Source organism: Acaryochloris sp. 'Moss Beach' (genome assembly GCF_021497025.1).
In the GTDB taxonomy this organism is placed as follows: domain Bacteria; phylum Cyanobacteriota; class Cyanobacteriia; order Thermosynechococcales; family Thermosynechococcaceae; genus Acaryochloris; species Acaryochloris marina_A.
Genome location: NZ_CP071717.1, coordinates 1,728,328 through 1,785,998, shown reverse-complemented (window position 1 = coordinate 1,785,998; position 57,671 = coordinate 1,728,328). Strand labels below are relative to the sequence as shown.

Sequence of the window (57,671 nt, the reverse complement as noted above, 5' to 3'; positions counted from 1 at the left end):
TCAAAGCAGGCCCATAAAAAAACCGCCTTGAGGCGGGTTTCTAAATGATTGAATGCGACGTTGAACCCACCACTGATTAAGGAATGGCGGTAATAATCAATCCGTTGTAGAACGAGCTGTAATTCATCGTCGTTATTATAAAAGTAAGATGCAAAATCTTTTTCACAGGCTAGCACGGCTTCTTTCAATTTGGCTATGACTGATATCCCCTCATCTGGACAGTAGGCCCACGCTACCATTGAGCCAGGCTAAGTTCTTATACTTATGGAGGGATGGGCCATGACAATCGTCATTCGCATTCTTCAACCTGATCAGCTCCATGTCCTAGATTGTGTGGCACCGGATGTTTTTGACTATCAGCTGAACCGGGAATGGAGTGCAGCCTTTCTAGTCGATCCTCGCCATCATCTTGCCGTGGCCTGTGATGGTCAGCGAGTGGTGGGGATGGCCTCAGCAGTAACGTATTTCCATCCTGATAAGCCCATTCAACTCTGGATTAATGAAGTGGGAGTGTCGTCGAGTTATCAAAGACAAGGCATTGGACGGCGGTTGTTGCAGACTCTATTTGCCTTGGGGCAAGAGTTAGGCTGTCAAGAAGCTTGGGTGGGCACTGAGCTTGATAATCAACCGGCTCGGAGGTTGTATCAGTCTGTTGCAGGAAAAGCTGAGGACTTTGTGATGTATTCTTTCAACCTGGCAGAGGGGCTAGATAGGGTATCTTCTGGGGAATAGACTACCTGTAAGGCGTCCCATGGTTCTAAAAATGTACTACAACTATTCCCAAAATCATCGCCAAAGGTAAAGACTCACCACCATGAGCTGCCATTACTGTGCAGAGCGTCCATTGCGTCCAAAACTAGAAGCTGGTCAGTTAGCCTACACTCAACATCAGTATGCCGAAGCCTTTCAGCTACTTTCGCCGCTAGCCTGCCAAGGGAATGTGATTGCCCAATGCCTACTCGGCTCAATGTTTCAGCTGGGTTTAGGGGTTGAGCGAGATAGTGCTACAGCAAAACAATGGTATCAACAAGCAGGCTCGCAAGGCTGTGCATTGTCTTTCCATAATTTGGCTACGATTTACGAGGTAGACGAGCAAAATCCGGCATTGGCTGAATATTACCGTCAGCAAGCTAAGGATATGGGATGTGATCTTATGGAATAAGGGGTTTAATTCCTGGTGCTGAATTGAATGAGATAGATGGACAGTAGGCAATGAATCTGGTTATACTACAATGTAGTATTTTATTTACCTTCCATTTTAATTGGCTATGCCCTTGCGCACCGAACCTTATCTCCATCAAAAAGACCGCTGGCCCCAGAGAGGAAGAGTAATCTTGGCCCAGTACGATACCGATTCAATTGTGGTGTATCAGGCTTATCGACCTGCCATTGGTGATTTTGCAGCCCAATACGGTTACTTTGGTGGTGAGTTTAAGCTTTCGCGGATGACGTGGATAAAGCCCAACTTTTTGTGGATGATGTATCGTTCTGGTTGGGGGGTAAAACCAGGCCAGGAAGTCATTCTTGCGATTCGTCTGCACCGCTCTGCCTTTGACTCGATCTTGGCCCAGGCCGTTCATTCCTCTTTCCAATCTGGACTATATGAGAATCAGGAATCTTGGCAAAAGGCAGTTCAAACCTCTGATGTTCGTTTGCAGTGGGACCCGGACCATCATCCAGCGGGTAATAAGCTGGAGCGGCGAGCGATTCAATTGGGCCTCCGAGGAGAAGCCATTCGCCACTATGCCCAAGAGTGGATTATCGATATTGAAGATATTTCAGACTTCGTGGCAGAGCAGCGGCAGCATGTGGTGTCTGGCAACTACGAAGCCCTCCTAACGCCTGCTGAATCTCCCTATCCCGTTCAAGCTCTGGAGACGTCTCACAGATTGCAAGTCCCGCAAATTTTCCCTACATCTTGTTGAAGACTTGAATCTGAATGTCACAATAAGGTTTGTGATCGAGATGGGGCAGAACCGTGGGTTTCAAAATTGGCTTACTTGGATTAGGAACCGTAGGTACAGGAGTGGGCGAGATCTTTGCGAGTCCCAAAGGCCGACATCCCCTCTTGCAAGAGATTGAAATTGCCAAAGTTGGGGTGCGGTCTTTAGAGAAAGCGCGCAGCTTGAATCTACCTGCTGAGGTGCTCACGACTGACCTGCAAGCCATCGTCAATGACCCTGCCATCGACATTGTGGTTGAAGTTATTGGCGGCCTTGAACCAGCTCGAACCCTTATTCTAGAAGCCATTGCTCAGGGGAAGCATGTGGTTACGGCTAATAAAGCGGTGATTGCCCGCTTTGGCGAAGAAATTTTTCAAGCTGCGACCCAAGCAGGGGTCTACGTCATGATTGAAGCGGCCGTGGCAGGAGGCATTCCGGTGATTCAGCCCCTGAAGGAATCCCTAGGAGCCAATCGCATCCATACCCTAATCGGTATTCTCAACGGCACCACCAACTATATCCTCACCAAGATGCAGCAATCGGGGGCAGCCTTTGATGATGTGCTGGCTGAAGCCCAAGATCTCGGGTATGCCGAAGCTGATCCAACTGCTGACGTCGATGGCTTAGATGCAGGCGATAAAATTGCTATTCTGGCATCCCTAGCCTTTGGAGGACGGATAGATCTTGAGCAGGTCCATCGGGAAGGCATCCGCCAGGTCAGTGCAGCGGATATTAACTATGCCAAGAACTTGGGATTTGTGATCAAACTACTTGCGATCGCAAAAGTGCCTCCAACAACTGCCGAGCTTCCTCCGCCTCAATTAGAAGCCCGAGTTCATCCCACATTGGTCCCCCTCGATCATCCTCTTGCTAATGTGAATGATGTCTTTAACGCTTTGCTGATCGAAGCCGAGCCGTTGGGCCAGGTGATGTTCTTTGGGCCAGGGGCTGGCGCTGGTCCGACTGCCAGTGCTGTGGTTGCCGACTTAATTAATATTGCGGCCTTGCTGAAAACGGGCATTGTGGCGAACGATCCGGAAACCTCTCGTATTCACCCGTTGCTGGCCTGTTCTCATCAGCATTACTGCAATATTGCTCCCATGAATGACTTGGTCACCCGCTTCTATGCTCGATTCTTAACCAAGGATCATCCCGGAGTGATCGGCAAGTTGGGCACCGTCTTTGGTAATCATGGGGTGAGTTTAGAATCTATTGTGCAAACGGGTATCAAAGCTGAGCTGGCAGAAATTGTGGTGGTCACCCACGATGTCCAGGAAGGTAATTTTCATCGAGCTTTAGATGAAATTCGCCAAATGGCAGCTATTGACTCTATTCCCAGTCTGCTGCGTGTTTTGTAGGGATTTAATGGTTGAGGGGTTGCTTACGAGTACTCAGGTATCGCTCAGCAATGAGAATTGAGACGGCAACTCCCAGCAAACTGATCCAGGCCCCCAAGCCACCATAGCCATAGATGAGCAGGGCCAATACCACCGTTAAGCCTACATACAGGGCTGCTACCTTGCCGTGACTCCAACCGGCTTGATTCAGTCGCTGGTACACATGACTCCGATGGGCCTTGAAGATATTCTCACCGCGAAGGGTGCGACAGCACAGGGTGTAAATGGCATCCCCTGTAATTGGTAGAGTAATGGCTAACGCAGCCCAACTTTGCTCGACGGTTCCTGTCTGATTTAACAGGGTAATGGCCATCACCGCTCCTAGAAAGGTGCTGCCCACATCCCCCATAAAGATCTTGGCTGGAGACCAATTCCAATAGAGGAAACCTACCAAGGCCGAAACCAGCAGCCAGAGAACGGGCTCTTGAGACCAAACCGCCATAAAACCTAACTGGACGGCGCTTACCCCACCGACCAATCCATCCATGCCATCCATAAAGTTATAGAAATTGACCAAGGCGGTTAGGCCGATGATTGTGGTTGCGATCGCAACCAAAAAACCAACAGTTCCCAACGACTCTAACCACGGCTGGGGAAAGGCATTGCCCTGCCAGACAATCATGCAGGCGACTAAGAGCTGTACCGCATATCTCAACGTCGACGACAAATTTTTCCAATCATCCATACAGCCAACCCCGACTAAAAAGGTCAAGGGTAACCAGAGGGGATAAGCAAAGGGAATCTGCGGATCATTGAATAAGGTTTGGCTGAGGTAGGCCGATACGGCAAAAGCCAGAATAAATCCTAGCCCCCCTCCTCTAGGAGTCGGTTGAGTATGGGAGCTACGCTCATTGGGGATATCTATCAATATCTGCTTGAGGGTTTTGGTTAAGGCGTAAACCCCAAGGATGCTGAATATGCAGCTGACTATAGAACAAATAACAATAAAGACCATGAATCCTTAGTGAATCCCTTGAGCGCTGATCATTGAGGACGATTGGTGTGAATTACGCTTCGGAAGCGCCATGAGCATACCATTCTGCAGTTTCGAGGAGGCCTTGTTCCATAGAGTAGGGGGGTGTCCAATCTAAAGTCTGGAAAATCTTATCACTATCAACCGCCAATGAGCCCAAAAGACGATCGACCGCATCAGTTTTACCGGTTAGTATGCCCAAGAGTTTGAGCAATATCGGCGGAATGGGGAGCAATCGGGCTGGACGATGCAACGCCTGGGCAATGGCACGAATGAGTTCAGCCGTGGATATCGTAAGCCCATCACTGATCAGAAAGGTTTGATTAAACGCTTTGGGATTGTCCAGGCTGATCACAATGGCCTCGACTAAATTGCCTACGTACACTAGGCTTCGACGATTTTTAATTAAGCCAAAGGGTAAAGGTAATCCCTGATCGACTAGCTTGATCAATCGCTCCATATTGCCGGGATTGCGAGGACCATACACCAATGTCGGGCGCAAAATCGTCCACCGCATCTCGGTGGGTTGCGCAAGGGCCGTCAAGTCCTGCTCTGCCTGCCATTTGCTGCGGCCATAGGGTGAGTCAGGATGACAGGGTGACTCTTCTGTTAAACCGTCATTACTCAAGGTCGTCATCGCTCCAATCGAACTGATGAAGATAAAGTGTTGAACTCCCGCCTTTATTGATTGCTGGACTAGGGTATGAGTTCCCTCAACATTCACCTCCATAAATGCAGCCATCGGATCGGCCACCGTTTCTTGGAGAATATGGGCGCGGGACGCTAGATGAATCACGATATCAACACCCATGAGAGCTTCTTGCCAGTGCGTTAAAGCATTGATATCTCCCACTTGGATTAGGTCTGCACCGGGCAGGAGGGGTGATTTAGGTGGCTTTCTCAGGGCTAGCCTCAGTTTGTAGGGATGCCCCTCTAAGCATGACAATAGATGCCCGCCTACAAATCCAGTTGCCCCTGTGACTAAAACCGTCTTCATGACAAAAAAGCCTGTGCTTGAAGGCTTAGGCCATCATAGTACGGTAAGGTCACCTCAAAGTCTTGGGCTCGTTGGAGTTGGAGATGCTGCGATTGATTGGATAGGAATCCCCCCACTTTGACTGCAAAGTAGAAGCTATGTGTTGTCCTAAGGTTTGCTGGGGCTATTTTTGGGAGATAACGTGGCAGCAGATTCTAATTTCACTACATCTCCAAAGGTATCGGTACGGTAGGTCCATGTCTGCGATCCATTAGAAACTTGCACCTGCCACCCCTCGACTAGGGCCATTGTGCACAACACATCAGGAGTGGCTAATCCTAAACAACCATCTGGCCAGGTGTGTTTTTGGGCTTGAATGATTTGAAAACGCTCTGGGACGTCGCCCGTTTGTTGGGAAATATCTTGCAGAATCGCTTGTTGAATCGAGTCAGGTAAGGGAACTGACTGGGGCTCTGCCTGTATCACCCCTTGTGTAATCCATAAAATATGATGGCCTGATGGGGGAAACACAATCGGATGGGTCGCAAAAGACATCGCCGCCGCAGGAGACAGGCTGGCTAGTCCAATCATCAGGCTGAAGCAGTAGTGGTATAGGGGATGCATGGCATTGCCTACCGCGAAGGTTCACAAATCTTTCAGAACAGTGGGCTTCATTCAGGTGAGATGACTTCAGCTCTATCTGGAGCTGTCTGATCTCTTTTGTATACTAATTGAGTGAGGATTGCCTCAATGAGTAGTTCGGAAGGCACATCTTCAGGCTTGTGTACCTTTCCCCTCGCTGTTGTGGCTTGGAATGCTTAATTAGGCGTTTTCTCAAACGTTATCCATTTCGTGTCAGTGAGCGGTAAGTCTCTTGAGTTACGCAATTGATTTTGGTACCAGTAATACCGTTATTGCTCGTTGGAACCCTGTAACAGAGCAATCTGAAATCATTAATCTACCCAGTTTGAGCTATCAGACGGCCCAAAATCCTGACCTTATCCCCAGTCTGCTCTATGTGGAGCAGGCGGCGGAAAACAAAGTCTGTGTGGGGCAGCAGGTGCGAGATCGCGGTCTGGATATCCAAACCGATCCGCGCTTTTTCCGCAGCTTCAAACGAGGGATTGGCTCCAAGGTCCAGGGTTTTTTGCCTGAACTGGATGGCCAAACGGTTCAGTTTGAGCAGGTGGGAAGCTGGTTTTTGCAAACGATCCTCCAGCAACTCCAAACCACCTATCCTGACGTCAAAGACTCATTAGTTCTAACCGTTCCAGTGGATAGCTTTGAAACCTATCGCCATTGGCTGGGGCAGGTTTGCCAAGATCTGCAGGTAGAGCAGGTCCGCATGATTGATGAACCGACAGCGGCAGCGTTAGGCTATGGCAAGGCTGATCAAGATGTACTGCTGGTGGTGGATTTTGGGGGTGGTACCTTTGATCTTTCTCTGGTTCAGATCAATACGTCTCAACAAAAGACCCAGCCCTTGGGTTTCATTCTTAAATGGGGCGATAAGAATCTAGCGGATACCTCAAAACAACGACCGCAATCAGCCCGTGTCCTGGCTAAAGCTGGGCAGAATTTGGGTGGAACCGATATTGATAATTGGCTTGTCGATCACTTTGCTAAAACTCAAAACTTAGCCGTAACCCCTCTGACGACTCGATTAGCGGAGCGGCTCAAAATTCAACTATCACTGCAGCCTAAAGCTACAGAGGTTTACTTTAATGAAGAAACCTTTGATAGTTATGAGCTGGCCTTGGACCGAGAGCAATTTGAGCAAATTCTCAAGGAGCATCAGTTCTTTGATCGCCTGGATGAGAGTATGACCCAGGTCTTGCAACAAGCTCGCCGCCAAGGTTTAGAGGTTAACGATATTAAAGCCGTTCTATTGGTGGGGGGAACTAGTCAGATCCCTGCCGTCCAAACCTGGGTGCAGCAATATTTTGATGACAGCCGCATTTGCAGTAACCGTCCCTTTGAGGCGATTGCCCAAGGGGCTTTACAGGTGGCTCAGGGCTTAGAAGTTAAAGATTTTCTCTATCACAGCTATGGCGTTCGCTACTGGGACCGTCGTCAACAGACCCATAGTTGGCATCCCATTATCCCAGCGGGTTTACCCTATCCCATGGAAGAACCTATCGAGCTGACCCTGGGGGCTTCTAGCGATGCCCAACCTAGCATTGAGCTGATTCTAGGAGAATTGGGCAATACCAACAGTGGGACTGAAGTCTTTTTCGATGGCGATCGCTTGGTGACTCGGCAATTGTCTGAATCCCAGACCCTGGTTCAACCTCTCAATGATCGAGAGGGTTCCAGAAAGGTTGCACAGCTCATGCCGCCTGGGTATCCAGGGAGCGATCGCATTAAGGTTTTGTTTTGGGTAGATAACCGACGCACCCTACGCATCAGTGTCGAAGATCTGCTAACCCAAGATACATTGCTCAAAAACCAGGTTGTAGCCCAACTCAGCTAGGGCTAAACATACCAATGCCCCAGGGGGGGTGATAACTCCGAAGAGTTCCCCTGAGGCAATTTCATCCTAACTTTTTGGTTTTAGTAATTACCTGAGTGTCATTACGGAATGATAAGTGTGATTCGTATCACCGCGTAAGTAAAAATAAGCAAATAAAATGCCCCCGACTGGGGGCGAGTTTGTTGGAATGCACGCATATGGTGATGACAACCTATTACGTGCTAGTGAGGTTTAAAGGGTTTGCTTATCTCTGGAATTAAATTAGCAACTAATGGTGAAGATGCCGTGAAAGATTGTCTGCGGGCAATAAAATACCCCTTAGTCCACACCAAGCGACAAAGGGGTACAGGAGACGCAAGTTTTCGTTCATATGTCTTTAGCATTCCCAAGTTTTTTTGGGGTTTAACATCCTTACTCTGGGTCAAAAATTACGTCAGTTCTACTAACTCAATGCCCAGCCATTGACGGAAATTTGTTCTCTGTTGATCGGTGGGGGTAGTAATGGGTTGGACCCTATAGGATTTGGGCCTAGGTTCACTTAAGGTAAGACGATGGGTGGTGAGCTGATCATCATGAAATAGGGTGATGGAGACTGCATCACCCCTTTGATAGTCTTGAAAGCGTTGCTCTAACTGATCAGCCTGGACGCGAAAACCATCTAAGGCCAATAGTTCATCCCCCGCTTGTAGCCCTGCCATTTGGGCTGGTGAAGCAATATCGACAAATTTGATCAGGGTTTTCCCGGATTGGCTGCTGAGGGTTAGGCCATGATAAGGAAATGGGGACTCTCCAAAATCAGCCACCACTTCCAATCCAAATGGATTCAAGAATTCCTCATAGGGTAATTCCACGGTCCCATCTAGATACTTCTGCCAAAACTGAGTCAGGTCCATCTCTGCAATGGACTCAATCCCTTCAAGGAGCTGCTCTCGGGAATAGCCTAAATCTTTCTGGCCATAGGTTTGCCAAAGATGGAGCATCACGTCATCTAAAGAACGTTGATTTTGATGCTGTTGGCGAATCTGTAAATCAAGGAGGAGAGAGACAATCTCTCCCTTGAGGTAATAAGAAACCTGGCAGTTCCGAGAATTGGCATGGGGACGATAGAGTTTAATCCAAGTGTCAAAACTAGACTCTGTTAAGGACTGGGTGTGCCGTCCTGGAATGGATTGGAGGCGTGTAATGGATTCTGACAGCAGTTTTAGATAGAACTTGGCGTCATAAATACCGGCTCGATAAGGCAGGATCAAATCATAAAAACTGGTGACGCCCTCACAAAACCAAAGGGCATCTGTATAGTTTTCCTGGTCATAGTCGAAGGGATGTAGGGCTTGAGGGCGAAGCCGCTTGACATTCCAAAGATGAAAAAACTCATGGGCAACCAGTCCCATAAAGCGGTTATAGGAGTCAGGTTTACGAAACCCGAACCGGGAATAGAGTAATGAGCAGCAGTTGTGATGTTCTAGCCCCCCGTACCCTTTGGCTGAAACATGGAGGAGGAAAAAATATCGATCATAGGGTAATCCGCCAAAAAGCTTGGCTTCGACTTCAATAATTTTTTTCGTATCCCCTATGATCTGTTCTGCATCATAGTTTCCTGCTCCCCAAATCGCTAGCTGATGAGGCTTCTCTAAGGTTTCAAAGTCATAGATTTGATGGGTGCCAATCTCAAATGGACTATCGACCAAGGTGTCAAAGTTTTTGGCTAGGAAGGTGAGCGGCTGGTCTGGTAATGGGTCTAGTGCAGTTGTGACTTGCCAGGTGGGATCTGGAGGATGAATCGTGATTGCGATCGCATCTTGTTCTCTCCCTGGGACATAGAAAAACATGGCCCCTGGATTGAAGTAGCCATGGCTAGCATCCAAATGATTGGTGCGGACCGTCAATTCATGGGCAAAGATACGGTAGTGAATTTTGACTGTATCGGCTTCTGGTGATTGGATCTGCCAATGATTCTTGCTGATTTTTTGCCAGCTTACAGGGGCTTCTTGATCATCTACTGCCGAGAAATCTTGTAGATGTTTCGCATATTCCCGAACTAGGTATGAGCCTGGGGTCCAGACAGGCAACTTTAAATCTAAGGTGTGGTCAGTCCCTACCGAGCAATGAAGTGTGATCTCAAAGAGATGAGATGCCGGATCAGGCATCGCCACTTCATACCGAAGCCTCGTCGAGGCAAGTGTATTGACTTGAGCAATTGAATCGAGGACTTCAGTCATAGGGGTTCAATACTGACGTTAATTCTCTTTAGTGTATCGATTGAGGCAGATTTGCTTGAAGATTCTGAGATAGTTTTTAGTGCAATACCGTACTGCTAGCTGAGGCGATCTAATGAATTTTGTCTCAATTTTGTCTCAATAGTGATGGAACGATTGATTGTTGACTGCGTCAAGCAAGCTGATAGAACATGATGGGACGGTCTCTCCTCGGCCGATCGAGTCGTGATCAAGATCTCCTGGCTGCGTGAGGGCAGTCATATTGGGGTTTCAAATGGGTAGCTATATTGAATGTCAAGTGAGGGGGACTGACATACCTTGGGAGAATCAATCTATGAAAGTTATTCATTTGAGTCTAATCACACTAATGCTAAGTACCTTTACCTTGTCTGGTACAGTTGCGTTCATCTTGTTCCAAGACTTGTCACAGACATTAGAAGGCAAAGGCCAGAAAAATTCTAATTTACAAGTTGTCAGAGTTGCTAATTAGTGTTTTGACAATGCTTCCCCCTCATCTGCTGGAAGAAGCTAGTCTGCCTCCACCACGGTCCATCAGTGTTGGCGAGGGAGTAAATTTGGAAGGTAACTTATCGTGTACTCCAACGCCTCCGGAACCTAGATTGCCAACACCACTGCTAGTTCAGAAGATGGGCTGTAACCAACGATTCCCTCGACCTCAACAGCCCACACATCAATGAACCTAGTATCTGGGGCGGTGAACTTCGTGATGAGACCTTTAAGCGATTCGCTTAATCAGTATTTGAGTGCCTATTTCGGAGGAAATAAAGGCCAAGTGAGAAGTCATAGCCACGCACTGACTTAATTGAGCAGTAAACTGCCAATACTGAAACCTAGTAGCTCAAAAACGATGGCTATAGGAATCTCAATACTGTCTGCATCTGTAGACTTGGGTGCATCTTAGGCCAGTATCCTTTTTATCCCAATGCAGCAATATTTTTTGGCTTTTGGGTTAATGATAACTTGGTGGAAAGACTGCATTCCCAGCATCAATTTGAGTAGCTGAGAAATGTAAGTTGGTCGGCAAAGGCTCACCCATTATTAGAAGGGGAAAATGATGAAGATCAAGCATTGCATCAATCTTCATAAAGGAACGACCTTCATATTTATCCTGGGTTTGATGCTGGTTTATCAAAACTTCATGCTAGGGGCTTGGGTTTATCTGGTCTTGCATGGCACCTATGGGTTGCTGTGGTTATTAAAAGATCAGCTGTTTCCCGATAAACAATGGGAACAGCAATTTCCCTGGCCAATTCACTTACTGGGATTTGGACTCATCAGTCTATATTGGATTGCCCCATACATTTTAATAAGTCGTCGTATTGAACCGACTGTGCCTTTAATAGCTGGTGCTATAGCACTTAATATTGCTGGCGTATTTCTCCACTTTGGGAGTGATGCTCAAAAATATTTCATTCTCAAGTATCAACCGAGATTGATTACTGAAGGCTTTTTTGCTCGTTGTCGGAACCCTAACTATTTGGGTGAAATATTTATATATATATCCTTTGCCATGTTGACAATGCATTGGTTACCTTTTGTCATCCTTGGCGGGTTTTTTGGGGGCTGTTTTTATTCCCAATATGCTCAAAAAAGATCGCTCTCTATCGCGATATGCAGACTTTGAACAGTATCGAGAAAATACGGGCTTGTTTTGGCCAAAACTCTTTGGGAAAAAAGTACCCCACTTCCAAAGATGTAGCTAAAGTCTAATTGAATTCATAGCAATTCTTTTAGGCTGCTATGAATTACGAATTTTATTTCTTTAATAAGATAAATGGTAGTTCCTTTAGAAGGAGACTAGGAATAGTTTATGGCGCGGCGATATAATTGCATTCAAAGCCGCATTTGAATGCAATCGGCTATTGATCTCCATTCTTTTTAGGAGACACGCTATGAATCATGGATTTCGTCAAACAGTTCTGGCCTTGGTCGTCGTCACGATTCTCACAATGGGTACGATATTCGGCTATTCTGGGGCAGGAATTGCAGCAACCAATTTAGCAAAACAACCTGCTGTTGATGTATATGTTGCATTGGGGAATGAGGCAGGAGCCTTGCAATTTTTCCCCGATGATCTGCAATTTGAACCGGGTCGTCGCTATAACCTGCACTTAAGCAACCCTAGTGACCAAAAGCACTACTTCACCGCCAAAGATTTTGCAGATGGGATTTGGTCACAAAAAGTTGATGCTGGGAATGTAGAAATTAAAGGTGCAATTCACGAATTAGAATTAAGAGCCAATACTGAAGCAGAGTGGGTGTTTGTTCCACTGCGCTCTGGTATCTATTCACTTCGATGTACGGTCCCAGGCCATACCGAAGCAGGCATGGTGGGCAGGATTGAAGTCGTTGGCTGAAATTCTGTCTGAACGAGCCTTACCAACGTCTGAACATATTCCCAACCTTGACGGAGCTTGTTGTCTTTCCCAAATTAATTTGCTGGAGCGTCACCTGTCGGAGGGGCAGCGGGTGCTGCTGATGGAATGGGTGCTGCTGCTGGAGCAGTGGGTGCACTAGGCGCTGCTGGTGGCGCTGCTGCCGGAGGCTGAGGACTAGTAGGTGGGGCCGGTGCTGGCTGCGGAGCGGCGGGTTCAGGAGGTAGATCTGAGTTAGTGGGTGGCTCTTGGATTGGGACAGCAGGCTGCACTGGATTACTGGGGGGCTGGTGCTACAGGAGCAGGGGGGTTGGGCTGGCTGAGGGGGGCAGAGCCGGAGCCGATTGGGCTGGAGGTTGAGGTGCAGTAGGGGGAACAGGCCGTGCTGGATTCACCGGAGGTAAATTAGGCTGTGGTGCTGCTGGCGTAGGGGGAGTAAGCGGTTGCGCCGGTGAAGGAGTCTCAGGTGCTGTATTGGTGGGTGCTGGTTTGGGGGGTCGGAGCTGGAGGAGTGGCTGGAGGTAGAACAGGTTCTGGGGTAGGTGGATCAGGCTTCTTGACAGCACAAACTGATTGAGAATATTTAATGTCGAAGGGTAAAACAACAATTTTGTTGGCGTCCTCGGCCTTGATCTTGTATTTTTTTAGCCGCGTTTTGGACCGCCCGATCGAGAATGGGCGAGTTGGTAGATAGAACAATATCGGAGACTACAGGAGCCGCTTTTGAGCTGACCCAAATCCGATATTCAGCCTTACCTTCTAAGCGATCCTGACAGGCGTCTTTGGGATAGTCGTAGGCAACAAAGCGTTTTACACTTTGGTCCGGAGGAACGATGGAAGAGGAGGCCAGGGAATTACTGTCGTTAGGGTTATCACTACTGTCTATCCCGCCCACATTGGCTGGGTTGGCAGGTGGGATATTGCTCGCAACCGGACCGGGTGCAGTGCCTGGTGGAGGCAAAGGACCTGTAGATCCTGGATCCGGTGGCAAATTCGGTAAATCAGAGGTTCCATTAAGCCATGCCTGGAAGTCCTCATCACTCAGGGATGGACCGGAGTTACTGGGGGGGGTGGCGTTTGCTGAGGTGGGGCAGGCGTTCGTCTCGGGGGGTAATGATGCTAAAGAACTGGGATTAAAGGGGGGTAAAACTAGTCTGCGGTGGCGGAGGAGGTAACTCAACAATAGAAGAGGCAAAGGGGTCAAATGCTGGATTGGGGGGTATCAGTAACGGGCAATTCAGCTAGACCATCAGGGGTGGTGATGTTCAGGGGTAAACCGGCTACACCGGGTGCAGGGGGTGGAGCGTTTGGATCAATAGCTTGGTTTGGTCGAGGGCCTGGATTGGGTTGAGATTTGAGAAGGCTAACGACTCGAAGTTGTTTTTTGTCTGTTTGCTGGCCTGTTGCTGGAACCAGTGCTAGACCAGCAAATAAAACACCATGGGCAGCGACCGAAGCCATCATGGCAAGATTCCCAGGTCTTTGCCATGATTTTGAAAACAGTTGATTAGAAGAGCCGTTCATAAAAAAGTAAAAATAGGTAGTTATGGGTCAGCAATCAGGTCGCCTATGGGCTTGGCCTAAGGTGATATTACTGTCAAGACGGATCAAAAAGTAGGTTGTTTCAATTTCTGATCGCATTAAAGTTTGGATATTTTCCCTATGATAACAACCCGTATGAATAGATTTGAAAAATGCTTTAACTAAGGAATAATAGGCATTCGCTTGTCAAGGTTCCCAAAGGTTACTAGAGTAGGGAAGGACGATTCAGACGCTATTTTAAGGCGTACACAAAGGAGTTATCACCGTGGTAGAACCTCTGTTAGCAGGTATTGTACTTGGCCTAGTCCCAGTGACTCTAGCTGGGCTATTTGTCGCTGCATGGCAACAATACAAGCGTGGAGAAGAGGTTGGCTAAAGTTTGTTAAGCCTCGCAGGAAACAGCTCTGTTTGAGCTATCCACAATATTTGTTATCTGTAAATCAGAGAGATGAGATCGTCTCTCTGATTTTGTTTATGTAGGCTGCGTTGATTGGAAAAAGGTCAGGGCCGTGTTGCCATAGACGCGGGCATGACAGATTTGGAACGTTGTGGGAATAGAGAATGGTTGCTTTGGACGATGTTCGACAGCAAGTTCTCCAGTTGCTTGGAGGAGGTTATACGTTGCGATCGCATCCAGTACCGCTTCATATAAACCGCCATCATAGGGGGGATCAAAATAAATCCGATCGAAGGACTGGCCTTGCAACTTAGCTAGCCGTTTGACAACATCTCCTCGCAGAACTTGAAATGTTTGAGGTGGGTTTGCTATGGACTGCCAGTTCTGGCGGATGATGCGGCAAGCCTCTCCTGCCTGTTCAATTCCATAGACCACTGCGGCTTCTCGGCAAAGGGCTTCGGCCCCCATGGAGCCACTACCAGCACAGAGGTCTAGCCAATGGCAGCCCTGGAGATGATGGTGCCAACGATTAAATAAGGCTTCTCGCACCCGTGCGGTGGTTGGGCGGGTTTGTAAGCCTGGCAGGGTTTTAATCTGACGGTTACCGTAAATTCTGACCATCAGTCTGGAGGTTCAACATAGCCTTGGATATTTTCGGGATCATATCGTTGCAGGATATCGGTGGCTTTGCGGGTCAGTGGGTCTGTGCCTTTGACCACCACGATATATTTCCCGGCGTTTAAACGATTGCGATAAACCAATGCATCTCCACTGCCGGTCGTTAAACCGGTCAGACCGCCTGAGAAGAGTCCGCCAAAGGCTCCAAAGGAAGCGCCGAGTAGTCCTCCTAAGATGACATTAATCACCGTTCCCACTCCAGGGAAGAGGCGAATGCCAGTATATAACTCAAAGGTTGATCCAAAGATCAACCCTAAAGGGATGGAGAAGTTCATCAGTCGTCGAGCTTGTTTTCGGGCTGGCTTTTTGGGGTCGATAAAACCAAATTCATCGGCGCTTTTATAGCCTCTGCCCAATATTGAGACTTGGGTGAGGGGAATTCCTGATTTTTCTAAATCGGTATAGGCGGCTTCTGCTTGGATTCGATCAGCTAAGACTGCAATTAAGTAATTCATGGGAGATCTAAACAGCGGGAGTCGCCAAGGTAGCCTGCACCTGCTCAACAAAGTTAGCCAGGATTTGTAGTCCGAAGGTGGAGGATTTTTCAGGGTGAAACTGGACTGCCATTAAGTTGTCCTGGGCAATGGCTGCGGTAATGGTCTGAGTGCCGTGGGTGACGGTGGCTGCTTTGACGGTAGGGTCAACCGGATCAACGTAATAGGAATGGACAAAATACATCCAAGGATTAGTAGGAGAATGACGCCACAGGGGTAGATCGGGCTGTTGATACTCCAGTTGGTTCCAGCCCATATGGGGAATTGTAATGTCCGGTTCGGATTGGAATCGCTTGACCGTGCCGGAAATAATGCCTAATCCAGCTTCAGTCCCTTCTTCGCTACCCTCAAACAAAATTTGTAGCCCTAAACAAATCCCCAGAAAGGGCTTGCCGCTGGCGAGAATGTCTTGGATGACGGGGATGAGATGACGCGATCGCAAATGCTGCATCGCTGGATCAAAGGCTCCCACTCCGGGGAGGACGACTGCATCGGCAGATACCAGATCCTCTGGGCGATCGCTGACAATTGTTTGTGCTCCAGCTTCTTGTAGTCCCTTACAGGCTGAATGCAGATTGCCCATATCGTAGTCAATCACGGCGATGATAGGCATTCATCCCTTCCTTTCCCAGCTAGGCCACATCTTTACCTTATTACCTTATCGCTTTCTATTCGGTTTCAGCGGGGTGGCTGGATTTGGAATAGGCACTATTGGGGAAATTGATGATTATGGACCTCATCACAAAATTGCTTAACCGCTCCAGTAATCGATTCCTGCAGATTGGTATAGGCTTTGGCAAAGGGAGGTTGCCATGCAGATAAGCCCAACATATCGGCTGTAACCAGCACTTGGCCATCACATCCTGCACCAGCGCCAATGCCAATGGTGGGGATGGCTAACGTTTGGGTGATTTTCGCGGCTAGGGGGGCAGGAATATGCTCCAGAACAATCGCAAAAGCGCCTGCTGCTTCCAGGGCAATGGCTTCTTGTAAAATACGGTCTGCGTCTGCATCAGAGGTTCCTTGGCGTCGATAGCCGCTGAACTGATGAACAGACTGGGGAGTTAAGCCCACATGTCCCATCACCGGAATCCCTCGCTCCACCAAATAGTGAACGGTTGTTGCCATGTCTGGATACCCTCCCTCTAGTTTGACGGCAGCTACTCCTGCCTGTTGCAATAGGGTTCCAGCGCTTCTCAGGGCCTGTTGAGGGCTTTCTTGATAACTCAGAAAGGGCAGATCACAAATCACTAGGGCATGGTTGACCCCTCTGGTGACAGCTTGGGCGTGGTAGAGCATTTCTTCCAAGGTCAGAGGTAGGGTGGTGGAATACCCTAAGGCAACCATGGCCAAAGAGTCTCCTATTAGTAGGACATCGACTCCTGCTTGGTCTAATAAAGTTGCGAAGGGAAAGTCCCAGGCTGTAAGGACTGAGATGGGACGTCCCTGTTCTTTCCATTTCCGTAGCTGATCAATGGTCACAGCCATCGCCTTATGGCTCCTTTGTGTCTTCTTTCCCAGAATAAAGGGTCTTCGATCGGTTTCAGGGAGAGGTATCCTGACTTGCACCTGTAGACAATGGAGATCTAAAGAAAATTTTAAGTCTTGAATTTGGTGGCTTTAGGCAAAAAAAGTGAAGAACCTATTCACTAAAATGGAGATATCTGAGGAAAATCCGATCCATGTGTCAATTTAGGCGGGTAAATCAGCTCACTCAACTTGTGAAATTCAATGCTATTCCCGTTTAGCTAGGTTATTAATTACAAAGAGAGCTAAAACGATGTTTAGATTAACGTTCGTTTGTACAACCCTATTGATGGTGGTGTTGAGCATGGGGGGAGAAAATGCCATGGCTCAACAAAGAGGGCAAAATCGGCCATCGGCTTCCTCAAAGACTGGCGATGCTAAAACTCTTGGGGTTCAAGAAGTGGGAATACGGTCTTGGCAACCTCAGCCTAAGCAGTTACCCGAACCCCAAGAAATTAGCATTGGCATCCCTCCGCAAGTGGAGCTGACGCCGGGACCGGATAAACCAGGCGATATTCCTGAGAATGAAGATCATCGAGGGATTCAAGTGAAAGTTTTAAATCCCTAAAAAATTGTCTTTGAACAGAATTTCGGTCAGCGTTTTTCAAAAACTCAAGCCCTTTAGATTTCATATCTAAAGGGCTTGAGTTTTTGAATTTAGACGTGCTCAAGTCCTGGACTTAGGGAGCTAGAGCATTACCCCGAATCAAGCTACCTAAAGTCTTAGCGGTAATCTTGATCTGCTTCAGCGGATTCATGGGAACCACAGTCTTATACAAATAACTATCGAAAGTCATTTGCTGTACATCTTCATCCGCACACATTTCCACAAAGGCTTCCCGAGTGGCATCAGAGCGGTAGAACACGCGCTGCAAAATGTCCAAGACCTTGTAGGTCATGCCGTAAGCTTTGTCCCAACGCTTCAGATAGACCTTGAGGTCTTCTTCAGAGGGAATGCGTTCACCATTGTTAGAAAACTCAACGATGGTTTCTGCACACATCCGCGCAGACTTGGCGGCAAAGTAAATACCTTCACCAGAAGATTTGGTTACTGTACCGGCAGCGTCACCGACTAGGGCAACCCGACCGACGACCCGGCGAGGACGAGGATGCTCGGGAATGGGGGTGAGCTTCCACTTTGATGATTTCACCACCGACGAGGCGATGGGCAGCACGAGCACGAATACCCGCCTGCAGCTTCTTGATGTCGGCTTGGTTGACCTTCATGGTGCCAGTGCCAACGGCGACGTGATCGTACTTGGGGAATACCCAAGCGTAGAAGTCCGTAGAGACATCATCACCGACATACATCTCGGCACGATCTTGGTAGTACTCCATGTACTCATCAGGAAGGCGGATGCGCTCCTGAAATGCGATCGCATAGTTGTAGTCGCCTGCTTTAATCTCTTTAGCAATTCTGGAGTTGGCGCCATCAGCACCAATGACCAAATCGACTTGGAGGGTTTTCATTACCCCTTCAGTTCGACCACCAGTTAAGTCGGCATAGTGAATCGTGTAAGGCTGATTGGCCCCAGTGGGGAAATCTAGCTTATTGACAGTGCCGTTGATCAACTTCGCACCTAATTTAGCGGCGCGATCGCGCATAAATCCGTCAAGTACTTCTCGACGGCACATGCCGATATACTCACCCTCGTTTTTGATATTGATATCCACCTCAATGTTAGAAGGAGAGATCATTCTCATCTTTCTAACCTGTCGGTCAATAATCTCAAGGGGGAGATCAAATTCATCCACCATGCACAGCGGAATCGCACCACCACAAGGCTTTGCGTTATCTAATTTACGCTCAAACAAATAGGTCTCAATACCAGCCTTTACCAGCGTTTCTGCTGCTGATGACCCGGCTGGCCCTGACCCAACAACTGCTACCCGTAGTGTCAAGGCGATCCTCCAAACTTTTAACGGCTACGTAGCGAATCGTATCACGGAGATCTTGACCAAACCCTATCTACAGAAGTTCTTAAGGGTAAGTTGAAACACACCTTAACTTTTCCGTTACAGACCGAAATGATTGAGTTCATCCGTTTTGCAAATGGCTTCATCGGCTTTTGCCATCAGTCTGATTTGTTTAAAGCCGTGGTCTATTGTCTATGACCGTTATACAATTGCGCTGTTCCCTGGGATACGGAACGATTTGCCAAATTGAAACCTAAACCCTAAGAAGTGTAAAATACACTCCTTTGAAATCATAGACATCTTATTGCAAAATATTACGATAGGTTAGCTTCGGAGAGCTTCAGAAATAATGGAAAAACCGTTCGATCGATTTAAAAAGGACTTAAGAAATTTTGCCAAAGCTGGCGCCAAAATGGTCAACATTGACGTGCCCGAGGTTGAGGAAAAGCCTATCATCGCAGAGCCAGCCCCCGAAGCGCCCGCTACTCCACCTCAGTCAGCTAAAAAGGCTAAGAAAAAAGACAATATTCCGGTTAATATCTACCGTCCTAAAACGCCCTATATCGGCAAGTGCTTATCGAATGAAGCCTTAGTTCGAGACGGAGGCGAAGGTAAAGTACAGCACCTCACGTTTGATCTTTCCGAAGGGGATCTACGCTATATCGAAGGCCAAAGCATTGGCATTATCCCTGCTGGAACAGACGCCAACGGCAAACCCCATAAGTTACGCCTTTATTCCATTGCCTCGACCCGTCATGGCGACCGGGTAGATGATAAAACGATTTCTCTCTGTGTTCGTCAGCTGGAATATGACCATCCTGAGACTGGAGAGCGAGTCTATGGGGTGTGTTCCAAACATCTATGTGACATGAATCCCGGTGATGATGTCAAAATTACGGGTCCTGTCGGTAAGGAAATGCTGTTGCCCGACGATCCTGAAGCCAACATCATCATGATGGGAACGGGAACCGGTATTGCGCCTTTCCGAGCCTATCTGTGGCGGATGTTTAAGGAAAAACACGAAAATTATAAGTTCAAAGGCTTGGCCTGGCTCTTCTTCGGTGTCGCTTATACCCCCAATATTCTTTATAAGGAAGAACTAGAAGAGTTACAAAGCCAATATCCTGACAACTTCCGCTTGACCTATGCCATTAGCCGTGAGCAAAAGGCTGTAGATGGCAGCAAGATGTATATCCAAAGCCGAATTGCTGAGAATGCCGACAAATTATGGGAGTTGGTCCAGAAGGAAAACACCCACACCTATATTTGTGGTTTGAAAGGTATGGAAGGCGGCATTGATGAAGGAATGTCCGCTGCTGCTGCTAAGCATGGTGTGGATTGGTCAGACTATCAGCGAGCCTTGAAAAAAGCCCATCGCTGGCATGTAGAAACCTACTAAATCCATTACAACGCCATTATTCAATAAGCCATACAAAAAGAGCCTCCCCATAGGGGAGGCTCTTTTTCTGTTAGAGCTCAAGCCTGGCCTTTAGCTGTTTCTAGAAGAGATGTCCTTTTGTCAAAGTCAGGGTTGCTTGCTTTTGGAAGTTGCCCTAGTTTCTCTCAGATCTCTTGCCTATTTGGCCTACTGTTCAGCAGCAATGGCGTTTATAGCTCAGGTGCAATCGTAGGCGTATCGGGATGAATGGCAGCAACATCGATAGTGGTGGGGATTGCTGCTTGCTTAAAGCGAGGAACATCCGCAACCGAGCTATTCACAATCGTTAGCAATGGGTTGGAAAGGACTCCAGCCAAAGAGGTAGCAATCAGCGTGAGGACCAAGCCGATTTGTAAGGGGCGCATACCCAAGGGTTTCCAAACAATGTTGGGATAGTTCTTGATCACCTCAGACATGTCTTGGGGCTCTTTGACCACCATCATCTTGATCACTCGAATGTAGTAGTAGATCGAGACCACGCTGGTAATGAGGCCCAGAATGACTAGGCCATAGGCCCCAGCCTGCCAACCGGCCCAGAAGAGGTACAGCTTGCCAAAGAAGCCCGCAAGAGGCGGTATCCCTCCTAAGGAGAGCAAGCAGAGGCTCAAGGCTAGAGTTAAAAGGGGATCTTTGAGATAGAGTCCAGCATAATCACCAATTTCATCTGTTCCAGTGCGGAGAGAGAACAGAATCACGCAGGTAAACGCACCCAAGTTCATAAACAGGTAAATCAGCAGGTAGAAGACCATGCTGGCATAACCTGCTTCCGTACCAAGCACAAGGCCAATCATGACAAAGCCTGCTTGGCCAATGGAGGAATAGGCGAGCATCCGCTTCATACTGGTTTGAGCAATGGCGACCACGTTGCCGAGCACCATGCTCAAAATGGCCAAGGCAGTGAAGATAAATTGCCACTGCTCCACTAAGTTGGGGAAGGCTTGCGTTAACAGACGAATAGCCAAGGCAAATCCAGCTGCTTTGGACCCTACGGAGAGGAAGGCAACCACTGGTGTTGGAGAGCCTTCATATACATCGGGTGTCCATTGGTGGAAAGGCACTGCCGCGATTTTGAAGCTAACACTGGCAATCACAAACACTAGGGAAATGACTAAAGCCAAGGATTTTGACGTATCGGCTAGGGCCAGGGCGATGTCATCCAAATGGGTTTTGCCCCCGGAAAGTCCGTAGAGCAGGGATAAACCGTATAAGAACACCGCCGAACTCGATGCACCAATTAGCAAATATTTCAGGGCAGCTTCATTGGAGCGAGCATCGCGCTTCATGTAGCCTGTCATCAGGTAGGAGGCGATACTCAAGGTTTCCAAAGAGATGAAAATCATGACGAGTTCTTCTGCGCCGCAGAGGAACATGGCACCGACTGTGGCGGTCATCAGGATCGTCATAAATTCGCCAATAGAGCTGCCCGCTTGTTCGATATAGCGCACCGACATCAAGATGGTGACTAGGGTCGACAGGGCAATGATGGCTCTAAAAACAATGCTGAGGTTATCGGCATGAAAACTACCCAAAAAACCGATGGGATTAGCTTGATCCCACTGGGTATATAGCAGATAGAGGCAGGCTACCAAACTTGCGATCGCAAGGTATGGGGTCCATTTTGCCGATGAACGACCAAAGGTAATATCTCCAAGGAGAACAAGAATCAACGAGATCACCAAAACGCCTTCAGGCAAGATGGTGGTGGCATTTAGCTGGCTAGCGAGATTGGCAACGTCCATTAGTCAAGATTGGTAATATCTTTGGCGACATAAGCCCAGTCATCAAATAGTGAAATTTAATGGCAAGGATTATGTTGAGAATTTTAACGCGCAAGCGCCAACAACCAAGATACCAAGTTAAGGGACGTTCTGCCGGGAGAAGCGGGCTAGACTTGAGGAGCTACTAGTTGATCAAGTGACAAAAAACTTAGGGTACACTCGCAACATTTGCTATAAAAAATTTGAAGGGGTTCATTGAGCTACCCACTGAATCGTCTGATTAAGGTTAGGGTAGGTTCATATCGCAACTCAGCCCTTCATAAGCAAGAATTTAGTTCTTCCTTTGTCTGTCCGCATGAATTAGGTTGGGATTGGCAAAGGCAGCTTATCTTTTGTCCATCACACATTCCCCATTGAGACTATGTCCACACTGGTTATTGTTGAATCTCCTACGAAGGCGAAAACGATCCGCAATTATCTGCCTTCGGGATACCGGGTTGAAGCATCGATGGGGCATGTTCGTGATCTACCGCGGACTGCATCGGAAATTCCTGCAGCGGTTAAAGGTGAGAAATGGTCCAGCTTAGGGGTCAACGTTCAGGCAGAGTTTGAACCCCTATATGTTGTCCCTAAAGATAAGAAAAAAATTGTCAAAGAGCTGAAAGAAGCCCTCAAAAATTCCGATGAGTTAGTGCTAGCCACTGACGAAGACCGGGAAGGAGAAAGTATTAGCTGGCACTTGCTGCAGCTTCTGAAGCCCAAGGTGCCGACGAAGCGGATGGTTTTTCACGAAATTACTGATGAAGCGATTAAAGCAGCCTTAACCAATTGTCGCGATGTGGATCAGCGGTTGGTTCGTGCTCAGGAAACCCGCCGTATTTTAGATCGATTGGTGGGATATACCTTATCTCCCTTGTTATGGAAGAAAATTGCTCCTAGCTTGTCAGCTGGGCGAGTGCAGTCTGTGGCGGTGCGGCTGCTAGTGACCCGTGAGCGAGAGCGGCGCGCCTTCCGCCAAGGTAGCTATTGGGACTTAAAAGCAGCCCTTAGCAAAGATAAATCGGCCTTTGAATCTCGTTTGGTGACTCTAGCCGGCAAGCGGTTAGCGACGGGCAATGATTTTGACGAGAACACTGGGCAAATCGTTGCGGGTCGGGATGTGGTCCTGCTCAATGAGGCTGAGACCCTAGCCTTACAAACGCGCCTTGCCGATAAGACTTGGACTGTGGCCGGTGTAGATGAGCGCCCTTCCACCCGTAAACCAGCGCCCCCCTTTATCACCTCTACGTTGCAGCAGGAGGCCAACCGAAAGCTAAGGCTGTCGGCACGGGAAACCATGCGAGTGGCCCAGAGCCTCTATGAAAAAGGATTTATTACCTATATGCGAACGGATTCGGTGAATCTGTCGCAACAGGCCATTGCCGCCGCTCGTGGCTGTGTGGAAGACCTCTATGGTAAAAACTACCTTAGCCCTGAACCCAGACAATATAAAACAAAAAGCAAGGGGGCCCAGGAGGCTCACGAAGCCATTCGTCCCGCCGGACAAACCTTCCGTACTCCCAAAGAAACGGGCCTTCAAGGCGCAGAGAGTAAGCTGTATGAACTGATTTGGAAACGTACTGTGGCCACCCAAATGGCCGAAGCGCGTCAAACCCACATCACGGTTCATCTAGAAGTCGAAGATGCTGGGTTCCGGTCTACGGGTAAACGAATCGATTTTCCTGGATTTTTCCGCGCTTATGTGGAAGGGTCTGACGATCCAGATGCGGCACTAGATGATCAAGAGGTGCTGTTGCCTTCCCTGAAGCAAGGGGATACGCCTGAATGCACGGAGCTGTCGCCCATTGGCCATGAGACCCAGCCTCCTGCTCGCTTTACAGAAGCATCTCTGGTTAAAACGCTGGAAAAAGAAGGGATTGGTCGTCCTAGTACCTATGCCAGTGTTATCGGCACGATTATTGACCGGGGCTATGCCCAGCGCCAGGCAAATGCTTTGGTGCCTACCTTTACCGCCTTTGCGGTTACCGCTTTGTTAGAGCAGCACTTCCCGGACTTAGTGGATCTCAGCTTTACGGCGCGCATGGAGCGGAGATTGGATGGCATCTCAACGGGTGAGGTGGAGTGGCTGCCGTATCTAAGCGACTTTTATTTGGGCGATGAAGGTCTGGAAACCCAAGTCAAAAATCGGCAAGACCAGATTGATCCCGGTGAAGCTCGTACGATTGACCTTGACAATCTAGAGGCCAAGGTGCGGATTGGCCGCTTTGGTCCTTATATTGAGACGGAGCATGAAGACAAACCAGTAAAGGCGTCTTTGCCCAAAGATATGACGCCGGCGGATTTGACCCCAGAACAAATTGAGCAGCTTCTCAAACAAAAGCTGGAAGGCCCTCAACAATTGGGTTCTCATCCAGATAAAGGAGACCCCATCTATATTATGCTCGGTGCCTATGGCCCCTATGTGCAGCTGGGGGATGTCACTGAGGAAAATAAAAAGCCCAAACGAGCCTCACTCCCCAAAGGCGTGGCGATGGAATCGGTGACCTTAGAAATGGCGGTGGAGCTGTTGTCCTTGCCGCGGTTACTGGGACAGCATCCTGATACCGCTTGCAAAGTCCAGGTGGGTTTAGGCCGGTTTGGCCCCTATGTGGTCCATGACCAAGGCAAAGAAGGCAAAGATTATCGATCCTTAAAGAAAGAAGATGATCTGTTTACCATTTCTTTTGAGCGAGCCTTGGAACTGTTGGCAATGCCGAAAGGGACTCGGGGACGACGAGGCACGAAAAAAGCCTTGAAAGAACTGGGCAATCACCCTGAGGATGAAGCGCCAGTCAATATTTATGATGGCCCCTATGGCCCTTATATCAAGCACAATAAGACGAATGTCTCGATACCCGAAGGTAAAAAAGTCGAGGATATGACGTTGGCAATGGCTTTGCCGTTATTGGAAGAGAAAGCCTCGACTAAAGGCAAGAAAAAGACAAGTCGTGCCAAATCAACAACCAAAACGAAAACGACTAAGAAGACCACTGCGAAGAAGACAACTACTAAAAAAACTGCTGCCAAAAAGACCACTGCTAAGAAAACGACAAAATCCTAGGGAGCAGCTCTTCAGGGGTATCGGTATCTCAAGGAATGTTCATAGTGCCTGAAGCTGATGGAGGCGTAGTCTTACGCTGGTCTATTCTGTCTTTTGAGTGTTGCAATTCTTGTAACGATAGATAGTGGGCTGAAAAGGTTGAGCTAGCATAGACCGAAATTCAGTGACGGTTTCTTGGGATCATGAAAATTAAACGTTTCCTTAGTGCTTGTCTGGTGGCTGTGCTGATGTGGACTAGCCTGTCGCCCGATGTTTTGGCCTTTTGTGGATTTTATGTCGCTAAAGCCGATACGGCTTTGTATAACGAGGCGTCTCAAGTTGCGATCGCAAAAGATGGCAGTCGCACGGTTCTGACCATGGCCAACGACTTCAAAGGGGACGTTAAAGACTTTGCCATGGTGGTGCCTGTCCCTGTGCTCCTGCAGGAAGACCAAGTGCATGTGGGTGATCCCACCATCTTGCAACGGCTGGATGATTTTTCCGCTCCCCGATTAGTAGAATATTTTGACGATAATCCCTGCCAGGTTTTTCGTAAGTCTAATCGCGTGTTTTCACCTGCCCCCAGTTCAGCTCCTGTTCAGGAATCTCTAGCTGAAGCTGATTTAGGGGTCACCATTGAAGCTCAGTTCACTGTGGGCGAGTATGACATTGTGATTCTCAGTGCCAAAGAATCCAATGGTCTCCAAACCTGGCTCAATCGCAATGGCTACAAAATTCCTCGTGGGGCCCGATCGCTCCTCAAGCCTTATATTCGCCAGAATATGAAATTCTTCGTTGCCAAGGTCAACTTAGAGGAATTTGAAAAATCCGAGTTTCAGAAGCTGCGGCCTTTGCAGATGGCTTTTGATTCTCCTAAGTTTATGCTGCCGATTCGGTTGGGCATGATTAATGCCAAGGCGGAGCAAGACTTGATTGTGTATTTGCTCTCTCCTAAGGGGCAGGCTGAGCTGGTCAACTACCGCACTGCCAATATTCCTACGGATAGCGAGATTCCCGAATTTGTGAAAGATGAGTTTGGTGAGTTCTATACCGCCATGTTTGAGACCGCCCATGCCAAAGCGGGTAAGCGGGTTGCCTTCCGTGAATATGCGTGGGATATGAGTAGTTGCGATCCCTGTTCGGCAACGCCGTTAAACCCAGAAGAATTGCGTAAAGCAGGCGTTTTCTGGCTGCCAGAAAGACCTCAGAGGGACTTTGTGGTGCCCCCTCGTTCGACGGGCGTATTTATCACCCGGCTTCATGTTCGTTATAGCCGTGATAAATTTCCCGAAGATTTGATGTTCCAAGAAACCAGCAACCGTCAACTCTTTCAAGGGCGGTACGTGATGCGCCACCCCTATAAGCAAGAGGCGGATTGTCCGGCCGGTCGTCGCTACAAGCGGTCCCTCCCGGCTCGGTTTGAGAAGGAAGCCCAAACACTAGCGAAGTTGACTGGCTGGAATATCCAGGATATTCGCCAGAAGATGGACTTTCAAAATCCTAAACCCGAGCCTTGGTGGAAACGGTTGTGGAAATAAGGGAATCACTCCCTGCTAAGACAAGCCCCTCGCCCGGACTCTTCAGTGAGGGGCTTGTCTTGACCGACAAACGGGTATGCTAGAGCCGAGAACGACGCTTGCCGATTGATTGGATATCCCGGAATGGTAAAACTATCGACCCGTAGAACTCTGCTACGCTGCCAGGCGGCATTACTGATTGCCTTAAGTGCTGCTTGTACCGGTGGTTCCAATAACTCCTCCTCAAATAACAAAGGCATGGAGGTCACCTTTTTGGTGGGCAGTGCCATGGGCGACTTTTGCCAACAAAGCATGAAACGCTTCAATCAAACGAGACCCAAGTTGCAAGACGGCAGCTCCTTTTCGGTGAAGTGTGTTGCCAAAGGCAGTGGAGATATTGTTACTGAGCTGTTGACCCAGGCGAATGCCCTGAAAAATGGTAGTGTTTCGGCGGAAGATCCGAGTTGGCCGACTTTAGTTTCCTTAGATGGAGATATTTATGTCGACCAGTTAGCCTATCAATTTAGCCAGCTTTTCCCAGGACAAAATTATTTACCGACGGTGGCGGATGCGCCTTTGCTGGCCAATAGTCCGATGGTGTTTATGGTGCGGGAAGATTTAGCCCAAAGCCTGCGCAAGACCAAGGATCCCTTTCAAGCATTGCTCACGGCCAAAAGCCATAAAGACTTAGATGCAGGTAGCCAGCCGTTACCCCTGCGATATGTGCATACGGCTCCTACTCGTTCTAACTCAGGATTACAAACCCTGGTCGCTCAGTTTGCCTCAGTCTCAGGCAAACGGCCGGAGCATCTGACGGTGGCTGATGTGGTTGCTCACCAAGGCAAGGTTGGAGAAATTCAGAAAAAAATTACGCGTTATGGGACATCCACGACGTCGTTAGCAAAGACGATGGTGACCAACGGTCCTTTTTGGGCATCTGTGGGCTCTGTATATGAGTCTTCAGTGATTGCTGCGAATGCCCAAGTGCCTGCAGGACAACCTCGCTATCAAGCGGTTTATCCTGGTATTACCTATACCTCTAATATGCGGGGAGTGCTTTCTACTGGACCCTGGGTAAGTTCAGCCGAGAAGGAAGCAGCAGAACAAATTATTCAATATCTCCGTCAGTCCGAGACTCAGCAAATTGCCACGACTTTGGGATTACGACCGGGAACACCTGGGGTCTCTTTAGGGAATAAGTTTACGCAAACCTGGGGAGTTGAAGCTCAGCCCAAGTATGATTCCTTTCGAGTGCCCAAGCCGGAAGTGGTCGAAGCGATGCTGCAGTCCTGGCAAACAGCAGCCAAGAAACCTTCACAGGTTGTGATTGTGGTGGATTCTTCGGGATCCATGACGGGGGCCAAACTGGCTGCTGTGCAGTCTACCCTCCAGACTTACCTGAAAGGTCTAGGCCCCAAGGAAAAGGTCTCACTGATTGACTTTGACTCAGTGGTTCGCAAACCTGTATCAGTAGATGGTACGCCAGAGGGGCAGTCAAAAGGGATTGAGTTTGTCGTGGCTTTAAAAGCAGATGGAAATACAAAATTGTACGATTCCATTCTGGCAGCGCAGACTTGGCTCACCCAAAATTTGCGGTCCGATGCGATTAATGCGGTGATTGTGCTGACGGATGGTGAAGATTCTGGGTCTAGCCAGCAATTATCTCAATTGTTGGCTGGACTGAAAAAAAGTGGTTTTGAAGGTAAACAGCGGATTGCTATTTTTACGGTGGGGTATGGAAATTCGGGAGATTTTGCCCCGGATGTGCTGAAGCAAATTGCTGAAGCGAACGGCGGCTATTACCGTCAGGGAGATCCGGCCTCAATCGCCTCATTGATGGCGGACTTACAAGTTGAGTTTTAGTGAGGAGCAATTGACTGTGATGAGGATATTGAGGTGAAACTCGTTAACCCCTTGTACTTCCCCTTAGCTATATTGGCAGGTGGGATTGTTTTAGTTGGTGGTGTCAGGATTGCGAAGCTCAACAGTTTCATCATGCTGCCCTTATCTGTAGGGGTTGCCACAGTGGGAGCTGGAATCATTGCGCCGGAATCGTCGAAGGCTGCCAAGCCAAAACAGCGGAGTCCAGCTGTAGAACAGGAGCTGGGAAATTTGCGAACTCAGGCAAATAAGCTCGCTCAAAAAGCCCAGTCTCTGAAGACAGAAGCCCAGGAGCTGCTGACGCAATCGTTGCAGATGGAGTTGTTGGGGACGTTGCAATATGCTTGCGATCGCACCACCGAATTGCCCCAAAAGATCGAAACCATGGCCGAAAGACTCCATGGCGATGATTCAATTCTGTCTGTGCAGGAGTTACAGCAGCAGCGAGTGACGATTCAAAAGAAACTAGCCCAAAGTTCTGGGGCGACCCAACAGCAATTGCAACAGCTCGACCAAAGCCTCCAGCGCAACATTAGCCTGGCCCAGCAAGGGCAAGATGCCCGACAAGCCCAGCTCCTCAGTCTGTCCCAGCTAATTGCCGAGTCAGCTGGCGTATTACAGGCGATGCAGAATCAGTTGCGCAGTGCAGACTTAGCTGAAGCGAGTCAATCTGCTGAACTGAAGAATCTTAGTGATGAACTGCGAGATTTTCAAGAAAACCTGGATGTGTTGGTATTGACCTAGGGAGAAATATGGTGAAGTCTCAGCGGTCCTTGTATATTTCTCTGGCTATTATTGCAGCGGCCTTGGGATTAACGTTTTACCCGCTGCCGGATGATCAGGTCCAAACCCTAGTGGTGGTCAGTGGCTCTGAGTTAGAGCCTCCTCTAAAAAAGCTGATTGAGACCTTCCATCAAAAGCAATCCAAAATCCGCATTGATCTCAAAGTGCAGGGGTCTTTGGATATGGTTAATCGGTTTATTGATGACCGCAATGATTTTCAACCCACGGTGTTAATTCCTGCTAATCAGGATACTCTCAAACGCCTAGAACAGCGATGGACAGAATCAGAGCCTGCTTTTTATGGTGAACCTCAACCCCTGGCGAAAACCCGCCTCGTGGCGATTACCTGGCCGGAACGCGGTAAAGCCCTATTCCCAGATGGCAAATTTAGTTGGAATCGGCTAGAAACGGCGATGAAGGCCCAGCAATGGGGATCTTTTGGTGGATCCGCCAACTGGGGCAGTTTTGACTTTGTGATGACGGACCCCACCCGATCTAACAGTGGACAAATGACCTTGAGTCTCTGGCTGTCCCATAAGCTACAAAAGTCTTCCCTGCAAGTGGCTGACTTGAATAACCCCACAGCCCAATCTGCGGTGTCTACCCTGAAGCAATCTATCTATCAGCCTGCCCGGTCCAGCGATATTCTGATGCAGGAATTTGTGGCCCGAGGGGCGAATGATGCTGATATCATTACCAATTACGAAAGTGTGGCTCTGAATCGATGGGAGCAGTCCAAGGTGTCTCAAGGCCAGCCCTACCAAATTTATGAAATTAACCCGACGGTAGAGAATAAACCCACGGCGGCCATTATTCGCCGTCAAGTTAATGAGAAGACGGCCCAAAAAGCCCGAGATTTTATTGAATATTTATCAAAACCCAATCAGCAAAAGGTGTTTATTCAATATGGCTTTCGCCCAGTTCACCCTGATGTAAAGCTGGAAGAGAACGCTACCGCACTGTGGCAACAGAACACAGGAATATCGCTAAAGCCCAAAGCCCAGATCATGGACTCACCTTCTGTAGATGTTTTGAAAGAGGTGGGACGATTGTGGGAGCGATCACAGCCGTAATGGTTATTCCTAATAGCTCTAGATTGATACACCTTCACTTTAAGGCTGACTATACTTCTTTAAAATGCTTGAAGGTAATGGATTCCCTTTTAAGTATATTTCGGTTGGCTGAGGCAGATTTTCTATTTCTGGTGGCAGGCTGTTCAGGTTATTCTCACTGAGGTATAGCAATTCGAGACTGGAGAGCTGACCCGTTTCCGGAGGCAAACTATTCAGTTGATTTTTGCTGAGGTTTAACTCTTGTAGATTAGCGAGTTGTCCGATTTCCGGTACCAAGCTCTTCAGGTGATTTACATTGAGAAATAGCCTTTCCAAATTTTTGAGGTATCCGAATTCTGATGGCAGGCTTCTCAGCTTATTTTCACTAAGATTTAGCCATTGCAGATTGATCAGTTGACCAAATTCTGGCGGCAGGCTTCTTAGCTCGTTTTCACTAAGATTTAGCTCCTGTAGATGAGTAAGCTGTCCGAATTCCGGTGGTAGACTACTCAGTTGATTGCCCCAGAGGGCTAGCTTATGTAACTTGGTAAGTTGTCCAATATTGGGTGGTAAGCTACTCAACTGGTTGTTCCAGAGGGCCAGCGATTGTAGATGAGTAAGCTGTCCGATTTCAGGCGGCAGGCTACCCAGTGAATTCGTACTTAGAATTAAAGATTTTAGATTTTTGAGCTGTCCGATTTCGGGCGGCAGGCTACTCAATTGATTGTTGCTAAGGTCTAGCAATTTTAGATTTTTGAGTTGTCCGATTTCGGGAGGTAGGCTGCTCAGTTGATTCCCATAGAGGGCCAGCGATTTTAGATTTTTGAGTTGTCCGATTTCGGGTGGGAGGTGGGTTAGTGATAGGTCCTCCAAATCCAATACAGATAATTGTTTAGTTAATGCTTTGTGAATACGGCGTTGGGCTTCTGCGTAGCCCCGATCAGCTTCGGTGATCTGTTCTGATTGTGCTAGGACTGTAGAGACTCTTAATGGTCGGATTCGCTAGCACTACCGCATCCTTCCTCACGGGGTAGCATAGCCCTGAGGCCAGAATGACCAACGGTATCAGTCCCTTAGCAAGTCTTGGAATTCGTGACATTTCTCACAACCTCTTCGGAGAAATTATTATTCCCAAATCTAGGTAAAATCCATAACTCTCCATTGTTTACTTAAAACACAATGCACTTGCCGATTCCTATAAGTGAAAGAGTCCTATACCTAGGGATCTCACTCATGATCATCGCACACTAGTATGGAGCAATTCCCAACTCTGGATTTAGGACATCTCATAGCCAAATAAATTTGGATCCACTTCACCTAGCTTGAGATCCGCCAGACCATACTCAGCCCAACGTCGATCCACCATTGCTGCCACATCTGGATCTGCTTTTAGGGGTTCTCCCCAAGAGTGATCTGTTTCGGGCGGAATTTTAGTGGTGGCATCAATCCCCATACGACCGCCTAAGCCAATCTTGGTACAGGCAAAGTCGAGAGTATCAAAGGGCGTATCCGGCAAAATAAATACATCTCGCACCGGATCGACCTTAGAGGAAACGGCCCAAACTACTTGACGTGGATCGCGGATATTGACGTCCTTATCCACCACAATTACAAATTTGGTATAGGTGAATTGAGGCAGGGCACTCCAGAAGGCCAAAGCCGCGCGGCGAGCCTGGCCTGGATAAGCCTTGTCAATGGAAATAACGGCGGCTTTATAACTGAGGGCTTCCATAGGCAAAAAGAAGTCCACAATCTCCGATACCTGCTGCCGCAAAATCGGCGTGTAAATCCGATTTAGAGCAATAGCCATCATCGCTTCTTCTTTCGGGGGGCGACCGCTAAAGGTAGTCAGATAGATGGGATCTTTGCGGTGGGTCATGCAATGAAACCGAATCAGTGGGGCGGCCTCATTGATACCGCCGTAGTAGCCCATATGATCGCCAAAGGGACCATCTACACCGGTTTCGCCTGGAGTGATCGTACCTTCCAACACAAATTCACTTTGGGCGGGCACTTCTAAGTCCACGGTTTTGCACTTGGCTAGATGCACTCCACTCCCACCATAGAGTCCAGCAAACAGCCATTCTGAGAGATCAACGGGAATAGGTGTGGCTGCGGCCATGATGATCAGGGGGTCGATACCAATTGCGATCGCAATCTCCAGCTTTTTCCCCTGCTCTGCTGCTTTGCGTAAATGCCGTGCGCCGCCCCGTACCGACAGCCACTGCACCGTCATGGTGTTCTTAGACTGCAACTGTAGGCGATACACCCCCACATTGGGCGTCCCCGTTTCACAGTCCTTGGTAATCACCAGGCCGAAAGTCACGACCTTGCCGCCATCGCCGATATAGGGCTGAATCATGGGGATTTTATTTAAATCCACCTGCTCATCTTTCAGCACTACCTGGTGGCAAGGGGGCAGCAAATCTCGCTGGGGTTTGGCCTTGACCACATCAAACAGGACTTTGCCAAAGTCGATAAACTGGTTCAGCTTCTTCGGCGGCTTGGGCTGCTGAAGCATCGCTAACTTTTTGCCCAGATCCTCTAGTTCGGATTGGGACTCCATATTCATCGCCCAGCAGGTGCGCTCCACAGTGCCCAACAAGTTCACCGCCACGGGATAGTCAGAGCCTTTGACGTTCTCGAACACCAGTCCTGGCCCACCCTGCTGCAACATCCGATCCGAAATTTCTGCAATTTCCAGTTCGGGATCCACCAAGGCTTTGATGCGCTGTAGCTGTCCTCGTTCTTCGAGGCGTTGGATAAATTTTCTCAGGTCTCTAGCCATGGATTCCTTTGGGGCGATAGTCGTTATGCACTTCTTCTATTATGAGCAGAATTGAGGACATCCCTGGAGCGCTCTTTCCTTCGAAGCTGGGGAAACTGGCGCACTCGATCGGTCTATAGGTTCGCTATTCTAGACCTGTTGACCCTTCAGACCTACCCCATGTCAAAGCTTCCAGCTTCAACATCCGATGGTTCGGATGCTTTTAACTCAGCGTATGTGACCGAGGTGGCCAAGCTGTTAGGGCTATCTATTCCCCCAGATCAGCTCCCAGGTGTGGTCGAGAGCTTTGAGCAAATCTACTCCATTGCTCAGCCTGTCCTAGACTTTCCTTTGCCCGATACCTTAGAGGCTGCGCCTCAGTTTGAACCATGAGTTTGACGGCGGCCCAAATTGCTCGCCAGGTCAAAGCCGGAGAGTGCTCAGCAACGTCCATCGTTGAAGCCGCGTTGACGCATATCGCTAGTCGAGAGGAGCACAACTGTTTTACGACTCTTCTAGAGGCTTCTGCCTTAGCCAATGCTGCAACCCTTGATCACAAACTGGCTGCAGGAGAAACCGTTGGCCTTCTAGCAGGGGTGCCCTTTGCAGTTAAAAACCTGTTTGATATTGCTGGAACCGTCACCTTGGCCGGGTCCAAAATTAATCAAAGTCATCCACCCGCTACCCAAGATGCAACCGCTGTAGCCCGACTAAAAGCTGCAGGTGCAATTCTAGTAGGGGCACTAAATATGGATGAATATGCCTATGGCTTTGTCACCATCAATCATCACTATGGTGTCACCCCCAATCCCCACGATCCGTCTCGAATGTCCGGTGGCTCCTCTGGTGGATCGGCGGCATCTGTAGCGGCTGGTCTCGTGCCGCTGACCTTAGGTTCAGATACGAATGGCTCGATTCGGGTGCCAGCGTCGCTCTGTGGGGTCTATGGTTTCAAACCCACCTATAGTCGCTTGTCGCGGGCGGGAGCCTATTTGTTTTCTAGTAGTTTGGATCATATTGGTCCCTTTGCCCGCTCCGTGGAAGATATTGTCCTAGCCTTTGAGGTGCTTCAAGGGCCGGACTCTCGCGACCCCATTTGTACGGATCGTCCACCGATTGCACCTGATTTATCCGGGGATATGACCGGGATACGAGTTGCAATGGCCACAGGCCGGTCGAAGACCATCGCAACCGAGCATTTCTCCCAAGGTATGACTGCCACTGTGGCCCAAGCCCTAGAAAAAGTATCGTCCGCATTACAAGTCACTCAGACTGTGACCTTACCTGAATCGGCTCGGGCCAGGGCCGCTGCCTACCTGATTACCGCCAGCGAAGGCAGCCAGCTCCACTTGCAGCGATTACAAACCCGCCTACAGGATTTTGACCCTGCCACCCGCGATCGCTTTGTCGCCGGAGCGATGATGCCCAATAGCTGGTACCTCCAAGCCCAGCGTTTTCGCCGTTGGTATCGTGATCAGGTTCGAGAGATTTTCAAGACTGTAGATCTGATTATTGCTCCTACGACTCCTTGCCCTGCCCCCTTGATCGATCAAACGACAATGGAACTAGACGGACAAACAGTACCCATTCGTCCTCATCTTGGCTATTACACCCAACCCCTCTCTTTTATTGGCTTGCCCGTGCTCTCCGTGCCGATCTTCCTGCCAGATCAACTGCCCGTTGGTATCCAGCTGATCGCCCGTCCCTACGATGAGAACACGATTTTTAAAGCGGCTGTGGCTTTAGAAAAACTGGGGGTTACGGAAGCTAAGGTCGCGAGTTCCATCGGATAGCTCTATCCTTAATTTCAGAATCCACTATGCTGAAAGCAGGCTACCCTTCCAGAGAGAAGCATTACAGCGGCATATCGCCTGTCTCCTTATTTTGTTGAGTTATTCGAGGTACATGGCATGGCTTCATTCAACTATCTCAACCCCCAATCTACCCAAACCCTACGCCAAGGGATTTATGAATTTCACCAAGTTGAAGTGGTGGAGAATGATGCATCAGACACAGTTGCGCCGGAATTGCTAACTGACATTGATATGCATGATGCGATTCATGTCCTGTTTGGCTGCCCTACCCATTTAGGGGGAGAGATTATTGCCCATATTTGGACCGCTTTGGGGACAACCGTGTCGTTACAAGCAATGCATCAAGTCAATCGCCACCCAGATCATCGGAATGTACTGGCAGAGATTGGCCATCGACATTTAATTAAGACCTGGGTGCGAAGCCTTCCCCAGATCTTGATGACTGTACTTTGGGCACTACGAATGAAGCGTCGTTGGCCTGCTGAAGAGTATGCGGCTTATTTGGATCAACGCCTTTGCGATTTACGCCATGAGTTTAAGATTCATATTCCTCCGCAATCTTCTCATGGCGGCAGATCAGGAGCTGCATTGCGCACCGTTCATTCGTCTTAACCCCCTTTTCTAGATGAATATTGCCCTCAGTTCCCAAAATGGATAGCCTTCACTTCCAAGTGGCAGATGACTCTCACATGGCAGTCTTACTGCCGTTAGTGCGGGCCTACCACGACTTTGAACAGATTGTTCTATCGCCACAACAACGGCGTGAGGCTTTATGGCCTTTGCTCGGTCCTGATTCTCAATTTGGACGAATCTGGTTAATCTTCACCTCCCAAAAAGTGGTGGGGTACGTTGCCCTGTGTTTTGGCTACAGCATTGAGTTGGGAGGCCGCGATGCATTTATTGATGAGCTATTTATTATCGAGGAAGCGCGGGGGCAAGGGTTCGGTAGACAAACTTTAGAGTTTGTAATCCACCAGTCTGCCAGTCTCAAGATTGCCGCATTGCACTTAGAAGTTGCCCGCACTAATGACAGAGCGAAACGACTTTACTTACAGGCAGGGTTTGCAGCCAGAGATCGCTATCATCTAATGACGTTCAAGGTGGCGTCGAATTAATAGCTTTGGATCAATCAACGTGGACTCGACTGGATTAACTGCTGTCTCTGTAGCCGAAATCCTGCAATCCCCTCACCAGAGGCTGCTGGCCTATCCGGGGGATGTAGTTGGTTGCGATCGCATCTCCGAATTGGCAGATCTGGGCGTCACGGCAATTTATGACTGGGGACCCAAGCAAATTCAAAGCTGGCACTGCCTAGGATTAGGCTATTGCGGGTTAGTTTTGCTAGTCCAGTGCCAAGGGCAGCAGATCGCCCTGAAGGTTCGACGCACAGATGCATCCCATGCCTCATTGGCTCAAGAAGCCTCTATGTTGACTCTTGCCAATACTCAACAAGTCGGTCCTCAACTCCTGGGCCACAGCCCCAATTTTTTACTAATGGACTATGTAATGGGGCAACCATTGTTGGCTTGGCTGCAAGGGACCCATTCCTGGACTCGTGCGACCCTGCAATCCCATTTAACCCAACTCCTCTGGCAAGCCTTTCAGCTGGATCAAGTAGGCTTAGATCATGGCAATCTTCGGTGTGTAACGGCACATAGTATTGTGACAAGCCAAGGTCCTGTATTACTGGATTTCAGCAGTGCCAGTACAACACGTCGACCGGCTAATGTAACGACTTTGACTCAGGGCTTGTTTTGGGGAACCACCATTGCACCGCTACTCGTTCCCCATTGGTTCCACCCCGATATACAACCCTGTATTGAGAGGCTGCGACGCTATAAGCACCATCCAACGACAAAAAGTTTTCAGAGATTGCTAGATTTACTGTTTGATCGTTGAAACCACAAATCATTCATCGTTAGGTCGCACCATCGATTCCCTAGGATAGATCCTATGGCGTTTCTGCTGATTCTAATGGCTAGGAATGAATCCAGAGGCATTGCTAGTTCAGCCGACACCCCCTAAGATATTGAGATCTGCCCTACCTTTTGCAGGGCATGGCCCTAGGTGCAAAACGATAAACTCTTTTCGATTGGCTCGTAATCAATGCCTCTAACGCTTTCTCAAATTGGCAATCAGATGTCTGCTTTGACGGGTGTTCGCGCCATCATGAAAGACATCATCGAAACCTTGAGAGCCAATCCGAATGAAGCTTTTATCAATCTCAGTGCAGGTAACCCTGTCATCCTGCCTGAAGTCGAACAGCTATGGCGGGACTGCACAGCCCAATTGTTAGAGAGTCCTGATTATGGTGAAGTCGTCTGTCGATATGGCACTAGCCAGGGCTATCAGCCCTTAGTAGAGGCGATTCAAAAAGATTTTAATCAGCGTTATGGCTTAACCCTTAGCGATCGCCAAATCCTGATTACGCCAGGAAGCCAAGCCCTATATTTCCTAGCTGCTAATGCCTTTGGAGGGATAACTGAAACAGGTCAGCTCAAAAACATTGTGTTGCCCCTATCGCCGGACTATACCGGATATGGTGGCATTTGCCTGACTCCAGAAGCCTTAAAAGCTTATCAACCGACCTTAGAAATTGATGAAACGGCGCATCGGTTTAAGTACAGACCGGATTTTGATCAGCTCCACTTCGATGAAAACACAGGCTGTATTATTTTTTCTCGGCCCTGTAACCCCACAGGCAACGTCCTGAGCGAAGCGGAAGTCCAACAAATTTCCGATCTGGCCACCCCTTTTGATATTCCAGTGTTAATCGATTCGGCCTATGGGCCACCTTATCCCAGCCTGAATTACACCGACATAGCCCCCATTCTGGGAAATAATGTAGTCCATTGTATGAGTTTGTCTAAAGCAGGCTTACCTGGAGAACGGGTTGGTATTGCGATTGGAGATGAGCGTATCATTCAAACCTTAGAAGCCTTTCAGACCAATGTCTGTATACATTCTGGACGATACGGACAAGCGATCGCAGCCCAAGCTATCCAATCTGGTGCCTTAGCAGATATATCAGTTCAGGTGATCCGTCCGTACTATCAAGCCAAGCTAGCCCTACTCCAATCGGTCCTCGACCAACAGATGCCTTCGACCCTGCCCTGGTTCCTCCATCTGGGCGAAGGGGCGATCTTTGCCTGGCTATGGCTTAATGAGTTGCCGATATCAGACTGGCAGCTCTATCAACAGCTCAAACAAGTAGGAGTCATCGTTGTCCCTGGCCATTCCTTCTTCCCCGGTTTATCCCAGGACTGGCCCCACAAACACCAATGTCTACGCATTAGTTTGACGGCAACTGACGAAGAAATTACCATCGCTATGCAGCGACTCGTTCAAGTTATCGAAAAAGTGTATCAAACCTAAAATGCAGATGTTGTCTTTCCAGCTAAATTCAACTAAAAGGACACAACTGTGAGTGACGCCCTTTCCCCAGATCTACCAGTTGATGAGACTGCAGAAGAATGGTTAGAAGTTGGCACCATCGTCGGTGCCCATGGATTAAATGGTGAGGTTAAAGTTTTCCCAGATTCAGATTTCCCTGAGCGCTTTATCCAGCCGGGACCCCGTTGGCTAGCCACCCCGACTCATTCATCGCCTCCTGAAGAAATTCAACTTCTCAAAGGACGTCTTCTTGAAAGTAAGGGACTTTACGTGGTGAAGTTGGCCAATGTCAACTTTAGAGATCAATCCGAAGCTTTAAAAGGAACCAAAATTTTAGTTCGAAGTAATGATCGCCCCATCTTGGCAGAGGGCGAATACTATCTGTCTGATTTGATTGGGGTAACGGTTGTTGATCATCAAACGCAAACAGTAGTAGGTTCAGTCGTTAGCATTGCCAGTGCAGGTAATGATCTACTTGAAGTCCAACTCGCTGGTACTACCGAGACGATACTGCTGCCATTTGTCTCAGCTCTAGTCCCTATCGTTGATATAGCAAGTAAACGAATAGAAATCACTCCCCCTAAAGGATTGATTCCCGAATAAAGGCAGTTGCTACAAAAAAACCGCTTTCCTAAGAAAGCGGTTTTTAGATTTGAACCTGTTTTACTGACTGTCAAATACAGCTAGTAAAACAAAAGCTCGATATATCTAGATTCGAGTGGGCTTCTCGCGGAAAAAGACTGCGAAGAAAAATAACCCGATTAGACAGGCAAGAATAAATACGTAAGCAATAACTTCCATAGGATTAAAACCCCTCAATAAATGCTAATTAAAAGTAAGAAGGCTACCTATACACATTCTAATCATTTTCGGACTTAGAAGCGTTCAGTAGCCTTCATTCTGAATCTAGCAAGTGCCAATTAGCAATTCACTAGAATTCAACATCCTTTTAGGACTGACTAAGCACGGGTGGATGTGTCACCAACTTTCTGGAAGACACCCCATTCCACTTGCTCTTCAGGCAGGTTAGGATCAACACCCTCGAACACATCCTTGAAGATGGTACGAGCGCCATGCCACCAGTGGCCGAAGAAGAAGAGTAGTGCGTAGCAAGAGTGGCTGAATGCAAACCAACCACGAGTGCTGGTTCGGAAAACGCCATCAGAGCCAAGAGTCTCACGATCGAACTCGAAAGGCTCACCCAGTTGGGCTTTACGAGCATACTTCTTAACAGAAGGAGCATCGGTGAAGGTTTGACCGTTTAGAGTACCACCTTCAAAAGAGACTGTTACGCCTTTCTGCTCAAAGCTGTATCGAGATTCAGCTCGTCGGAAAGGAATGTCAGCGCGGATAACGCCATCTTTGTCAGTCAAGATAACTGGGAAAGTTTCGAAGAAGTTGGGCATGCGACGCACGAACAACTCACGACCTTCAGAATCAGTAAAAGTAGGATGACCTTCCCAAGAACGGGCGAGACCGTCACCACTGTTCATAGCACCTGTGCGGAATAAACCGCCTTTAGCAGGGCTATTACCGATGTAATCGTAGAAAACAAGCTTTTCAGGGATTTGATCCCAAGTTTGTCCAGACTGCACACGGCGCTGGATTTCAGTTTGGAAGTAGCCGCTATCCCATTGATAACGAGTAGGACCAAACAACTCGATTGGAGTAGTTGCACTTCCATACCACATGGTTCCAACCATTACGAATGCAGCAGCAGCTACAAAGGCAACAGAACTGGATAGTACGGTTTCAACGTTACCCATGCTAAGCGCGTTATAAAGGCGCTCAGAAGGACGAGAAACAGTATGGAAAATACCACCAATAATCAAGGCAATCCCTGCAGAGATATGGTGAGTGACCAAACCTGTGGGATTGTACGGGTCAAAGGCAAATGGCCGCCAATCTGGGCTAACCCCTTGCACATGACCTGTGAGGCCATAAGGATCAGAAACCCACATACCTGGTCCTAAGATGCCAGTTAAGTGAAGAGATCCAAAGCCGAAACAAACAATTCCTAATGTCAGCAAGTGAAGGCCGAAAATTTTAGGCCAATCGCTAGCTGGCTCGGAAGAACCATCGGGATAGTAGATGTCTAAATCCCAGTTAATCCAGTGCCATACGGCAGCTAAGAAAAACAAACCTGCAGCCAGGATATGCATGAGGATGACACCCTCATAACTAAAGAAGTTTAGGTGTGCGCCTAAAATTCCTGGCTGTGAAACCCAAGGCTCACCAGTAACTGTCCAGCCACTCCAAGAGTGAGTGACACCAATGCGAGTCATCACAGGCATGACGAACGTGCCTTGACGCCACATGGGGTTTAAAACTGGATCGCTTGGATCGTACTTGGCCAACTCGTAGAGTGCCATGGAGCCTGCCCAGCCGCTTACCAGGGCAGTGTGCATTAAATGCACAGATAGCAGCCGTCCTGGATCATTCAGGACGACTGTGTGTACTCGGTACCAGGGTAGTCCCATCGACTACGCTCCTCCTCTTAAAACGTCAATACTTTAAACTTGCAGCATTTTTTTAATGGGCCGATCCTAATAAGACTCCACAAACTATTGGTTTATGAAGCCCTTCTTGTATCAATTGCAGTAATTCAGTAATTTAAGCCAACTGCTGTCGTCACTGTGATTCATTGAATCATACTTAGTGCTTACATGGCAGACCTAAGTTGACATTGAAGTCACTAGGACTCAACGGTGCAGGCTAATATGCTGATTATTATTAAAACAAGCAAGACACACTCAAACTTTAGAAAACAGTAGTAAATGATTCTTGAGTTTGAATGCTTGAGGGCAACCTAATGTACTATACGAAACAATAAAGTGTATAACGAAGTGTAACTAGAGTAGGGACTCAATGCAAGAGAACTTAACGATTTGAAATTCGGGCATATTGCCAATTGCTTGGCCTGTCTGCCGATTAACTTGTTACTAGACTCTCTACCCTGAACCCTTTCCCTGTAAACATTTACTAAATAAATCTCAGATCCAAGGTATACCGCCAACTATGTCCAGCATTCTGTTTGTTAATGAAAGCCAAGAAATAGATGTTTCAGAAGAAGACGATCTACGCTCAGTGGCGCTGGATAACAAGATTGACCTCTACACGTTTAAGGGTAAGTTAATGAACTGCGGAGGCTATGGCCAATGCGGGACATGTCTTATTGAGGTTGTTGAGGGTATGGAGAACCTCTCTCCTCGTACGTCCGTAGAAAATGCCAAGCTCAAGAGAAAACCTGAGACCTATCGTTTGGCTTGTCAAACTTTGGTGCTGGGATCTGCCTCCATTAAAACGAAGCCTTCGTAGCTCCGGAATCATTCAAAGTGCAGCTCGTATAAGGGGAAGTGGGGTGGCCATTACCATTGCTTCTATATAAGTGTTGTTCAAGCAGGTATTGGTAAATCTTTCCAAAGAGGTTTAGCAAAAATGGTATTGTAAAGTTTATAAATGCCCAGATGAGATAGAGATTAATTCCTATGCCAGTTAATGATTTAGGTGCAATTGCTACCGCTTTATTCGTATTCATACCTTGTGTGTTTCTGATTCTTCTCTATGCTCAAACCGCTAGCCGGGGAAGCTAGTCAAGAATCCTTGCACGATATTTGAAAGGATGATTGAGGGTACCTAGTTATCGTTAACTAGGTACTTTTGTTCGAGCTTGCCGTTGAATACTCACGCTTATAGTTAACCCTCAAAAGCGATTTGCCTTTGGTAACTTGTTGGGTTTAGTACTCTAATTCAGTACATCTGCTAATAAGCAAATACTCTCGAAATCCCCCTTAAGTTCAAGGGTTCAGAGTGCGGTGGTCGCTGAACCAGAATTGTGCTCCTCAATCTTTTTGATGTGGACTAAACGCTAGCGAAGCTTGTATTAGACACCTTTAATAAAAATTTTTCAAAAAGAAACCGCTTCATCAATTGAATAATGAAGCGGTTTCTTTTTAGGGAATGGCCTGAATTGCGAGACTAAAAAGAAGATCAAATCGTAGTATCTGTCCCATTAGCCACTTAGGCTCCCGACACGGATTCAATCTTGAAAGGCTAAACGTGCATAGTTAAAGACAAACAAGGATATTATGGGGCGGTGAATTATCGCTCGCGAGGCTTAGCTTTATTGACTTTCAGCTGCCGTCCCATCCACTCAGCACCATCTAAATCAGCAATCGCTGTTTCTTCTTCATTATCTTCTGTCATTTCCACGAAAGCAAAACCTCGCATTCGGCCTGTTTCACGATCTACTGGGAGTACAACTCGCTTAACAGTGCCATACTCATTAAAAACTTCGCGAACATCGTTTTCAGTGGCTTGGTAAGACAGATTGCCAATATAAATGGTCATGGTAAAACTCAGAGATTAGAATTGAACGGTAAACGAATGCTTGGGGATGGACAACAATACACCTAAGCAGCAGTTATTTCAGCGGCCATAGCAAACCGATAACATTAAGCAATGCTCGCTGTTAGTAACAGTATTCGCTAGCCTTTAATAACTAATTGGCATCTGATGCTTGAGATGGCAAGCCCTAAGCTCTTCTCTCGACATATGTATTTTATTACTCTTGCATTGTCTCATAAGAGCAGACGGTCAACTTGTCTTTGGTGCCACATTGGTTAGTAGCAGCTTATAGACATTCAAAATGTTATTAAGAGACGGCTTTAGAGGGGAGTCCTAATATCTGCTGATACATCTCATTGTATTCTTTTGCAGATTTAGCCCAGCTAAAATCAACTTTCATTCCTCGTTGCTGCAGTGCTTGCCAAGCATCATGATAATGAAACCCTTCCCAGGCCCGAATCATACAGGTATATAGATCGAGCGGTTCATACCGATCAAAACAATAGCCTGTGCCTGTTTGCTCATTTGGATCGTGGTGCACAACTGTGTCTACTAATCCGCCTGTGCGACGGACGATAGGAACACATCCATACCGAAGTGCTAGCATTTGGCTGATGCCGCAAGGCTCGTAGCGACTGGGCATTAGAAATGCATCGGCTCCGGCGTATACTCGCCTAGATAACGACGGATTGTAGAGGAGCTGCGTAGACATCCGACCATTAAATTTCGAGGCAATTTGCCATAGTTGGGTTTCATAGTAGCGATCGCCGGTTCCCAACAGCACAAATTGTGCATCTGTATAAGCCATAAACCGTTCTAGAACCTGAATGACTAGATCTAAGCCTTTTTGCTCGACTAAACGGGCAATCATTCCTACTACAAATGCGCCTGAATTAACCTCTAAACCCAACTCTTCTTGCAACGCAATCTTATTGGCTCGCCGTTTATCTAAAGAGGTAACTGAGTAGTTTTGGGTAACGTATTTGTCAGTTTTTGGGTCAAAGGACTGAACATCGATTCCGTTTAAAATGCCCACGAGCTTCCCGCTGATGAAGGACATGAGTCCTTCTAGGGTTTCTCCATAAGCAGTGGTCTGAATCTGTTGGGCATAGGTTGGAGAGACTGTATTCACTTGATCTGCAAATTGGACGGCTGCAGCCAAGGTGTTATGTCCCTGCATATACCATGGACACCAAGTCATCTGTTCTAATCGCCATCGCCAAGGGCCTTGATACCCTAGGTTGTGAATGGTAAATACGCTCGATATATCTGGAGATTGATGCATCCAAACCGGTATCATTCCGGTATGCCAATCATGGCAGTGGACAATATCAGGCTTCCAATAATTCCAACAAAATTCAGCGGCCCCGTTGGCAAAGAAGGTAAAGCGCCAGTCTTCATTCTCCCCACCGTAGATATGGCGGGGAGAAAAGGTTGAATGTTGGAATAAATATAGCGGAACGTCTCCTTGAGATAACACTGTTTCAAAGACGGTGAAGTCTTCGAACATGGCTGACCCTGACCACACCGGTTCCTTGGGAATCGTAATTTTATCTGGGAGGAAACCGTAGTAAGGCATAAATATGCGCACATCGTGCCCCATCCGTTTCAGGACAGCAGGAAGTGCACCAACCACATCTGCCATGCCACCCACTTTGGCAAATGGAGCAACTTCTGCTGAAACGAAAAGGATGCGCATATTGTCCTGTCCAATGAATCTTGCCAATTATCATATCGGGCAACTGCCCGCTTTGCTGCTCATTGGGGCAAAACGCAACAACAGCACATAAAACTCATGTGCTGTTGTTGGCAAGTATGCAACCCACTACCAGAAGTATTGGGGCAGTCATTTAGAATAGGAGTCGGAAGATACCGAAGCCACTGGTGATTGGGGAGAGTACATTTCGGAGACCATCACCAATTCTAGTGATACCGGAGCGACCAACAACGATGACATCATTGTTCCTTAATGCAGGATTCTTCTCCTCATTAAGAGGCTCTTCAAAGTCAATCTTTATTTCCCTTTGAGTGACTGTCCCATTGGGATTCAGGCGAATTAGCTTGACTTTACTCTTGTTTGCTCTGCTGTCATCGAAACCACCAGCAGCCAGCATTGCTGTATTGAGGGGGGTATTCGGTTGAATTTTGACAACTCCAGGTCTTTTTACTTCACCTACGACGTTAACGTCAATGGTTGCAGGGGCGAAGCTAATAGTTGAGAGTTCAGTGATTTCAGCGGCTGTCAACCCTACGGCTTTAGGAACGACAATCGTATCTCCTGCCTGTAGTGCAATATCTTGAGAAAGATCGCCCTCTTTCAAGAGTTTCCACAGATCGACATCAATTTCTTGCTGAGTACCATTGTGAGGACGTCTGAGAATTTGAACTTTGCGAATGTCAGCTTCGGGTTTAATCCCCCCTGCTGTCTGAATGGCTTGGGTGACCGTGGGAAGTTCGGATGAGGCGGCTCTAGAGTTGCCGAGGGTGCCTGCGTCCTGGACATCGGCGCTGCCGGGACGGATGGTGTGAGGGCCGGGCCGATAGACTTGACCAATAATAGCAACGTTTATAGGTTCAGACCGATCAGCAGAGAAGCTGGCATTACTGACCAGTAAGGAGTTGGTAAAGTCTACTTCTGCTGTGGCGGGAATGATAACGGTATCTTTGTCTCGCAACTCCAGGTTTTGACTTAAGTCCCCTTGTTGTAGTAGCTTCATGAGATCGACAGTGATGTATTGGTCCCTGCCATTGAGTTGGGGGCGTCTAACTTGAATTTGACTTAGGTCTGCAGATTGAGATGTACCTCCGGCCAGCTGAATCAGCTGAGTAACGGTAGGTATTTGATTAGGGGATTCAACAGGGTAGGTTCCAGGACGCCTGACTTCGCCTGTTACGGCTAGGGTGACGGTCCGGGCTTTCACTAAAACCATGGTGACGTAGGGGCGTCGGTATAGGCGAGTGTAGCGTAAAGAGATTTCTCGCTCAGCTTGACCCAGGGAACGACCTGTTACAGGAACCCGACCAATGAGGGGGAGACTGACGGTCCCATCTACTAATACTCGGTAGTTAGAGGTAAAAAGCTCAGGTTGCCCAAACATTGTGAGCTGAATTTCATCTCCAGCTCCTAATACATAAGCTTGCTGATTAACTAGGGCATTACGGTCAGGGGTTAAAGTGTTTTGAGCAACGGTTAAAACCTCTGAGGCTGGGTTTACTTCTGAAGTGGATACTTGAGCTTCAGCAGATATGGGCGTTATAGAGGCTGCGATAGCAATTAGAGCTGCAGAATGAAGAGGCCTAATCATAGTTAGTTAAAACCCTAGTTAATTTATATACCCAGAAGAAAACAATTATTATAAACGATTGTTTATCTGAAGACGTTGTGCCGGTCGGTATGTTTCTAGTAGCACTAATGTGACATAGAGACAGTTGTTCTGGCAATTTTCTCTGCTGGTTGAGTTGAAGATAACCCACATTTCTGGGGATTGATTGAAGTTGGTGTCAGGATACAGACCACAGTATTCGCAGATTAGACTGATGACAGTGTTGGTAATAAACAAAGTGGCATTTCTGCATGGAAGTTAGACGAATTATTGAGTTGCTTCGTCACGGGCAGCCGGGCGATAGCATTAAGGTTCAAGCTTGGGTTCGCACAAAACGAGAGCTGAAAGAGTTTGCATTCTTAGAGGTGAATGATGGGTCATCGTTACAGGGACTGCAAGTGGTGGTCAACCAGGACTTGCCAGAATATGAGCAGACTCTAAAGCGATTGAATACGGGTTCTTCTGTGTCTATTGAGGGAGAATTAGTTGCATCACAAGGAAAAAATCAGCGGATTGAGCTGATCGCAAATGCAGTTCAAGTGTGGGGAACTGCAGATTTAGAGACTTATCCACTCCAGAAAAAGCGACATTCTTTTGAGTTTTTACGGACGATTGCCCATTTGCGATCGCGGACCAATACCTTAGGGGCAGTCTTCCGAATTCGCAATGCCTGTTCTCAAGCTATTCATCAATTTTTCCAAGAACGGGACTTTATGTGGATCCACACCCCCATTATCACGGCTAGTGACTGTGAAGGAGCGGGGGAGCAATTAGCTGTCACTAGCCTCAATCTGCAACAGGTGCCGCTGGCTGAAGACCAAACAGTTGATTACAGTCAGGACTTTTTTGGTAAACCGACCTATTTGACGGTGAGCGGTCAGTTAGAAGGTGAGATTATGGCTTCTGCCTTCTGTAATGTTTATACCTTTGGTCCGACCTTTAGAGCAGAAAATTCCAATACCTCTAGGCACTTAGCAGAATTCTGGATGGTGGAACCGGAGGTGGCATTCTGTGATTTACAGGGGGATATGGATCTGGCAGAAGCTTTTCTCAAATATGTTTTCAAATCGGTATTAGAGAAATGTCCTGAAGACTTTGAGTTTTTTAATCTGCGGATTGATAAATCTGTTTTAGAGACTGCAGACAAAATCATCAACAGTGAGTTTGAGCGGATTACCTACACCGAAGCCATTCATCAATTAGAGAAAGCCAGTCGCAAGTTTGAGTTCCCGGTGGAGTGGGGGCTGGACTTGCAGTCAGAGCATGAACGGTATTTATCGGAAGATCTGTTCAAAAAGCCTGTCATTGTCACCGACTACCCGAAGCAGATCAAAGCTTTTTATATGCGGATGAATGATGATGATAAAACGGTAGCTGCAATGGATGTGCTGGTTCCTAAAATTGGTGAGATTATTGGTGGCTCTCAGCGAGAAGAGCGTCTTGACCTATTGGAGCAACGCATCATAGCTCAAGGACTGCCTGTAGAAGATTATTGGTGGTACCTCGATCTTCGCCGCTATGGCACCGTTCCTCATGCTGGCTTTGGTCTGGGCTTTGAACGGTTAGTTCAGTTTATGACGGGGATGGCGAATATTCGGGATGTGATTCCGTTTCCGCGTACACCCTTGAATGCTGATTTTTGATGGTAGGTAGTGATATTAGAAAAGCCACTCTAATTGATTTCAGAGTGGCTTTTCTAGATTTGAGGAAGGACTAAATAAGAATTTCGAGTTTACTAGCGTTTTGACTCAAAGCTATTCAGCCACTTACGAACTTGTTCTCCAGCAATGTCCATGCCGCCAAAGCCAAAGGCTAGCGCTAGGGCCACAGCAATGGCACCGAGTAATAGGCCAAAGGCGAGATTGACAATATTGGTAGCAATGCCCATTTGTTGTAAAGCCATAGCCGAGACTAAAGCAATAATGGCAACTCGAGCAGCTTGAGCAACCATACGAGATTGGGCGCCGCCGGAGCTCGAAACGATGTTAAAGGTCATATTGGCTAGGTAGAGGCCAATGCCAAAGACTAATACACCTACTAACACCTGACCTAAGATGCTCAGTAGTCCAGAAATCATTCCCGTTAAGGGTTGAAATTCAAGAACATCTGTGGCAGGGATCAGGAACACTAGAATAGTGGCGACTAAAACAACAATCCCAGCAATTTCTGAGGGAGTTTTATGGGAGGACGTATTAATCGGGCCATCTTCAGAAATGCTGTCTGTGGGCTCTTGAGCTGCTTGTAGTCCCAATATTTGGAAAATGTTATTGAAACCGAAGTTGGCAAGCAAACCGGCAACCAAATCGCCGAGAATTTTACCAAGGACGTAGGCAACTCCTAAAATGACTGCGGCTGTGAAGATGAGAGGAATAGCTCCGAGAACATCTCCCAGCATTTCTACAGCAGGCTCAGAGATGGCTGCTATCCCTAACGCTTGAAAAGCAGAGATTCCAAATGGGATAAGGATGAATACGTAGACAACACTACCAGCCAAGGTGGAAAGGCTTTGACCGCCAATGGCCTGAGTTAAGCCCAGTTGTTGGCCCCATCGATCTGCACCACTTGCTGAAAACAAGTTTGTGACAATCATGCGAACAATACGGGCAACGAACCAGCCCGCTACACCGATCAGAACAGCTCCCAAGACATTGGGTAAAACTGCCAAAATATCTTGAACCATTGCCTGTACAGGCTGTAATGGTCCTTGCAGTTTTAGGGTTTCTAAAATTGGGAGTAGGAACAGCAGGAAGATAAACCAGTAAATGGTGCTACCTAATGTTTCGCTGATGGATACAGGCTGCTGTCCACTGGCATCTGACGGACCAGAGGCCGAATTTAATCGCTCATCAACTGATAAGGACTGTAGGATTCGGACGACTACTATTTTGGCGACAGTCGCTAGGATCCAAGCCACCCCCATCAGTGCAATGGCACCACCAATTTGAGGTAAATACCCCAAAATCTTATTCAGAAGGTTGGTGAGGGGGTCAGAGATGGTGGTAAGTTGCAACGACTGCAAAAAACCGACCACTGCAAATAGCATTACGATCCAAAAAGCGATCGAAGCGAGCAGTTTTTCGACGTTGGCTGCTGCGCGCGAGTCGTCAGTTCCTGAGAACCAGCGGGCGATACGGTTATCGATATCTGTTTTGGAGAGAAGGGCTTGTACAAACCACTTAACGAAATAGGCGACAATTACACCAATAATCAGAAAAGCGGCTGCCCCAAGCAAATTGGGAATCGCTTTCCCCAATTCTTGTGTGATTGTATTTAAGAAGGCATCCATTGATTTCTAGCTCTAAGTCCAATATCTGCAATAGGGAACCATTTGGAACCTGGTTCAAGAAAATTTTCGCTATGCCATTTTATGTACAAAGCAAACATATTTTGTTTGCTAATGCTGACTATTTATAACAGACTATTTCAGACTTACCATAATCCTTCATTGCCCGAAGCGATAAAGTCTTAATAAAGCCTTTGGATCTTATTTGCTATTGTCTTGTCACTTATAGTCTAAAGCCTTTGATATATATGCTTTGCACTTATTTATAGCTATTTTCTTTATGCATGAAGAAAAAAAAATCTAAAATAGTTGCCTTCATCTGAGTATTAGTAATAAAAAGTTAAATCTAGGCCCTACTTACGGCTTGAGATTCTTGTTGATGAAGCCATTAAAGTACTCCTCTCTAAAGTTATTGTTATTAAACTAGAAGTAGAAATATTAAGAAGTGTTTACTAATGACAACTAAACAACTCGGCCCTAATGGACCTCTGGTGTCAGCTGTGGGCATTGGCACTTGGTCTTGGGGCGATCGGATTTTTTGGGGCTATGGCGATCAGTATGGTGAAACTGAGGTCGCTGATGCGTTTCAATCTGCAATCCAGGCTGGCATTACTTTGTTTGATACGGCTGAAATATATGGATGGGGAGAGTCTGAGCGATTGTTAGGTAAGTTCCACCAGGACTGTCAGCGTCCTGTTTGTCTGGCGACTAAGTATGGCCCAGTGCCCTGGCGCTTGAGTGAAGAGGCAGTTCTTCAGGCTGTGAAGGAAAGCCTGAAGCGGTTACAGGTGGATGTGATTGATTTGTATCAGGTGCATTGGCCATTTAATTTTTTTATGAGTTTTGAGACTCTATTTCAGGCGTTAGCTAAGGCGGTTAATCAGGGATTGATTAAAACGGTTGGCGTCAGCAACTACAGCCCTAAGCAAATGCAGACTGCTCACGCTTTGCTGGCGGATCAAGGGGTGCCCCTTGCTGTGAATCAGGTGCGATATTCCTTGATTACTCGTCAGGTGGAGAGTCAGGGTTTGATGGCTAAAGCTAGGGAGTTGGAAGTCACGATCTTGGCCTATAGCCCACTGGCTCAAGGGTTACTGACGGGTAAATATACGCCCGAACAGCTTCCAATAGGTGCCCGCAAAGCAGATCAGCGCTTCAAACCTGAGGGATTACGAAAATTGGCCCCAGTCACCCATTTGCTTCGTCAATTCGCTGAAGTCCATGACAAGACGATGGCGCAAGTGGCGTTGAATTGGTTAATCGCTCAAGAGGGTGTTATCCCCATTCCTGGAGCGAAAACCGCTCAGCAAGCGATAGAAAACGCGGGGGCTTTGGGATGGTCCTTAACTCCTGAAGAGGTGACTGCTTTAGAGGAAGCAAGCCGTCCTTGGTTGTGAGGTTAGAGTTGGTAGCGCTAAGGTGCAGACTGGCTTTGAACCGCTTGCCGTAGGTTGCCGTGATGCTGGTCTAAAAGAGTTTGGCCCTGATCGGCGGAGAGTCCTGTCCAATGGACGAGTAGGGCTAGTTTCACTTTGCGATCGCATCTCCCTAACAACTCGGCAGCCTGCTCTCGGGGTAGCTCTGTTAGATCAGCAATAATCCGCAAAGCTCGATCTTCTAACTTACTGTTAGTGACGGAGACATCCACCATTCGATTGCCATAGACTTTGCCAATCTGGACCATCGCTCCTGTAGAGATAATATTCAGGGCTAATTTGGTGACACTGCCTGCCTTAAGGCGAGTGGATCCAGCCAGAATTTCGGGTCCAACCAGTAACCGCACGTCAATATCCACATCAATGGTGAATTGATCGGTTGGAACGCAGGCCATAAAAACGGTGGTGGCACCTCGTTCATTGGCTGCGTGCAAAGCACCATGAACAAAGGGGGTTGTCCCGCCAGCGGTAATCCCCATGACTACATCTGTTTCGCAGACATTGCGATCTGCGATGGCAGCCGCACCATCATCGGCTCGATCTTCTAGAGCTTCTGAACTTTTGACTAAGGCAGCCTGACCTCCCGCCAAGATTCCCTGGACCATTTCTGGAGGTGTACAAAAGGTGGGGGGACATTCGGCAGCATCTAAGACCCCTAAACGACCACTCGTTCCGGCCCCGACATAAAATAACCGTCCGCCTTGTTGCAAAGCCTGCGCCGCTTTCTCAACGGCGGCGGCTAAAGGCTCACGAGCGGCGGCAATGGCGCTGATCAGCTGCTGGTCTTCCTGATTGAATAAATCAACTAGCTCTAACGCGGTCAACTGATCGAGATTGCGGCTGTTGGGATTAATCTGTTCGGTCAGAAGATGTCCACGTTGGCTCAAAGGCTGAGGAGTAGAAGTCAAGGGAATTACCTGAGATCGTCATACTTAAGCGGTCACCTCGACTCTACCCCTAGAAGGCATATCCTGAAAGATACGTTAGAAAATCGGGGATAAATCTAAGATAAAGTCTTGTAGAACGGACTCACCAGAGAGTTGGGCTGGAGCTTGGACCCTTTCAACGACCTGGTTGGGGCGATAGATTTCAACGGTCTGCTGTTTGGGATCTATCAGCCAGCCCAACCGCGCACCATTTTCTATATACTCTTGCAGTTTGGCCTGTAGAGGTGCCAAAGCATCACTCGCTGACCGCAGCTCAACCACAAAATCGGGACAGAGGGGGACAAATCGTTCCTGTTCGGAGGACGTTAAGGTTTCCCAGCGCTCAATGGTCATCCAAGAGGCATCAGGAGAGCGAGTGGCTCCATTGGGCAGCTGGAATCCGGTACTGGAATCAAAAGACTTCCCTTGGCGAGTTTGACGATTCCAGGCTCTTAGTTGAAATGTTATGTCGGCATTGCGATCGCCTGTTAACCCACCTGTTGGGGGCATAATGATCAATTCTCCTAGGGGGGTGCGTTCAAACCTTAAATCGCTATTGTCCTGGCATAGTTGAAAAAATTGCTCATCACTCAGGTTAATGCGGAGGGTTAAGGCGGACGCTATAGGGGGGGAAGCTATGCTGACCATAATCTTTAGTTGGAGGTCTCAGCTAACGCTAGATATCTGACCTTAATATAGCTGGCAAGATCAAACAGCCTGCGGCAGGCACTATAAATCAAAAGTCGTTTGGGGCTAGTTCTGCCCCATCACAGTATTAACCCATCATGTCTCTGGGAGGCATAAACCTTGATTAGCAATGGTCTTGGGGTGATATCAACACCTTGAAAGAGAGGTGCCCTCTTCCTAAAGGCACTAAAATGAAGTGGTCAGGGTGTAAAAATGTACCGTGTGCGATAGTTTTTGTGACATTGTAAAGGTACGATTAACAACATTTACCCCACCCAAAAACTCAAGAATTCGGCTCAGGATTCACGCATGGCAATATCTGAACAAGTTCAACAACGCGCTGACTTTATCGGTACTCAAGTCATTACTCGCAGTACAGGTAAAAAACTTGGTGTGATTACCCAGCTTTGGGTGGATGTCGATCAGCGGGAAGTCGCCGTTGTTGGTTTGCGGAATACCCTGGTTACTGGGGATGAGCGCTACATGTATCTCAGTAATATTCGGCAGATTGGAGATGTGATCCTGGTCGATGATGAGACCGCGATTGAAGAAATAGATACCTTTGACTTCAGTACCTTAATTAATAATGAAGTGATCACCGAAGCTGGAGAACTTTTGGGCAAAGTCCGAGGGTTTAAGTTTGATACCAGCACCGGTGAAATTACCTCTTTGGTGATTGCATCGATTGGAGTGCCACTCATCCCATCTCAGGTGTTGAGTACTTATGAATTGCCCGTAGAAGAAATTGTCAGCACAGGGCCAGAGCGCTTGATCGTCTTTGAAGGAGCTGAAGAGCGCCTCAATCAGCTGACAGTAGGTCTTCTGGAGCGAATGGGATTAGGGATTCCGCCTTGGGAACTCAGCGATGAAGAAGACTATATCCCTAAGACGGCTTCTACCACGAACCAGCTTGGCCCTGGGGAACCCACGACAGCCTATGCACCAGCCCGTCAATCTGCGCCTGCACAGCAAGCCTGGCAAACGGAAGCCTGGGAAGCGGAACCCGTGCCTGTAGAACGCCAAGAAGCGGCACCGCAGCAGCAATATGCGTATCAAGAAGAAGATAACTGGAGTGAGGGCGGGTCTTCTACTCCGCCAGCCCCTTCAGAGCCGAAATATGAGCGGGAAGGGGATGTTTGGGACGATGATTACGAGCCCCAAGAGCTAAAAATCCCGGAACCCCAAAAAATTGCTGAGTACGAACGCGAAGATTTTTAAAACCCTGTCGTTAAACAACTAAAACTGTGACTGTCCTAACGAATTCTCTTACTGAGGTTGCTCAACAAGCTCGACAAGCGGCTATTCATCTGGCAGGGGCTTCTACAGAAACGAAAAACCAAGCGTTAGAAGCTGTCGCCCAGGCTCTAGAAGCAGCAACGCCAGAGATTTTAGAAGCAAACGTTCGAGATTGTCAGCAAGCTAAAGAAGCAGGAATTGCGAATGCCCTTTACGCTCGGTTAAAGCTAGATGCCACCAAGCTCAAAGGTGCGATTGCAGGCGTACGCAGCGTCGCGAATCTTGAAGATCCTGTCGGGACCGTTCAACTCAAGCGCGAGTTAGATACGGGGTTAGTGTTGAACCGGGTGAGCTGTCCTTTGGGCGTGCTCGGGGTCATTTTTGAAGCCCGACCGGATGCTGTGATGCAAATTGCAGCCCTGGCGATTAAGTCTGGAAATGGCGTTCTGCTTAAAGGAGGCCAAGAAGCTCTGCATTCTTGCCAAGCGTTGGTGAAAGCTATTCAGCATGGACTATCCAATACAGCGGTGTCACCTAATGTGGTGGCGTTATTGACTAGTCGGGAAGAAACTCTCGAATTGTTGAATCTTGATCAGGATGTGAACCTGATTATTCCTCGTGGCTCTAATGATTTTGTCCGGTTTGTGCAGGAAAATACCCGCATTCCCGTGTTAGGCCATGCGGAAGGGATTTGTCATCTGTATGTGGATCAGGCGGCGAAGCTGGACCAGGCGGTAGGGATTGCCGTGGATTCGAAGATCCAATATCCAGCGGCTTGTAATGCAGTGGAAACGATTTTGGTGCATGATGCGATCGCACCCCAATACCTCCCTCAACTAACAGCAGCTTTACAGGAAAATCAAGTCAAAGTTTTAGGTGACTCCAAGACGCAAGGGATGGTAGATGTGGCTCCCGCATCAGATGCTGATTGGGCTACAGAATATGGTGATTTGATTGTATCTATCAAGGTGGTGGCATCCTTAGAAGAGGCCATTGCTCACATCAATCAGTATGGCTCGGGACATACGGATGCCATTGCTACTGAAGATGACCAAGCGGCGGCTATCTTTATGAACCAAGTGGATGCCGCAGGTGTGTTCCACAACTGTTCGACCCGATTTGCTGATGGCTTTCGTTATGGATTTGGCGCGGAAGTGGGCATTAGCACGCAGCGGATGCCACCCAGAGGACCCGTTGGTCTGGAAGGATTAGTCACCTACAAATATCAGCTCAAAGGCCAGGGACAGATTGTAGCGACCTATGCCGGGTCAGATGCTCGTCCGTTTACCCACAGAGATCTTTAAGTTTACCCCTATTAAATAAGCATCATCGGGACAAGATTATCGTCCCGATGATGTCTTGATGTTGCGGATAGAGCTGGGTTAGCGGCGAGATGATGTGGCCATGACAATTCGAAGAATGTACCAGAATAGCAAAGCCACAGACGCGAACAATTCCAAGGATGCAGCTACATAATGCCTGGTGGAATAGTGCTTCATCACCTTGGAGGTGTCATACAAAATCGCCGCTGAAGCAAACACCACCATCAAGACGGAGAAGAATAACCCCAGGGAGAAGCCGAAGATATAACTGCAAGCGATCAGCCCCAGAGCGACAAAGCTACCAATTTTAAGGATGCCACCGAGAAAGGTGAAATCTGTTCGGGTTGTAAATGCGATCGCAGTCAGTCCCCCAAACATGGTGAGGGTTAAGATCGCGGCTGTAGGAATGACGTTAGGGTCGGAAAAAGCGGCTGCAATGTAGAGTAAAGGGGCAAAAATCAAGGCTTGGGCAACCACATAAATGCCTAGCCCTGCGTACTGAGTACCCACCTCATCCGCTTTGGCGACTAGTCCCCGAGACATCCAGCCGAGTAGTGAAAATGCACCTAAAATTAACAGCCAGCTAAAACGACTTCCCGCGACAAATTGGAATATTGCTTCAGCAATCCCCAATTGGAACAGCAGAAATTCAACGACAATAAAAGCACCAATGGCCCCTGCTAGGTGCAGATAGGTTTTTTGAATAAAAATGGCGCGTTCAGATGGGCGTGACTGGGCAACGCTTAACATGATTTGTATCCTCGACAAAAAGCAGTATGAAGAGTCCTGCTATACGTTCAGTTTAAGCTACCCATAAATCAATTGCCTGGAAGTTGCTGTTAGCTTGCGGCGTATTACCTTGCGGCCAATACCAGGCTTGAACCAATGTGTATGGGGATGAAAGTGGACTTACAAAGTGTAGAGGTTAGCATTTCTCCCATCCCCATAACCGAAAGGATGGTGCTGGCCAATTTAATGCAGTTGTATTGCTACGATTTAAGTGAGTTTAATGATGATGTCATTAATGAGTCAGGACTATTTGCTGAGTATCCTTACTTCGATGCTTATTGGACTGAATCAGAGCGCTTCTCTTTCTTTATCAGGCTCGGTCTACAACGAGTTGGATTTGCTTTAGTTCGAGAATTAGCCGTGAACCAGTATGCGATTGCTGAATTTTTTGTGGCTCGGAAGTATTGTCGGTTAGGGGTTGGTAAACAGGCTGCTTTGCAACTATTTCAGCGATTCCCGGCAGAATGGCATATTGCTCAACAAGCAGCCAATATCCCAAGTCAGCAATTCTGGAGAACGGTTATTGCCGAATATACCAATGGGAGTTACCAGGAAGTTTTCAACGAGAGCCAGCCCAAAGGACCAAAACAGATTTTCAATGGAACCTAAATCCTACTGGGCGATCTTAAAAGAATGCTGTGACTGTCCCGGACTGGAGGGTTGAGTTTGTATTGTAGACAGTGGGCAAATGCCCAGGTCCGATCAAACCATTCTGTTAACGACCTATTCTTAAACCCATAAGATTGCTTAGTCATCTCGTGGGGGATCTTCAGTTAAAGCTTGTAATTCACAGGCAGGGAGTCTTTTATGTCTATTGCTTATACCCCAGACTTGGTGGTCAGACCTGCCCCCCTTAGTTTGCCAACCGCCAATGACTTGGCACCACTACCTCTTCAGCGGCCCTTACTAATGATTGGCCATGGCACTCGTAATGAAAGTGGCAGACAATGCTTTCTAGATTTTGCAACCCTTTACCAGGAACTCGATCGATCACGACCTGTGTTCCCCTGCTTCTTAGAACTAACGGGTCCCAGTATTCAAGAAGTCGTCGATCACTGTGTTGAGCAAGGCTATACCGAACTGTCGGCCCTGCCCATCTTGTTATTTGCCGCCCGCCATAACAAATTCGATGTCACCAATGAACTAGACTTGGCTCGCAAGCGCCATCCTAATCTGAAATATCACTATGGTCGTCATTTCGGCATTACGCCTGGAATTCTAGACCTGTGGAAACAGCGATTAGAACTCCTGGACTCTCCCGAGCATAATCCCCAGGGCATTTCCCGCGAAGAGACTGTCCTGCTATTTGTAGGTCGAGGATCTAGTGATCCTGATGCTAATAGTGATGTCAGCAAAATGGCTCGGATCCTGTGGGAGGGCAGTGGTTATCAAACCGTGGAGACCTGCTTTATTGGCATTACCCATCCCCGGTTAGAAGAAGGATTCCGACGAGCGCGGCTGTACCAGCCCAAACGAATTGTTGTGGTGCCCTATTTCTTGTTTACAGGCACCTTGGTAGAAAAGATTTTTGATATCTCGACTCAGCAACAAGCGGCCCATTCTGATATTCAGATTACCTGCCTACCCGAAATGGGTCTGCATCCAGCGCTAGTACAGGTCTTGCGCCAGCGCGAACTGGAAACCCAGTTGGGACAGGTTCAAATGAATTGTGAACTCTGCAAGTTCCGGCTCGCAGCGCTCAATGGTGAAGAACCCCATAGCCACAGCCATGATCATGGTCATCACCATGGACATGACCATGGCCATACCACCATCAATGTGGATAAAGAAGCGGATTACCACAATCGTATTTGGCAAGTGCCTTAAGCAGAGTTGGTTTGTAACGGTTTAAGGGTTGGCTCACCTGGAAAAGTAGGGCATGTTCCCACCGTCAGTTGGTGAATCCAGCCTAGATATCGGGTGCTAACATTTTCAAAGCCAGCTTCGGTCG

The 57,671-nt window shown here is 47.9% G+C and carries 55 protein-coding genes and 3 pseudogenes (2 of these 58 only partly in view); 31 read left to right on the top strand and 27 right to left on the bottom strand.

Going from position 1 to position 57,671, the window contains the following annotated elements; all coding sequences use genetic code 11:
* Nucleotides 1-239 carry the 5' portion of a hypothetical protein gene (locus HRE53_RS08320; RefSeq protein ID WP_235109954.1) on the bottom strand. Its footprint begins 73 nt before the window's first position, so only the first 239 of its 312 coding nucleotides appear in the window; it begins with the start codon at nt 237-239; its stop codon lies off the left edge, out of view.
* Nucleotides 240-279: 40 nt separating this feature from the next.
* On the opposite strand from HRE53_RS08320, the gene HRE53_RS08315 reads away from it, so the two are divergent.
* From HRE53_RS08315 to HRE53_RS08300, 4 genes are all read left to right on the top strand, one after another.
* Nucleotides 280-732: a GNAT family N-acetyltransferase gene (locus HRE53_RS08315; protein WP_235109953.1), complete on the top strand. Its 453-nt coding sequence runs from the start codon at nt 280-282 to the stop codon at nt 730-732.
* A gap of 82 nt (nt 733-814) precedes the next feature.
* Nucleotides 815-1,162 (top strand): tetratricopeptide repeat protein, encoded by a 348-nt coding sequence (locus tag HRE53_RS08310; RefSeq protein ID WP_235109952.1) that lies wholly within the window; start codon nt 815-817, stop codon nt 1,160-1,162.
* 106 nt (nt 1,163-1,268) lie between these two features.
* Nucleotides 1,269-1,925 (top strand): DUF4291 domain-containing protein, encoded by a 657-nt coding sequence (locus HRE53_RS08305; protein WP_235109951.1) that lies wholly within the window; start codon nt 1,269-1,271, stop codon nt 1,923-1,925.
* Nucleotides 1,926-1,978: 53 nt separating this feature from the next.
* A complete protein-coding gene (locus tag HRE53_RS08300) occupies nt 1,979-3,301 on the top strand; it encodes a homoserine dehydrogenase (protein WP_235109950.1) in 1,323 nt (440 codons plus the stop codon).
* A gap of 4 nt (nt 3,302-3,305) precedes the next feature.
* On the opposite strand, the gene HRE53_RS08295 is transcribed toward HRE53_RS08300, so the two are convergent.
* The 3 genes from HRE53_RS08295 to HRE53_RS08285 form a co-directional block, all read right to left on the bottom strand.
* On the bottom strand, nt 3,306-4,295 hold the full coding sequence (locus tag HRE53_RS08295; RefSeq protein WP_235109949.1) for a glycosyltransferase family 4 protein: 990 nt from the start codon (nt 4,293-4,295) through the stop codon (nt 3,306-3,308).
* Nucleotides 4,296-4,347: 52 nt separating this feature from the next.
* Nucleotides 4,348-5,310, bottom strand: a complete 963-nt coding sequence (locus HRE53_RS08290; RefSeq protein WP_235109948.1) for an SDR family oxidoreductase — start codon at nt 5,308-5,310, stop codon at nt 4,348-4,350.
* 147 nt (nt 5,311-5,457) lie between these two features.
* Entirely contained in the window at nt 5,458-5,913 is a 456-nt protein-coding gene (locus tag HRE53_RS08285) for a hypothetical protein (protein WP_235109946.1), read from the bottom strand.
* A gap of 250 nt (nt 5,914-6,163) precedes the next feature.
* Here HRE53_RS08285 and HRE53_RS08280 point away from each other — a divergent pair, with 250 nt between their 5' ends.
* The gene (locus HRE53_RS08280) at nt 6,164-7,762 is read left to right on the top strand and encodes an Hsp70 family protein (RefSeq protein WP_212663014.1); all 1,599 of its coding nucleotides are present in this window, start codon (nt 6,164-6,166) and stop codon (nt 7,760-7,762) included.
* Nucleotides 7,763-8,190: 428 nt separating this feature from the next.
* Here HRE53_RS08280 and HRE53_RS08275 read toward each other — a convergent pair whose 3' ends face one another.
* Nucleotides 8,191-9,981, bottom strand: coding sequence for a M61 family metallopeptidase (locus HRE53_RS08275; RefSeq protein WP_235109943.1), 1,791 nt, complete (start codon nt 9,979-9,981; stop codon nt 8,191-8,193).
* Between the two features lie 497 nt (nt 9,982-10,478).
* Between HRE53_RS08275 and HRE53_RS08270 the strand changes: the two genes are divergently transcribed.
* From HRE53_RS08270 to HRE53_RS08260, 3 genes and pseudogenes are all read left to right on the top strand, one after another.
* Complete coding sequence (locus HRE53_RS08270; RefSeq protein ID WP_235109941.1) at nt 10,479-10,676, top strand: hypothetical protein; 198 nt, start codon at nt 10,479-10,481, stop codon at nt 10,674-10,676.
* 377 nt (nt 10,677-11,053) lie between these two features.
* Nucleotides 11,054-11,702, top strand: a pseudogene (locus HRE53_RS08265) (methyltransferase family protein).
* Between the two features lie 189 nt (nt 11,703-11,891).
* Nucleotides 11,892-12,356 (top strand): plastocyanin/azurin family copper-binding protein, encoded by a 465-nt coding sequence (locus HRE53_RS08260; protein WP_235109937.1) that lies wholly within the window; start codon nt 11,892-11,894, stop codon nt 12,354-12,356.
* A 74-nt stretch (nt 12,357-12,430) separates the two neighbouring features.
* Here HRE53_RS08260 and HRE53_RS08255 read toward each other — a convergent pair whose 3' ends face one another.
* Genes HRE53_RS08255 through HRE53_RS08240 form a run of 4 tightly spaced genes read right to left on the bottom strand, consistent with a single transcriptional unit; the run spans nt 12,431 to nt 13,838 of the window.
* Nucleotides 12,431-12,646 (bottom strand): hypothetical protein, encoded by a 216-nt coding sequence (locus HRE53_RS08255; RefSeq protein WP_235109934.1) that lies wholly within the window; start codon nt 12,644-12,646, stop codon nt 12,431-12,433.
* 21 nt (nt 12,647-12,667) lie between these two features.
* Nucleotides 12,668-12,940: a hypothetical protein gene (locus HRE53_RS08250; protein ID WP_235109931.1), complete on the bottom strand. Its 273-nt coding sequence runs from the start codon at nt 12,938-12,940 to the stop codon at nt 12,668-12,670.
* 17 nt (nt 12,941-12,957) lie between these two features.
* Nucleotides 12,958-13,554 (bottom strand): hypothetical protein, encoded by a 597-nt coding sequence (locus tag HRE53_RS08245; RefSeq protein ID WP_235109929.1) that lies wholly within the window; start codon nt 13,552-13,554, stop codon nt 12,958-12,960.
* A gap of 20 nt (nt 13,555-13,574) precedes the next feature.
* Nucleotides 13,575-13,838: a hypothetical protein gene (locus HRE53_RS08240; RefSeq protein WP_235109927.1), complete on the bottom strand. Its 264-nt coding sequence runs from the start codon at nt 13,836-13,838 to the stop codon at nt 13,575-13,577.
* A gap of 343 nt (nt 13,839-14,181) precedes the next feature.
* Here HRE53_RS08240 and petG point away from each other — a divergent pair, with 343 nt between their 5' ends.
* On the top strand, nt 14,182-14,292 hold the full coding sequence (petG, locus tag HRE53_RS08235) for a cytochrome b6-f complex subunit V (RefSeq protein WP_010474545.1): 111 nt from the start codon (nt 14,182-14,184) through the stop codon (nt 14,290-14,292).
* Nucleotides 14,293-14,388: 96 nt separating this feature from the next.
* Here the strand turns inward: petG and rsmD are convergent, their stop codons facing one another.
* The 4 genes from rsmD to panB all read right to left on the bottom strand — a co-directional run bounded on the left by rsmD (nt 14,389) and on the right by panB (nt 16,973).
* Entirely contained in the window at nt 14,389-14,934 is a 546-nt protein-coding gene (rsmD, locus tag HRE53_RS08230; RefSeq protein ID WP_235109926.1) for a 16S rRNA (guanine(966)-N(2))-methyltransferase RsmD, read from the bottom strand.
* Entirely contained in the window at nt 14,934-15,446 is a 513-nt protein-coding gene (locus HRE53_RS08225) for a hypothetical protein (RefSeq protein ID WP_235109924.1), read from the bottom strand. The genes rsmD and HRE53_RS08225 overlap by 1 nt, the downstream gene beginning before the upstream one ends.
* A 7-nt stretch (nt 15,447-15,453) precedes the next feature.
* The gene (gene hisH / locus HRE53_RS08220; RefSeq protein ID WP_212663008.1) at nt 15,454-16,098 is read right to left on the bottom strand and encodes an imidazole glycerol phosphate synthase subunit HisH; all 645 of its coding nucleotides are present in this window, start codon (nt 16,096-16,098) and stop codon (nt 15,454-15,456) included.
* Nucleotides 16,099-16,193: 95 nt separating this feature from the next.
* Entirely contained in the window at nt 16,194-16,973 is a 780-nt protein-coding gene (panB, locus tag HRE53_RS08215) for a 3-methyl-2-oxobutanoate hydroxymethyltransferase (protein ID WP_235109922.1), read from the bottom strand.
* Nucleotides 16,974-17,265: 292 nt separating this feature from the next.
* Between panB and HRE53_RS08210 the strand changes: the two genes are divergently transcribed.
* Nucleotides 17,266-17,580 carry a hypothetical protein gene (locus tag HRE53_RS08210; RefSeq protein WP_212663006.1) on the top strand — a complete coding sequence of 105 codons (315 nt, stop codon included), beginning with the start codon at nt 17,266-17,268 and terminating at the stop codon, nt 17,578-17,580.
* Nucleotides 17,581-17,692: 112 nt separating this feature from the next.
* Here the strand turns inward: HRE53_RS08210 and chlP are convergent.
* A pseudogene (chlP, locus tag HRE53_RS08205) lies at nt 17,693-18,914 on the bottom strand (geranylgeranyl reductase).
* 358 nt (nt 18,915-19,272) lie between these two features.
* Here chlP and petH point away from each other — a divergent pair.
* Nucleotides 19,273-20,328: pseudogene (petH, locus tag HRE53_RS08200) on the top strand (ferredoxin--NADP reductase); the annotation flags it as partial.
* Between the two features lie 209 nt (nt 20,329-20,537).
* Here petH and HRE53_RS08195 read toward each other — a convergent pair.
* Nucleotides 20,538-22,106, bottom strand: coding sequence for an NAD(P)H-quinone oxidoreductase subunit N (locus HRE53_RS08195; RefSeq protein WP_235109919.1), 1,569 nt, complete (start codon nt 22,104-22,106; stop codon nt 20,538-20,540).
* Nucleotides 22,107-22,506: 400 nt separating this feature from the next.
* On the opposite strand from HRE53_RS08195, the gene topA reads away from it, so the two are divergent.
* The 5 genes from topA (at nt 22,507) to HRE53_RS08170 (ending at nt 30,418) form a co-directional block, all read left to right on the top strand.
* The gene (topA, locus tag HRE53_RS08190) at nt 22,507-25,185 is read left to right on the top strand and encodes a type I DNA topoisomerase (protein ID WP_235109917.1); all 2,679 of its coding nucleotides are present in this window, start codon (nt 22,507-22,509) and stop codon (nt 25,183-25,185) included.
* Between the two features lie 182 nt (nt 25,186-25,367).
* Nucleotides 25,368-26,702: a DUF2330 domain-containing protein gene (locus tag HRE53_RS08185; RefSeq protein ID WP_235109916.1), complete on the top strand. Its 1,335-nt coding sequence runs from the start codon at nt 25,368-25,370 to the stop codon at nt 26,700-26,702.
* Nucleotides 26,703-26,825: 123 nt separating this feature from the next.
* The gene (locus HRE53_RS08180) at nt 26,826-28,544 is read left to right on the top strand and encodes a VWA domain-containing protein (protein WP_235109914.1); all 1,719 of its coding nucleotides are present in this window, start codon (nt 26,826-26,828) and stop codon (nt 28,542-28,544) included.
* Nucleotides 28,545-28,577: 33 nt separating this feature from the next.
* The gene (locus HRE53_RS08175) at nt 28,578-29,306 is read left to right on the top strand and encodes a hypothetical protein (protein WP_235109913.1); all 729 of its coding nucleotides are present in this window, start codon (nt 28,578-28,580) and stop codon (nt 29,304-29,306) included.
* 8 nt (nt 29,307-29,314) lie between these two features.
* Entirely contained in the window at nt 29,315-30,418 is a 1,104-nt protein-coding gene (locus HRE53_RS08170) for a substrate-binding domain-containing protein (protein WP_235109912.1), read from the top strand.
* A gap of 39 nt (nt 30,419-30,457) precedes the next feature.
* Here HRE53_RS08170 and HRE53_RS08165 read toward each other — a convergent pair whose 3' ends face one another.
* Both HRE53_RS08165 and HRE53_RS08160 read right to left on the bottom strand, forming a co-directional pair.
* On the bottom strand, nt 30,458-31,276 hold the full coding sequence (locus tag HRE53_RS08165) for a leucine-rich repeat domain-containing protein (RefSeq protein ID WP_255801306.1): 819 nt from the start codon (nt 31,274-31,276) through the stop codon (nt 30,458-30,460).
* Nucleotides 31,277-31,673: 397 nt separating this feature from the next.
* Nucleotides 31,674-33,185: a UbiD family decarboxylase gene (locus HRE53_RS08160; RefSeq protein WP_235109910.1), complete on the bottom strand. Its 1,512-nt coding sequence runs from the start codon at nt 33,183-33,185 to the stop codon at nt 31,674-31,676.
* Between the two features lie 159 nt (nt 33,186-33,344).
* Between HRE53_RS08160 and HRE53_RS08155 the strand changes: the two genes are divergently transcribed.
* The 7 genes from HRE53_RS08155 (at nt 33,345) to rimM (ending at nt 38,974) form a co-directional block, all read left to right on the top strand.
* Nucleotides 33,345-33,557, top strand: a complete 213-nt coding sequence (locus HRE53_RS08155) for a DUF4089 domain-containing protein (RefSeq protein ID WP_235109909.1) — start codon at nt 33,345-33,347, stop codon at nt 33,555-33,557.
* Nucleotides 33,554-34,957 carry an AtzE family amidohydrolase gene (locus tag HRE53_RS08150; protein WP_235109908.1) on the top strand — a complete coding sequence of 468 codons (1,404 nt, stop codon included), beginning with the start codon at nt 33,554-33,556 and terminating at the stop codon, nt 34,955-34,957. Before HRE53_RS08155 ends, HRE53_RS08150 begins: the two co-directional genes overlap by 4 nt.
* 117 nt (nt 34,958-35,074) lie before the next feature.
* Entirely contained in the window at nt 35,075-35,590 is a 516-nt protein-coding gene (locus HRE53_RS08145) for a hypothetical protein (RefSeq protein WP_235109907.1), read from the top strand.
* 38 nt (nt 35,591-35,628) lie between these two features.
* Nucleotides 35,629-36,093 carry a GNAT family N-acetyltransferase gene (locus HRE53_RS08140; protein ID WP_235109906.1) on the top strand — a complete coding sequence of 155 codons (465 nt, stop codon included), beginning with the start codon at nt 35,629-35,631 and terminating at the stop codon, nt 36,091-36,093.
* 19 nt (nt 36,094-36,112) lie between these two features.
* Complete coding sequence (locus tag HRE53_RS08135; RefSeq protein WP_235109902.1) at nt 36,113-36,877, top strand: serine/threonine protein kinase; 765 nt, start codon at nt 36,113-36,115, stop codon at nt 36,875-36,877.
* Between the two features lie 207 nt (nt 36,878-37,084).
* Nucleotides 37,085-38,353: a valine--pyruvate transaminase gene (locus tag HRE53_RS08130; protein WP_235109900.1), complete on the top strand. Its 1,269-nt coding sequence runs from the start codon at nt 37,085-37,087 to the stop codon at nt 38,351-38,353.
* Between the two features lie 48 nt (nt 38,354-38,401).
* Entirely contained in the window at nt 38,402-38,974 is a 573-nt protein-coding gene (gene rimM, locus HRE53_RS08125; RefSeq protein WP_235109897.1) for a ribosome maturation factor RimM, read from the top strand.
* A 105-nt stretch (nt 38,975-39,079) separates the two neighbouring features.
* Here the strand turns inward: rimM and HRE53_RS08120 are convergent, their stop codons facing one another.
* Together HRE53_RS08120 and psbB are read right to left on the bottom strand one after the other, a co-directional pair.
* Nucleotides 39,080-39,172 (bottom strand): photosystem II reaction center protein T, encoded by a 93-nt coding sequence (locus HRE53_RS08120; RefSeq protein ID WP_212662988.1) that lies wholly within the window; start codon nt 39,170-39,172, stop codon nt 39,080-39,082.
* 158 nt (nt 39,173-39,330) lie between these two features.
* Nucleotides 39,331-40,851 (bottom strand): photosystem II chlorophyll-binding protein CP47, encoded by a 1,521-nt coding sequence (gene psbB / locus HRE53_RS08115; RefSeq protein ID WP_212662987.1) that lies wholly within the window; start codon nt 40,849-40,851, stop codon nt 39,331-39,333.
* 538 nt (nt 40,852-41,389) lie between these two features.
* Between psbB and HRE53_RS08110 the strand changes: the two genes are divergently transcribed.
* Together HRE53_RS08110 and psbM are read left to right on the top strand one after the other, a co-directional pair.
* Entirely contained in the window at nt 41,390-41,689 is a 300-nt protein-coding gene (locus HRE53_RS08110; protein WP_212662986.1) for a 2Fe-2S iron-sulfur cluster-binding protein, read from the top strand.
* A gap of 170 nt (nt 41,690-41,859) precedes the next feature.
* Nucleotides 41,860-41,964, top strand: coding sequence for a photosystem II reaction center protein PsbM (gene psbM, locus HRE53_RS08105; protein WP_010474494.1), 105 nt, complete (start codon nt 41,860-41,862; stop codon nt 41,962-41,964).
* 508 nt (nt 41,965-42,472) lie between these two features.
* On the opposite strand, the gene HRE53_RS08100 is transcribed toward psbM, so the two are convergent.
* From HRE53_RS08100 to HRE53_RS08090, 3 genes are all read right to left on the bottom strand, one after another.
* Complete coding sequence (locus HRE53_RS08100) at nt 42,473-42,721, bottom strand: RNA-binding protein (protein ID WP_212662985.1); 249 nt, start codon at nt 42,719-42,721, stop codon at nt 42,473-42,475.
* Nucleotides 42,722-43,025: 304 nt separating this feature from the next.
* Nucleotides 43,026-44,417, bottom strand: a complete 1,392-nt coding sequence (gene glgA / locus HRE53_RS08095) for a glycogen synthase GlgA (protein WP_235109895.1) — start codon at nt 44,415-44,417, stop codon at nt 43,026-43,028.
* Between the two features lie 151 nt (nt 44,418-44,568).
* The gene (locus tag HRE53_RS08090; RefSeq protein ID WP_212662983.1) at nt 44,569-46,023 is read right to left on the bottom strand and encodes a polysaccharide biosynthesis/export family protein; all 1,455 of its coding nucleotides are present in this window, start codon (nt 46,021-46,023) and stop codon (nt 44,569-44,571) included.
* Between the two features lie 269 nt (nt 46,024-46,292).
* On the opposite strand from HRE53_RS08090, the gene asnS reads away from it, so the two are divergent.
* Nucleotides 46,293-47,684: an asparagine--tRNA ligase gene (asnS, locus tag HRE53_RS08085; RefSeq protein WP_212662982.1), complete on the top strand. Its 1,392-nt coding sequence runs from the start codon at nt 46,293-46,295 to the stop codon at nt 47,682-47,684.
* Nucleotides 47,685-47,776: 92 nt separating this feature from the next.
* Here the strand turns inward: asnS and HRE53_RS08080 are convergent, their stop codons facing one another.
* On the bottom strand, nt 47,777-49,327 hold the full coding sequence (locus HRE53_RS08080) for a mechanosensitive ion channel (protein ID WP_212662981.1): 1,551 nt from the start codon (nt 49,325-49,327) through the stop codon (nt 47,777-47,779).
* A 452-nt stretch (nt 49,328-49,779) separates the two neighbouring features.
* Here HRE53_RS08080 and HRE53_RS08075 point away from each other — a divergent pair, with 452 nt between their 5' ends.
* Nucleotides 49,780-50,721 (top strand): aldo/keto reductase, encoded by a 942-nt coding sequence (locus tag HRE53_RS08075; RefSeq protein WP_235109894.1) that lies wholly within the window; start codon nt 49,780-49,782, stop codon nt 50,719-50,721.
* 17 nt (nt 50,722-50,738) lie between these two features.
* Here the strand turns inward: HRE53_RS08075 and murQ are convergent, their stop codons facing one another.
* Both murQ and HRE53_RS08065 read right to left on the bottom strand, forming a co-directional pair.
* A complete protein-coding gene (gene murQ, locus HRE53_RS08070; RefSeq protein WP_235109893.1) occupies nt 50,739-51,668 on the bottom strand; it encodes an N-acetylmuramic acid 6-phosphate etherase in 930 nt (309 codons plus the stop codon).
* Nucleotides 51,669-51,743: 75 nt separating this feature from the next.
* Entirely contained in the window at nt 51,744-52,334 is a 591-nt protein-coding gene (locus HRE53_RS08065; protein ID WP_235109892.1) for a Uma2 family endonuclease, read from the bottom strand.
* A 348-nt stretch (nt 52,335-52,682) separates the two neighbouring features.
* Here HRE53_RS08065 and HRE53_RS08060 point away from each other — a divergent pair, with 348 nt between their 5' ends.
* The gene (locus HRE53_RS08060; RefSeq protein WP_235109891.1) at nt 52,683-53,591 is read left to right on the top strand and encodes a PRC-barrel domain-containing protein; all 909 of its coding nucleotides are present in this window, start codon (nt 52,683-52,685) and stop codon (nt 53,589-53,591) included.
* A 26-nt stretch (nt 53,592-53,617) separates the two neighbouring features.
* Nucleotides 53,618-54,913 (top strand): glutamate-5-semialdehyde dehydrogenase, encoded by a 1,296-nt coding sequence (locus HRE53_RS08055; protein ID WP_255801301.1) that lies wholly within the window; start codon nt 53,618-53,620, stop codon nt 54,911-54,913.
* 78 nt (nt 54,914-54,991) lie between these two features.
* Here the strand turns inward: HRE53_RS08055 and HRE53_RS08050 are convergent, their stop codons facing one another.
* Nucleotides 54,992-55,681, bottom strand: coding sequence for a Bax inhibitor-1 family protein (locus HRE53_RS08050; RefSeq protein WP_212662975.1), 690 nt, complete (start codon nt 55,679-55,681; stop codon nt 54,992-54,994).
* Between the two features lie 153 nt (nt 55,682-55,834).
* Here HRE53_RS08050 and HRE53_RS08045 point away from each other — a divergent pair, with 153 nt between their 5' ends.
* A complete protein-coding gene (locus HRE53_RS08045) occupies nt 55,835-56,329 on the top strand; it encodes a GNAT family N-acetyltransferase (RefSeq protein ID WP_235109890.1) in 495 nt (164 codons plus the stop codon).
* A 198-nt stretch (nt 56,330-56,527) separates the two neighbouring features.
* Entirely contained in the window at nt 56,528-57,547 is a 1,020-nt protein-coding gene (locus tag HRE53_RS08040) for a sirohydrochlorin chelatase (protein ID WP_235109889.1), read from the top strand.
* Here the strand turns inward: HRE53_RS08040 and HRE53_RS08035 are convergent.
* On the bottom strand, nt 57,544-57,671 hold the 3' portion of the coding sequence (locus HRE53_RS08035) for a class I SAM-dependent methyltransferase (protein ID WP_235109888.1). 535 nt of this gene lie beyond the right edge of the window; 128 of the gene's 663 nt are visible here — the last part of the coding sequence; the start codon falls outside the window, past its right edge; its stop codon occupies nt 57,544-57,546. The genes HRE53_RS08040 and HRE53_RS08035 overlap by 4 nt on opposite strands.

Excerpts from the sequence above, each read along its gene's own strand:
- asnS (WP_212662982.1), top strand. The coding sequence starts at position 46,293 with ATGGAAGTTAGACGAATTATTGAGTTGCTTCGTCACGGGCAGCCGGGC.
- HRE53_RS08240 (WP_235109927.1), bottom strand. The coding sequence starts at position 13,838 with ATGATGGCTTCGGTCGCTGCCCATGGTGTTTTATTTGCTGGTCTAGCA.
- glgA (WP_235109895.1), bottom strand. The coding sequence starts at position 44,417 with ATGCGCATCCTTTTCGTTTCAGCAGAAGTTGCTCCATTTGCCAAAGTG.
- HRE53_RS08150 (WP_235109908.1), top strand. The coding sequence starts at position 33,554 with ATGAGTTTGACGGCGGCCCAAATTGCTCGCCAGGTCAAAGCCGGAGAG.
- HRE53_RS08295 (WP_235109949.1), bottom strand. The coding sequence starts at position 4,295 with ATGGTCTTTATTGTTATTTGTTCTATAGTCAGCTGCATATTCAGCATC.
- HRE53_RS08075 (WP_235109894.1), top strand. The coding sequence starts at position 49,780 with ATGACAACTAAACAACTCGGCCCTAATGGACCTCTGGTGTCAGCTGTG.
- rsmD (WP_235109926.1), bottom strand. The coding sequence starts at position 14,934 with ATGGTCAGAATTTACGGTAACCGTCAGATTAAAACCCTGCCAGGCTTA.
- topA (WP_235109917.1), top strand. The coding sequence starts at position 22,507 with ATGTCCACACTGGTTATTGTTGAATCTCCTACGAAGGCGAAAACGATC.
- HRE53_RS08180 (WP_235109914.1), top strand. The coding sequence starts at position 26,826 with ATGGTAAAACTATCGACCCGTAGAACTCTGCTACGCTGCCAGGCGGCA.
- HRE53_RS08065 (WP_235109892.1), bottom strand. The coding sequence starts at position 52,334 with ATGGTCAGCATAGCTTCCCCCCCTATAGCGTCCGCCTTAACCCTCCGC.
- HRE53_RS08170 (WP_235109912.1), top strand. The coding sequence starts at position 29,315 with ATGGTGAAGTCTCAGCGGTCCTTGTATATTTCTCTGGCTATTATTGCA.
- HRE53_RS08260 (WP_235109937.1), top strand. The coding sequence starts at position 11,892 with ATGAATCATGGATTTCGTCAAACAGTTCTGGCCTTGGTCGTCGTCACG.
- HRE53_RS08040 (WP_235109889.1), top strand. The coding sequence starts at position 56,528 with ATGTCTATTGCTTATACCCCAGACTTGGTGGTCAGACCTGCCCCCCTT.
- HRE53_RS08290 (WP_235109948.1), bottom strand. The coding sequence starts at position 5,310 with ATGAAGACGGTTTTAGTCACAGGGGCAACTGGATTTGTAGGCGGGCAT.
- HRE53_RS08130 (WP_235109900.1), top strand. The coding sequence starts at position 37,085 with ATGCCTCTAACGCTTTCTCAAATTGGCAATCAGATGTCTGCTTTGACG.
- HRE53_RS08090 (WP_212662983.1), bottom strand. The coding sequence starts at position 46,023 with ATGATTAGGCCTCTTCATTCTGCAGCTCTAATTGCTATCGCAGCCTCT.
- HRE53_RS08270 (WP_235109941.1), top strand. The coding sequence starts at position 10,479 with ATGCTTCCCCCTCATCTGCTGGAAGAAGCTAGTCTGCCTCCACCACGG.
- HRE53_RS08145 (WP_235109907.1), top strand. The coding sequence starts at position 35,075 with ATGGCTTCATTCAACTATCTCAACCCCCAATCTACCCAAACCCTACGC.
- HRE53_RS08100 (WP_212662985.1), bottom strand. The coding sequence starts at position 42,721 with ATGACCATTTATATTGGCAATCTGTCTTACCAAGCCACTGAAAACGAT.
- HRE53_RS08120 (WP_212662988.1), bottom strand. The coding sequence starts at position 39,172 with ATGGAAGTTATTGCTTACGTATTTATTCTTGCCTGTCTAATCGGGTTA.
- HRE53_RS08160 (WP_235109910.1), bottom strand. The coding sequence starts at position 33,185 with ATGGCTAGAGACCTGAGAAAATTTATCCAACGCCTCGAAGAACGAGGA.
- psbM (WP_010474494.1), top strand. The coding sequence starts at position 41,860 with ATGCCAGTTAATGATTTAGGTGCAATTGCTACCGCTTTATTCGTATTC.
- HRE53_RS08110 (WP_212662986.1), top strand. The coding sequence starts at position 41,390 with ATGTCCAGCATTCTGTTTGTTAATGAAAGCCAAGAAATAGATGTTTCA.
- HRE53_RS08315 (WP_235109953.1), top strand. The coding sequence starts at position 280 with ATGACAATCGTCATTCGCATTCTTCAACCTGATCAGCTCCATGTCCTA.
- HRE53_RS08185 (WP_235109916.1), top strand. The coding sequence starts at position 25,368 with ATGAAAATTAAACGTTTCCTTAGTGCTTGTCTGGTGGCTGTGCTGATG.
- HRE53_RS08285 (WP_235109946.1), bottom strand. The coding sequence starts at position 5,913 with ATGCATCCCCTATACCACTACTGCTTCAGCCTGATGATTGGACTAGCC.
- HRE53_RS08155 (WP_235109909.1), top strand. The coding sequence starts at position 33,345 with ATGTCAAAGCTTCCAGCTTCAACATCCGATGGTTCGGATGCTTTTAAC.
- HRE53_RS08275 (WP_235109943.1), bottom strand. The coding sequence starts at position 9,981 with ATGACTGAAGTCCTCGATTCAATTGCTCAAGTCAATACACTTGCCTCG.
- HRE53_RS08195 (WP_235109919.1), bottom strand. The coding sequence starts at position 22,106 with ATGGACGTTGCCAATCTCGCTAGCCAGCTAAATGCCACCACCATCTTG.
- psbB (WP_212662987.1), bottom strand. The coding sequence starts at position 40,851 with ATGGGACTACCCTGGTACCGAGTACACACAGTCGTCCTGAATGATCCA.
- panB (WP_235109922.1), bottom strand. The coding sequence starts at position 16,973 with ATGGCTGTGACCATTGATCAGCTACGGAAATGGAAAGAACAGGGACGT.
- hisH (WP_212663008.1), bottom strand. The coding sequence starts at position 16,098 with ATGCCTATCATCGCCGTGATTGACTACGATATGGGCAATCTGCATTCA.
- HRE53_RS08210 (WP_212663006.1), top strand. The coding sequence starts at position 17,266 with ATGTTTAGATTAACGTTCGTTTGTACAACCCTATTGATGGTGGTGTTG.
- HRE53_RS08305 (WP_235109951.1), top strand. The coding sequence starts at position 1,269 with ATGCCCTTGCGCACCGAACCTTATCTCCATCAAAAAGACCGCTGGCCC.
- HRE53_RS08080 (WP_212662981.1), bottom strand. The coding sequence starts at position 49,327 with ATGGATGCCTTCTTAAATACAATCACACAAGAATTGGGGAAAGCGATT.
- HRE53_RS08060 (WP_235109891.1), top strand. The coding sequence starts at position 52,683 with ATGGCAATATCTGAACAAGTTCAACAACGCGCTGACTTTATCGGTACT.
- HRE53_RS08050 (WP_212662975.1), bottom strand. The coding sequence starts at position 55,681 with ATGTTAAGCGTTGCCCAGTCACGCCCATCTGAACGCGCCATTTTTATT.
- HRE53_RS08225 (WP_235109924.1), bottom strand. The coding sequence starts at position 15,446 with ATGAATTACTTAATTGCAGTCTTAGCTGATCGAATCCAAGCAGAAGCC.
- HRE53_RS08310 (WP_235109952.1), top strand. The coding sequence starts at position 815 with ATGAGCTGCCATTACTGTGCAGAGCGTCCATTGCGTCCAAAACTAGAA.
- HRE53_RS08140 (WP_235109906.1), top strand. The coding sequence starts at position 35,629 with ATGGATAGCCTTCACTTCCAAGTGGCAGATGACTCTCACATGGCAGTC.